This window comes from Paenibacillus tyrphae (assembly GCF_027925525.1).
In the GTDB taxonomy this organism is placed as follows: Bacteria; Bacillota; Bacilli; order Paenibacillales; family NBRC-103111; genus Paenibacillus_G; species Paenibacillus_G tyrfis_B.
This window is the reverse complement of record NZ_BSDJ01000001.1, coordinates 459,274-505,185: the sequence shown is the minus strand read 5'-3', so window position 1 is coordinate 505,185 and position 45,912 is coordinate 459,274. Positions and strand designations below refer to the sequence as shown.

Genomic DNA, 45,912 nt, shown 5'->3' with positions numbered 1-45,912 from the left:
TCGTACCCATCCCGAACACGACCGTTAAGCCTTCCAGCGCCGATGGTACTTGGACCGCAGGGTCCTGGGAGAGTAGGACGTCGCCAAGCGGTATTCCCTGATAGCTCAGTTGGTAGAGCACTCGACTGTTAATCGAGTTGTCACAGGTTCGAGTCCTGTTCGGGGAGCCATATGCTTCCATAGCTCAGTAGGTAGAGTGCATCCATGGTAAGGATGAGGTCACCGGTTCGATCCCGGTTGGAAGCTCCATATCCGGCCCGTTGGTCAAGGGGTTAAGACACCTCCCTTTCACGGAGGTAACAGGGGTTCGAATCCCCTACGGGTCATAGTTGTGCTGGAGGCTTAGCTCAGCTGGGAGAGCATCTGCCTTACAAGCAGAGGGTCGGCGGTTCGATCCCGTCAGCCTCCACCATGCCGCTGTAGCTCAATTGGTAGAGCAACTGACTTGTAATCAGTAGGTTGGGGGTTCAAGTCCTCTCGGCGGCACCAGCAACTACACAGTATTGGGGATTAGCCAAGCGGTAAGGCAACGGACTTTGACTCCGTCATGCCTAGGTTCGAATCCTAGATCCCCAGCCATTGCATGAGCCATTAGCTCAGTTGGTAGAGCACCTGACTTTTAATCAGGGTGTCGTAGGTTCGAGTCCTACATGGCTCACTTTCTTTCTCTTAAGCTGCGAAGAGTATGTTTGAAACATTGCAGCGTAGGCGCGTATGGCGGAATTGGCAGACGCACCAGACTTAGGATCTGGCGGGAGACCGTGGGGGTTCAAGTCCCTCTACGCGCACCATAGTTGCGGAAGTGGCTCAGGGGTAGAGCATCGCCTTGCCAAGGCGAGGGTCGCGGGTTCGAATCCCGTCTTCCGCTCCATAATTACAGTTTGTGCCCTTAGCTCAGCCGGATAGAGCGTTTGACTACGAATCAAAAGGTCGGGAGTTCGAATCTCTCAGGGCACGCCATTTTCAAAAATTTGCTTGACATCTCGGGACGTAGCTCAGCTTGGTAGAGCACCTGGTTTGGGACCAGGGGGTCGCATGTTCAAATCGTGTCGTCCCGACCATTAATTTTTAAAATTTTGTTTTCATGCGGGTGTAGTTCAATGGTAGAACTCCAGCCTTCCAAGCTGGTAGCGTGGGTTCGATTCCCATCACCCGCTTAGCGTTAAAAAACCGTGCTAGAGCAAATCGCTTTAGCACGGTTTTTCTTTTTTATACGATGTCCCCCCTCATTATCCCCGTAGTAGCGATTCGGCGCCGTCAATGTAAATCTCGGTGCCGGTAATATGCGATGAATCGTCTGAAGCAAGAAAGAGAATAAGTTGGCCGACTTGTTCGGCAGAGCCGGGGGCTTGCTTTAACGGATGATCCCCTTTCGGGAACTCCACGGGGATACGAATATTTTCTATTTCCGGGCGCCGGTATGTGTTCTCCTCAATCCTGGTCTCAATCGCTCCCGGACAAATCGCATTGACTCGAATACGGTATTGGGCGAGCTCGAGTGCGGCCATTTTCATAAAAGCGACCTGACCCGCTTTGGTGCTACTGTAGGCACTAAACCCGAAGTTGGAAAAGACACGATTGCCGTTAATAGAACTCGTAATGATGATACTCCCCCCATGTTCCTTCAGATACGGAATCGCGTATTTTACGGTAAGAAATGTGCCTTTTAAGTTAATGTCGTGCACTTGCTCCCAATCGGACACTTCCATATGCTCAATGTCTGTAAGCACTCCGTTGATTCCCGCATTGGCGACAACGATGTCCAGCCGGCCGAATCGATGGACGGTTTGGTTTATGGCCGATTGTATTTCTTCGGGGATCGAAATGTCTGCTTTGATGGAAAGAGCTTCGCCATGCGTTTTCTCAATTTGCCGCTGAACCTCGTCGAGCTCCTTTGGATTGCGTCCGACTAAACAGACTTTGGCTCCATGTGAGGCGAGAAGCAGAGCTGCTGCTTTGCCGATTCCGGAACCGCCCCCCGAAACTAGTGCAACTTTATTACGCATCCGTTGATCGCTATATATATTTTCTCCATAAGGTCGATACATGTTGATTCCTCCTTTAGGCATTTAGGATAGTGCGTGTTTTTAAAGAAAACGATACAAAATGCGATAGCCGAGCGGGTCCAGTTTAATGTTCATCATACCGTCCTCCGGAACTACGGTTTCCCCGGAAAGTGCGTCTTTCCAATCGTCGGTTTCCATCGGATGCGACAGAACGGTGTCTTCTTCGGTATTGTTCATCCAGACGGTGAAGTGCATATGGCTGTTCAGCCGCTCGTAAATAATCCGCGGATCGCCGGGCTCGGCTTTGAGAAAGCGAAAGCTTCCTGATCTAAGCACATCGTAATCTTTGCGAAGCGCAATCAGCAGCCGGTAAAAGTCGTACAGCTCGTTGTCCTGGTTATCCGGATCCCACTCCATGCACTTGCGGCAGTCCGGATCGGGTCCTCCGGTTAACCCGATTTCGTCTCCATAGTAAATACACGGCGTCCCCATATACGTAAGCAGGAACACGACGCATAACTTGACTCTGCGCTTGTCTTCGCCGACACAAGTAAGCACGCGCGGCGTATCGTGGCTGCAGAGCAGGTTAAAAATAACCTCGTTCGTCTGCTGAGGATAACGCATAAGCAAAAAGCCCATACTGTTGGCAAAGGTATACCCATCCATGGCGGATTGCGAGAAAAACTCGAGCACTTTGCTGGAGAAAGGGTAGTTCATCACGGAATCGAATTGATCGCCGAGCAGCCATTTCATCGAATCGTTCCATACTTCTCCAACGATGTAAGCGTCGGGATTGGCGGCTTTCACTACTTTACGGAAGTCGCGCCAAAAGTGGTGGTCGATCTCGCTGGCTACGTCGAGCCTCCAGCCGTCGATTTGGATCTCTTTGATCCAATACTCGGCCACGTCCAATAAATATTGCTTCACCCGGGGATTAGCTGTATTGAACTTGGGCATGTGCGGGAAGAAGCCGAACGTATCGTACGTGGGAATTCCGTCCCGAACGGCCAAGGGATATTCGCGTACGTGGAACCAGTCTGCATATTCCGACTTTTCGCCGTGACGGACAACATCCTGGAACAAGGGGAAATGCTCGCTGCAGTGATTGAACACGGCATCCAGCATGACACGAATACCTCGGGCATGACAGGCATCGACTAAATGTTTCAGCGTTTCGTTGCTGCCGAACTGCGGATCGACCTTTTTATAATCGAGTGTGTCATATTTATGGTTGGAGGGAGAGTGGAAGACTGGAGTCAAATAAATGGCGTTGACGCCCAAGTTTTCAATGTAATCCAGATGATCGATAATACCTCGCAGGTCGCCACCGAACGAATTGTCGTTGGTCGGTTGGCCGCCCCACGGTTCCGTAGGGTTAGGATCATTCGACAGATCTCCATTGGCAAAGCGTTCGGGAATGATCTGATAAAAGATTGCGGACTTGGCCCATTCCGGCGCAGCGTACATATCGACCTCGTGGATATAGGGGAAATCGTAATAGCCGCCAGGCGGCACAGGTTGTTCATCATGGATGCCCGACTCCGTCATCCATACGCTCTCTGAGCCCGCACTCATGCGAAATCCGTACGAGACCCGGCCATACTTTGGTTTGACACTTGCCTCCCAGTAATCGAAATAAGCGTCAGAAGCGGTTTTCTTCATCGGATATTCCGCGTAGGTCCGATCCCAGTCGTACTTGTCTCCGGTGACCGCCATGATGTCCATCACATCATCCCGCTTCGTGCGGACGCGCAGATGAATGGTATGTTGGTCGTATGCATAAGCCCAGTTGCTTTGGGACACATGATAAAAGCACTCCCGAAGCATAGCGTCACTTCCTTCTTCACATCATTGGACTAGCTTATCCTCCTATTAACCGGACGCCGCCCCAGCTAAACAAAGCTTTTTATAAGGAATAGAGAGAGATGGCCGTTGTTTCGACAGATATTGTTAACCGACACAATTCGTTAAAATATTGCGACAGCTCTGCAGTTTTGTTATGATCATTTATAATACCGATCGGGGTTGTCTGCTTTTAACGTTCAATGGTGCAATGTTCGACAGCCGGAAGGATCGGTTACAAATGACGTGCCGTAAGTTGGAAACGACATACCGCTTCTATGCGATCAATCCTATAAATTTACAAAGGTTTTTTTCGCTTTACCGCATAAATGGACTACATGGTTGCCTAAGGTTGTGCTAAAATAGGGGTTATGATCTTGGCTTAGGGATGGAGGAGAACCATGTCGGATTCAGTCAGTTTGATCAACAAAAACACGTCCAACAATTTGCTTCGCCGCGATGTTCGGTTTTTGGGGCATATTTTGGGTGAGGTGCTGGTTCATCAGGGAGGCAATACGCTTTTTACCATCGTAGAGAAGATAAGAGAGATGAGTAAATCGCTGCGCGCCCAGTTTACGCCGGAAATGTATGAGGAATTTAAGGATACGATAAACGGCTTGGCTCCGGAGATTCGCCATCAGGTTATCCGCGCGTTTGCCGTTTATTTTCAATTGATCAACATCGCCGAGCAGAATCACCGGATTCGGCGCAAGCGCGATTATGAGCGTACCGCAGGAGAAAACGTGCAGCCGGGTTCGATCGAGGACGCGGTCCGTAAGCTGAAAACGCTTGGTACACCTACGGAAGAGGTCCGGGATATGATCGAAGGCATCTCGCTGGAGCTCGTCATGACGGCGCATCCGACGGAAGCAACCCGCCGTGCGGTGCTCGATATTCATCAGCGGATTGCGGCGGACGTGATGGAGCTGGACAACCCGAGCTTGACGTTCCGTGAGCGTGAGCAGCTGCGCGAGAAGCTGCTGGGCGAGGTCATCACCCTCTGGCAGACGGACGAGCTGCGCGACCGGAAGCCGACCGTCGGCGACGAGGTCAAGAATGGACTGTATTATTTTGATGAAACGCTGTTCGACGTGCTCCCTCAAGTATATCAGGAGCTGGAACGATGTCTGCATAAGTATTACCCGGAGCAGTCCTGGCACGTGCCGACGTTCCTGAAGTTCGGGTCGTGGATTGGCGGGGACCGCGACGGTAACCCTTCGGTCACCTCCACTGTAACGTGGGAGACGCTTACCATGCACCGGGAGCTGGCGCTGCAGAAGTACGAGGAGCTACTGACGGATTTGCTGAAGCATATGAGCTTTAGCAAAAATATCGTCGAAGTGACGCAGGAGCTGCTGGATTCCATCCAGCACGACCGGGACATCATCGAACTGCCGTCCGACGAAGTATTGCCTAACGAAAAAGAGCCTTACCGCATTAAAGTCCGGTATATGGTCGAGAAAGTTCGCAATACGGCCAAACCGAACGTGCCGGCAGGCAAAAAATATAATAATCCTCAGCAATTCAAGGAAGATTTGCTGATTATCGAGCGCAGCTTGCGCAATCATTATGCTGATTATATCGCCGACGCCTATGTGCAAAAGCTGATTCGCCAAGTGGAGCTGTTCGGCTTCCATCTGGCTTCGCTGGACGTCAGACAGCATAGTAAAGAGCACGAAGCCGCAATGACGGAAATTTTGGCTAAGATGAGCATCTGTTCCGATTACGGCGCGCTTCCGGAAGAACAAAAGATCAAGCTGCTGACCGATATTTTGAACGATCCACGGCCGATTACTTCGCCTTACCTGCATTATTCCGAGTCTACGCAGGAATGCCTGGACGTGTACCGCGTCATCCAAAAGGCGCAGCAGGAGTTTGGCAGAAGCTGTATCACAAGCTATCTGATCAGTATGACGCAAGGAGCCAGCGACCTGCTTGAGGTGCTAGTATTCGGTAAAGAAGCGGGCTTGTATCTGCACGAGCCGGACGGCTCCGTCACCTGCACGCTGCAATCCGTCCCGCTCTTCGAGACGATTGACGACTTGCACGCGGCTCCGGAGATTATGACGACGCTGTTCCAAATCCCGGCTTACCGGAACAGCTTGAACAGCGCGAATCAGCTTCAGGAGATTATGCTCGGCTACTCCGACAGCAACAAAGACGGCGGCGTGATTACCGCCAACTGGGAGCTGCGGGTCGCGCTGCGCAGCATTACGGCGGCTGCGAAGCCGTTCGACGTGAAGCTGAAGTTTTTCCATGGGCGCGGAGGTGCGCTTGGCCGCGGCGGCATGCCGCTCAACCGGAGTATTCTGGCTCAGCCGGCCGATACAGTAGGCGGCGGGATTAAAATCACGGAGCAAGGCGAAGTGCTGTCCTCCCGTTATTCCATGAAGGGGATTGCTTACCGGAGCTTGGAGCAAGCGACATCCGCGCTGATCAAAAGCGCGCTGTGGGCACGCAACCCGCAGGCCGACCCTTCCGAGCCGGGATGGGAAACGATTATGCGCGCCATTTCCGAGCAGGCTCAGCAGAAGTATCAGGATCTGATTTTCCGCGATCCGGACTTCCTGACCTTCTTCAAGCAGTCCACACCGCTGCCGGAGATCGGGGAACTCAATATCGGCTCCCGCCCGTCCAAGCGGAAAAATAGCGACCGGTTCGAAGACCTTCGGGCCATCCCGTGGGTGTTCGCTTGGACGCAAAGCCGTTATTTGCTGCCTGCTTGGTATGCTTCGGGCTACGGGCTGTACAGCTTCTACCAAGGGAATCCGGAAAACCTGCGCATCCTGCAGGAGATGTACAACAACTGGGCGTTCTTCCGTTCGCTCATTGACAACTTGCAGATGGCGCTCGCGAAGGCCGATCTGCTGATCGCTAAAGAATACGGCAGTATGATCGAGGATCAGTCGATTGCTGAACGGATCATCCGTATGATCGAAGAAGAGTACGAACGGACGTCGGACCTGATTCTGAAAATTACCGGTCAGCAGGAAATTTTGGACAATGTTCCGGTCATTCAAGAATCGATCCGTTTACGCAATCCGTACGTCGATCCGCTGAGCTATATGCAGGTTCAGCTTCTCTCGGAGCTTCGTCCGCTGCGCGACCAGGGAGGCGACGATTCGCTTCTGCTCCGCGAAGTGCTTCTTACGATTAACGGCATTGCCGCTGGACTTCGCAATACGGGCTGATGCTTATCAGCCTGCGAACCGAAAGCCGGGGAGCTTGGCTTATGCCGAGCCGCCCGGTTTTTCTCATGTTTGGTTTCATTAGGCAGGTCGTCGGCCGAAACCAAGTGCCGTCGTTGATCGTAAGAATTTATTAATAGATCGCAGAATGGTAAAGCTGTTAGAGCGCGAATACGGAGGGGAGCGGCGCACGATTTCTTTTGGGAAGAGACTGTACAGGCGGTGCAGTCGTTTGGTATTCTTTTACTAGTAAACGGAACGGTGATCGAAGAAAGGTCAGGCGTTGTCCGGAAGAATCCGAATTTGACCGTTGGCAAGCCAAGCGGATCCAAGCTCGGAGGTTGGAGGTAGGTCGGTGAATCAAATGGACACCCGGCTCGCCAAGCTCGCCCGGAGCGGGGATCGAGCGGCTTTTGCCGAATTGGTGGAGCTGTACAAGGATAAAATTTACCATCTCGCCTATCGTATGCTGCATAACCGTCATGAGGCGGAGGAGATCGTGCAGGAGACGTTTTTGCGGGTGTACACGAATTTGGACCGTTACGACGAGCAGCAGAAGTTCTCGACCTGGATATACCGGATCGGGACGAACCTGTGTATTGACCGGCTCCGCAAGCGGAAGATCAACTATTCGCTTGACGCTGAGATGAGCGACGGGGAAGGCAGCGACTGGTATTCCGCCCTGCCAAGCCGCGAAGAAACGCCGGACAACCAGGTGGTGCTGTCGGAAACGCAGGATCAGATTCGCGAATCGATCAAGACGCTGCCGGAGAAATACCGGGCGGTCGTGATTTTGCGTTATCTTCAGGACTTGTCGCTTCAGGAAATCAGCGATGTGCTGTCGATGCCGGTAACGACAATTAAAACCAGATTGCACCGGGGCAGGGAATTTTTGCGCAAAAAATTGGAGCAGGTTTTATAGTTGTTTTTTGAAACATCTCTTGGCTTCGAACGTATTGTATGGCACAACTTGATTTAATGGACAGAAGAAAGGAGTGGCTCAGGATGAATTGTGAGGAAGCCCTCCCTTTGCTGCATGAATATTTGGACGGGAGCTTGGAAGGAAGGGAAGCGGCAGCGCTCAAAGAGCACTTGCTTGTTTGCCCGGAATGCCGCAAGCGCCTGCAGCAGTTTGAGAAAGTGGAAGCGCTGATACATGCTTGGCCGCCGCAGAAGGTTCCTGAAGGCCTGACGGAGCGGATCATGCAGGCGCTGCCACCGGTCAAACGGCAAAATCCATGGTACCGGTGGATCCGTAAGCATCCGGCGGCCTCGGTGGCGGCGGTCTTTTTTCTTGTGATGCTGTCGACCTTCGTTTCCTCATGGAACGATGATCGCGAATTGCTCGTGAAGGGAAATGACCTGCAGTCGGTCGTTATTAAAGGAGATACGGTCTATGTGCCGGCAGGCAGCAAAGTGGCAGGAGATTTAACGGTAGAGAACGGAAAACTGCAGGTGGACGGCGACATCGTGGGCAACATTACGGTCATTGACGGATCGGTTCAGCTGGCCTCGACGGCGCATATTTCCGGGCAGGTTCAACAAATCGACGAAGCCTTCAGCTGGCTTTGGTACAAAATGAATCGGTGGGCTGGAACTATTTCAGGAATGAAATAGGCCAAGCGACCCAATTTTTTGAAATCCTCCCTTACGCGTGGTAGAAAGGGAGGGTTTTTTGTTGCAAATATGGTATGATCTAAGGAAGGGAAACACAATAAGGGAACCGATATGACGGAGGCAGGCTTGGGGGCAACGCGATGGATTGGATTACGGAAATCGATATCAAAGATATTATTGATATATTGATCGTCAGCTACGTCATTTATAAATTGATTTTGGTGGTCCGGGGAACCCGCGCCATCCAATTGCTCAAAGGCATTTTTGTCGTTGTCGTCACTTGGGCACTCAGCTCATGGTTTAAGCTGAATACGCTGCAGTGGATGATGAATCAAATGTTCACCTTCGGGCTCGTTGGGGTCTTTATCATCTTCCAGCCGGAGCTGCGGAGGGCGCTTGAGCAGCTTGGACGCGGCAAGCTGTTCAGCCGGACGACTGTCGAGGAAGATACGGAAGTGAACCGCCGGATCAACGAGGTGCTGAAGGCCGTTACCTATATGGCCCGGCGCAAAATCGGAGCGCTGATCGTATTCGAGCGGGATACGGGACTTACCGACTACATCGAATCGGGCATCGCGATCGAATCGCAGATCAGCTCGGAGCTGCTGATTAACATCTTCGTGCCGAACACGCCGCTTCATGACGGAGCGGTTATTCTAAGGAAGCATCAGCTGATGGCGGCCGGCTGCTATTTACCGCTGTCCGAAAATCCTTTTATCAGCAAGGAGCTCGGGACGAGGCACCGGGCGGCGATCGGGATGAGCGAAGTGTCGGATGCGATGTGCGTCATTGTGTCCGAGGAGACGGGAGCTGTCTCGCTCGCGATGAACGGCCATATTTTGCGGGATGTGAAAGAGGATGCTTTGTTGGCCAAGCTGTTCGAGGAATTGAAGCCGAAAGCGAAGACGAAGGAAAAACGCTCCATTTGGAAATGGAGGCGACGCTAGATATGGACCAATGGCTGCGCAACACGAACGTCGTAAAGGTTATTTCGTTGATTATAGGAATCTTGCTCTGGGCGGTCGTCCGTGCGGACAACGCTCCGATCGCGGGAACGGGCGGAGCGGGTATTTTGGAGGAAAAAATCGGGAACGTCGCAGTGACGCCGAAGTATGATACGGACCAATTTTATGTCGTGCAGATCGATCCTGCGCAGGTGACGCTAAGCCTAACGGGCAGGGATTCCGCCCTAAAAAAGGTCATGAACTCGGGGACCTATTCGGTGGAGCTGGATCTGACCAAGGTAGGTAAAGGGGAGTATCTGCTTCCGGTCAATCCGGTAGGCTTTCCGTCGAATGTGACCGTGAAGGCAACGCCGGCCAATGTTCGGGTCGTGATCGACGATAAGAAAAATAAATCGATGCCGGTTACCGTCAATGTGACGGGAATCCCCGCAGTCGGGCTGAAAGCCGGGCAGCCGGTCGCGAAGCCGAAGCAGGTCACCGTATCCGTCCCGAGCCGCATCTACGATGAAGTGGAATCGGTTCGCGCGGATGTCAATGTAGAGAAGGCGTCATCGCCGGTTTCCAGCAAGGTGAAACTGGTGGCCTATAACAAGGATGGCAAGCCGATTGAGACCGCCGTGATCAATCCGGCCGTGGTAGAGGTCGAAGTGCCTATCACCAGCCCGTTCACGCTTGTGCCGCTCCAGGTGAAGCTCGTGGGCGAGCCGCCTCGGGGCTATGCCGTAGCTTCCGTCCGGCAGAGTACGGATAAAGTCACGGTATTCGGTCCGCAGAACGTGCTGGATCGGTTGGAATTTTACGAAGGACCGCAGGTAAATCTTGGCGATCTGAAAGAAGATAAGGAGTTCACGCTGCCTATTCCGCCGCGAAATAACGTCAAGCAGCTTGACCCGGATAAGGTGACGGTGAACGTCACGATCGTGCCTTCGGTAACGAAGACGCTGGAGGCGATCCCACTGTCGATCATCGGGCAAAACGACGGCTTTGATACGAAAGTCGTGCTTCCGGAGTCGGGGCAGCTGAACTTGACCGTCGAAGGCGCGCAAGAGCTGATTGATAAGCTGAAGCCGCAGGATGTTCAGGGAATTCTCGACGTGAGCAATTTGCCGCCCGGCAAGCATGAGGTGCCGGTGACCTGGAACTTGCCGACGTTCGTGAAGAAGGGGCCGCAGCAGGATTTCAAAGCGACGGTAGAGATCAGCGCGAAGCCCGGCAAGCAGCCGGAGGCGCCGCCGGCTACTCCGCCTGCCACTCCACCAGCCGCGCCCTAGGATCTGGGTAAGATTTGACCGTTTGGGATGAATCGGTGATAATGGGAAGTAGTTTGTTGACATAAGGCACTGCAAGGGGAGAGAGATTCGATGGGGAAATATTTTGGTACGGACGGTGTCCGTGGAGTTGCGAACCAAGGGTTAACCCCTGAGCTCGCATACAAAATCGGCCGTTGCGGCGGGTATGTCTTGGCAGGTAAAGTGGAGAAGCCGAATGTCGTGATCGGTCGCGACACGCGGGTGTCCGGTCCGATGCTGGAGGCGGCGCTGGTCGCAGGTCTGCTGTCTATCGGCGCCAATGTTATCCGTCTCGGCGTGCTGAGCACACCTGGCGTGGCTTATTTGACACGCGAGCTGAAGGCCGATGCCGGTGTCATGATTTCGGCCAGCCATAATCCGGTGGAGGACAACGGAATCAAGTTTTTTGGGGCGGACGGCTTCAAGCTGTCCGATGAGACGGAGCTCGAGATTGAGCGGCTGATGGATGCAGCAAACGACGAGTTGCCGCGGCCGACCGGCGGAGCAATCGGCAATGTGATCGACAATGAAGAAGCAAAATTCCAATATTTGAGCTATATTCAATCGACGGTAACCTCTTCGTTCAAGGGCTATCGTATCGCTTTGGATTGCGCCAACGGCGCGGCTTACGAGCTGGCGCCCAAGGTGTTCGAAGCGCTTGGCGCGGAAGTGATTACAATAGGGGCGGAGCCGAACGGACGCAATATCAACGACCACTGCGGTTCGACGCATCCTGAAGATCTGCGGAAGCTGGTGGTTGAGAAGCAAGCGCATATCGGACTTGCTTTCGACGGGGATGCGGACCGCCTGATTGCGATTGACGAGAACGGCGAAGAGGTGGATGGCGACTTCATCCTGAGCATCTGCGGTCATGCGATGAATCAGGCCGGTAAGCTGCGCGGCTCGACGATCGTGACGACCGTCATGAGCAATATCGGGTTCTTCAAAGGCATCGAAGCGATAGGTCTTAAGGCGGCGAAGACTGCGGTAGGCGACCGATACGTGATGGAAGAAATGCGTAAAGGTGGATACAACCTGGGCGGCGAGCAGTCCGGTCATGTCATTTTCCTCGACCACATTACAACGGGGGACGGCATTCTGACGGCGCTGCAGCTTATGGATACGCTGGTGAAGTCCGGCAAAAGCCTGAGCGAGATGAAGGGCATCATGCGCAAATATCCGCAGACGCTTGTGAACGTGCGTGTGGTGGATAAAAGCAAGCTCAACAACAATCCTGCTGTCGAAGCCGTTATTCGTCAAGTCGAGGACGAGCTGGGCGACAATGGCCGGGTATTGGTGCGTCCTTCCGGGACGGAATCGCTGATCCGCGTCATGGCCGAAGGACCGGACAAAGACCAGGTCGAAGCCTATGTGCAGCAGATCGCCGATGTGATTCAGCGCGAGCTGGTGTAGCCGGGTTAACGCGGGAGAAGGAGCGTAGCTCGGGCCGTTCCCGGTGACGCGGAATTCGAGGTCCCGGGCGCCGGAAAGGCATCCGGGATTCTCGCTTCGCGCATGGCGGAAATGAAAGCCGATGAAAATAGAGGTTGCGCTTCCAGGCCAAAATGAATAAGATGGGTATAGAATCTTACTCTAAACGGAAAGGTGGGGCGGGGTTACTTAGCAAGACAAGCGCCAGGACTGGATGGTTTATCCGGGGCTGCTTGATTTTCTGCGCATTCGGTCACAGGGTCTGTCGCCGCGGGAAGCGGCGGGTAATGGACTCCACTATCTCTTAGACAACGCAGGAAGCGGGTATCTCAGGTTGGCATCCAGTTGACGAGGTGAAGGTGTTCGAAACATTCGGCGGGGACCTTCCGGCCATCGATCCAGCCGTATCGTCAAAACTGAAAACGTCCGGGCGACCGGACGGACAAAGTTTTTGACGGGATCTAACGAAATTTACTTTCTTTGACAATCAGGAGGTCCTGAACATATGTGCGGTATCGTCGGTTATGTGGGAAAACGAAATTCCCAAGATATATTGATTGACGGCTTGAAGAAACTGGAGTACCGCGGGTACGACTCGGCTGGCGTAGCCGTGTATACGACGGATGGTCTGCAGGTGAAGAAGTCGAAAGGCCGTCTGGCCGTATTGGAATCGAAGCTCGGCGAGAAGCCGCTCAGCGGCACGATCGGGATCGGTCATACGCGCTGGGCGACGCACGGTAAGCCGTCGGATGAGAATTCGCATCCGCACACGGATAATTCGTTTAAATTTTCCGTCGTACACAACGGCATTATTGAGAATTACATTTCGCTCAAGGAAGAATTGATCGCGCAAGGCCATGTATTCGTTTCGGAGACGGATACAGAAGTTATTTCCCACTTAATCGCAAGCTTGTACGAAGGCGATATCGTGAAAGCAGTACAGAAGGCGGTTTCGCGCATGAAGGGCGCATTCGCGCTGGGCGTATTGACCGAATATGAGCCGGATAAGCTCGTTGCGGTTCGGTTGTCCAGCCCGCTCATTATCGGTGTCGGCGAAGGCGAGAACTTCATCGGATCGGATATTCCGGCGATCCTCGAATATACGCGAAACGTGTATATTTTGAACGACGGCGAGATGGCTGCTTTGACGCGTGACGGTGTCGAATTAATGACATTGGAGGGGAATTTTATTTCCCGGGAATTATTCCATGTCGATTGGGATATCGTGACGGCGGAAAAAGCCGGATTCGATCACTTCATGCTGAAAGAAATTCACGAGCAGCCGAAGGCTTATCGTGATACGATGGGCGCTCGCTTGGATGAAAGCGGCCAAAAGGTCGTGCTGAACGAAGTAGGCATGACGCCGGAGCAAATCCGCGCTATTCGACAAGTCCACATCGTGGCTTGCGGTACGGCTTATCATGCGGGTCTGGTCGGAAAATCGGTGATCGAGAAGCTGGCACGGATTCCGGTAGAAACCGATGTCGCATCGGAATACCGCTACCGCGCTCCGATTATTACACCGGAGACGCTTGTTATCGTCGTGAGCCAATCCGGCGAGACGGCGGACACGCTCGCTGCACTCCGTGAAGCAAAACGCTGCGGCGCACGGGTGTTAGCTATAACGAACGTGGTCGGCAGCTCCGTTGCCCGGGAAGCGGACGATGTGATTGTCACGTGGGCCGGTCCTGAGATTGCCGTAGCCTCCACAAAGGCGTATACGTCGCAGTTGATCGCCTTTTACCTGTTCGGGCTGTATTTGGCCCAGACGCTCGGTACGGTGGACGAGGCTTACATTGCCGAGGTCGCTGCAGGCCTGCAGGAACTGCCGGAAAAGGTCGAAAGCATTTTGGCTCAAGCCGATACGATCAAGGAGATTGCCGAGCAAGTGTCGACGCATGACAACCTGTTCTTCATCGGCCGCGGGTTGGATTATGCCGTAGCTCTGGAAGGTTCCTTGAAGCTTAAGGAAATTTCTTACATTCACTCCGAGGCATACGCTGCCGGTGAGCTCAAGCATGGTACACTGGCGCTCATCGAGGAAGGCATCCCGGTAATCGCTCTGGCGACCCAGGACGACCTCTTCGAGAAAACGGTCAGCAACATCAAGGAAGTCAAAGCGCGCGGCGCGCACGTATTCGGCATTCATGCCGAAGGCGACGCCGAGCTTGCCAAGGTCGTCGACCATACGTTCGCGATCCCGGCAACGCTGCCGCTGTTGACCCCGGCGCTGTCCGTTGTGCCGCTGCAGTTGCTCGCGTACTACGCGTCGCTGGCCCGTGGCAATGATGTCGACAAGCCGCGGAACTTGGCGAAGAGCGTGACGGTGGAGTAGTTGGGTCGTAGTTGACTCGGATAATGTCCGGTGATAAAGATGTCTGGAACCAGTAAAAGATGTCTGGAACTAGTAAAAGATCTATGGAACCAGTAAAAGATGTGTGGAACCGATAAGCAAGATGATTGGACGTCTAGAAGGGAGCCCGAGGGGAATAATTCGGCGCTCCCTTTTAATTTGTGTAAAAGTAAATATTCATGCGACTTCATGATTGGTGGTGAAACTGATGAGTGGCATTGGCTATAGAATCAAATGTATCCGAAAAGAGAATAATCTAAACCAAATTCAGTTTGCAAAGAGTATAGGAATTTCTCAAGGGAACCTGAGTGAAATTGAAATGGGAAATAGTAATCCCTCTGCGGAGACGCTTATATCAATCCGAACACAATATAACGTGAACTTGAACTGGTTATTAACTGGTGTCGCTGCAGAAGATGGGGCGACATATGAAGATGAATTAGAGAACAGGCTGATTGAAGTTTTTAAACATCTTGATGATTATGACAAGAACGAAATAATTGAGTTTATACGAGTGAAAATAAATTTAAGATCAATATAGTTGTTCAATGAAAGTAAAGGATTTTCACTTAAACTAAGCTCTTATTAAAGCATACATGCTCCCCGCATATGTACTTTTATTATTATGAGGAGGACGTTGCCCAAGCGAAGGTGTGGGAGCGTCCTTATTAAACTCTGACAGAGCCGTGGGGCGGCCAACCGACCAACGAGAATTCCTTCGGCGGCGACCTCCAAGGCATCATCGACCATCTGGATTATATTGAGGACTTAGGCGTCAACGCCATTTACTTGACACCGGTCTTCCACTCTCCCTCCAGCCATTTCGCCGTGGAGGACAACATCCTGGAACATGGGAATTTAGCCATATTTTTAATCTCATCTTCAAAAATTTCTAAAATTTTTTGAATACTATCTTTATCTCCGCTTTTCGCTTTATCTAATATTTCTGAGAAATCATCTTCCGATATATTATAGTTAAACCTCTCTTTTTCCATTTATTCACCGCCTGTTGAGTCATATTAAGTTCTAAAGCAACCACTTTTTCTGTCTTATCTTCGATAAAAATTTTCTTAATAACATTTCGAGCATTATCAGAAGGAATAAGACATATAAGTTCTTCAACATAAAGCCTTGAAAGAATGTCAGTTTGATTTTTAAATGACATGTATAAAACATTGTCGGGGGCAATTGTTCTTTCTTTCTCTGACGTTTAGCACGATATTGTAATCTCCAAGCAATTCTTTTTAGCATCTGCAAACATTCATTGTATTCTCTGCCATGTAGCATACCTATCACCCACCTTTGCTATCCAAATTTTAGGTATCAAGAATTATAGGTGCTTTTGGCATGACAATAACAACCATTTTTTTAATATATATATAATTAATAGGAACGTTTGTTCCCTTTTTTGTATTTTATCATATTGATAGACATAAGTCTTATAATTAGTGCGTGATGGTAGCATAAATATAGGTATATTCTATGTAACCGGCATACTCATATGTTATTGCCTCCCAGTAAGTATTGGCCGGCATATAATAGTTAAACGTTATGGCATGGCCCTGGCCACCAAACGGGAGCTCTTCCACGTTATCTGTATTGTTGAGAGACTGATGTATTTTTGCCATACCTTTTTTGGGGTCCTGTGGAGATTTCCCCCAGGCAAGCGGCACCGCATCACTAACATCACTGATTGTCGGATTAACGATTTTGACCTCTTTTACCTTATTCCTCTGTTGATCGATCAGGAATAAATTCTATATTTTTGCTCGCCTTGATGTCTCCAGCGATTCCCGGCTATATTACGCGAGATACGATGTCCAGAATCTGTTCGTTCTTTTCCGACAAACCAATTCCCATAACCATAGACATTTGATAATTGGAGCTTGTTACCAGAAACAGTGTCCGCCTCTCCTAGATTCGTGCCGTTGATCTGACTTTTCTTGAGACCAGATGATTCCCTTTAGGGGTGCGGCCAATATTTTTACGAAAATATACGCTAAGCTGTCCATTGAGGTCGGCTTGGCGTTTTTCAATGAAAAATTCGGCGCAGGAAATGATCGAGGGCCTGTCCTCTCGCGTAGGCCAGCTCTCGTCGTTCGATCGATCAAAACAGCGGCATCATCGACTGGCAGGAGTGTACCTACGAAGCAACCCTGCTTCCCTGAGACCATGCAGATAAGAGTCGTCATTCCTAATTCGAATATAACGATCCCCGGCCTATTCTCGTAATAATGACTAGATTTATAGGTCCGATGTACTATATACACCAATACCCAAAAAATGGTATTATGCAGAGGTTACATTTATTACAAATTATTCATTTTAGGGAGATGAATGTATTATGAAAAAATTTAAAAAAGTAGTATTGTGCCTTGCCTTAACTTCTGTTGTATCGGCGTTTTCTATTGTTGGGGGAGCTAGCGCTACAGCGACAACGGCAGCTACTGCTGCCACTACGACTGAGTCTGTAACGATCACTGATCTGGGCCCTAATGCAAATGACGCACTTTTTGCTTCGATTGCTAGTCAAAGTAACAATCAAAATGATATGATAATAAAGCCTCTAGCGACAGATGGTAGAAACATCAGCTATAGCTTCGCTCAGGTTTCAACTTTTGTTAAAACGGATGCTCTTCCAACTAGCACCTATGGAACAGTTCCTCTTAAATTAGTTCAATATACACCATCCAAAAGTTCTGTAGCTAGTTTCACATACCAATTCTCAAATATCAGTGGCACAAAGAAAACAACAGTACAACAGGTAACGGCTGACATAGAATCACCTGCTGAAACACTTACTTTTTATAATGTGCCGGAAGGAACAGCTTCAGATCCAATTTATTTGTTTATTGTGCAAAAGGGTACCGATAATTTTAACTTTGGTAATGGTTACACCGCCTACTAAAAAGGAGGGGTTTATTAGTGGCTAATAAAGCAATGATATGGGGGGCAGTTGTCTTAGCAATCGGTTCTGCTGTTCTTACCGGAGCTATTACAACTAACGGTCAAGTTGGAGCCACTACAACTCAGAGTCAAACTTTAGGGGATTCTTCCGATAGGCTGCCTGATGTTTTGTTAGAGGACTCTAATCACCCTGAAAAGATAATTACGAATGACGGATCCTATGCTTTGAAGAAAGAAATGCCTGACTACAATTTAAGTGTGGATGAAATAGTTTACGACGTATATAAAACAAATGCAAAAACAAAGGTGCTCCTTAAAGATGGTGATATCTATATCAAAGAAGAGCATCGTTAGCAGACTATGAATCATCAATAAGGATAGTACGGGGACTGAATGAGGGCGAAATTGCCCTCATTCAGTCCCCTTTTTATGATGGGCGACCTTCAACATTTTTACCGAAAATTTATGCTAAGGACAGACAAAACCGTTTGGCAACCGTACTGCGGGAAACGGGGCGAATCGAGAAAACGATCTTCATCCTAGATTACCTTTCCGAGCGAGGCACTGCGGCGAAAAATCCATCGGGGGTTGAACAAAGGGACCCATAGCGATCTTCTTCGGAAACATGGGAACTGCGAGAACGTGCACTACCAGACCAGCTCAAATGGGCTAGTGCGTTGAACATTATCATCAATGCAATCAGTGTTTGGAATACCGTTTATCTCCAGCAAGCAACAGAATACCGTAAAAAAACAAGGAAAGCCTCCAGAAGAACTACTAAACCACATTTCTCCGCTCGGATGGGAGCATATCAATTTATTAGGCGAATACAAATTCAATTTTAGGCAGAATACGTCTCTCAATTCATTACGACCACTGAAAAACAGGAAGTTGAATAACCCGTTGGCTTAGCGTATATTTTCGTTAAAATGTTGGCGGGACCCCCTTATTTAAAACTTTTAGTCCCATGTACAGCGAAAGTACAAAAGAGATAAATGAGAAGCTAACCACACAAGTTAAATGATTAGATATAGAACGAAAGGATGAGTAGAGCGTATTAACACGCTCGTTATTCATCCTTTTTAATATGATGCTATCGGTTTATTTTTTTGGAAAAAATTTGGGTATGAAGTAGGAATTTCTTGTTCTATGTCGAATTTTTACAGCATATAGTCCGTTGTATATAAGGGGTTAGTGGGATTGTTGGAGTCAAGGGCTGATCGGAAGGTTAGTAGATAAATTGAATAAATTCTAGGAACTGGCACCAAATTAGCATTGACACCAAAGTCAGAAGTAGTTGGACACTTAATCGTTGGTTTTCAATCATCAGACCCTTTTAGAATAAATATCGATGAATACGGCGTAGGTGCTGAGTAATTTTTTTTGGCTTCTTCTAGTGGTTACACGAGAAAAACGATATTCTGTAACAATGAATAAAGCAAGGTTTTTTGTAGACGGCGACTTTCTTGGGAAATGAAACAACAGAAGGGAATTTCACATAAGTTTCGGACGCATAGAGATAGGACCTAATGGAAATTTGCTATTTAGAGAAGGGGAGTTTTGAAGTTGTATATTTCCAAAATTAATATAGAGAATTATCGAAACTTTAAAGGGGCTAATAATATTGTAGAGTTTAGCGAAGGGGTCAATGTAATCATTGGCCATAATAACTCTGGAAAATCTAATGCACTAAGAGCCCTTGATTTAGTCCTAAACGTTGGATCATCCAAAAGATTGTCAATCGATGATTTTAATAAAGAAGTAACTATCCAGGAGTTAAAGAAAAAGTCGCCTAGAGTTTCAATTGCCGTTACTTTTTCTGAATCAAAAAAAGAAGATGAGTTCTCCGAAGATTTAGTAACGGTGTCTACGTGGTTGACTGAACTGAAAAGTCCCTATCAAGCGCAATTGACTTATGTTTTCTACCTTCCTGAAAAAGAAGAAGCGGAGTATAAGAAAGTATTAGCAAACATCCAATCTGATGATATTGAGCAGTACTGGTTGGCGATTAAACATAATTTTTTGAGAAAATATAAGAGTAACATCTATGGAGGAAATCCGGATTATAAACAAGTTGCTGATTCAGAGAATTTGCGGAAAATTGATTTTCAATTTTTAGATGCTATAAGAGACGTTGAACGCGATCTGTTTACGGGTAGGAACACCTTATTAAGAGAAGTCATTGATTTCTTTATGGATTATGAAATAAAGAATGACAGTACTAAAGATAAACTAAAGCAGCAAGAAGAGATAGCGCAATTAAAAAGAGAATTTTCTGTTCGGGCATGTGAGTTAATTAAAAGTTTGCAAATAAGAATGGAGCAGGGGAAGAGCGAGATGCTTAGTTACGCCAATAGTACCGGAGCTTCATTTGGTAATGCAGAACCAGACTTTGATGGTCATATTATGGATACAGAATTGTACTCAGCCTTAAGATTAATTGTTAAATATCAAACAGGTATTTCTATTCCTGCTACTCATAATGGATTAGGATACAACAATTTAATATTTATGTCTCTACTACTGGCAAAAATGCAGAAAGATGCTTCAGGTGATTATCTTGGAGGCAACGCTAAAATTTTTCCTATATTAGTAATCGAGGAGCCTGAGGCACATCTACATCCTGCTATGCAATATAAGTTTTTAAAGTTTATAAGAGACAATATTAAAGAGAAAGCTCGACAAGTGTTTGTCACCACACATTCACCAAATATTACAGCCGCAGTTAGTTTAGATGAAATCATCTGTTTTCATCGTAAAGAAGATAATACGTTAAACGTTGGGTATTTAGGCAAAGCTTTTGGTAAAGATTTTACATCTAAAGCTTACGTACAGCGGTTTTTAGATTCTACTAAATGCGATATGTTGTTTGCTAAGGGCATAATTCTTGTTGAGGGAATCACTGAACAATTAAATATGTCACTATTCGCTCAATATGAAGGATATGATCTAGAGAGTAATCACATATCGGTAATAAATATTGGTGGAAGATATTTTGAACATTTTCTTAGACTCTTTGATTCTAGTAATGAATATACTGTCCACAAAAAAGTTGCTTGTATTACAGATCTTGATCCTGTTAGAAAAGAGAATGTAAAGGATGCACATTTTGAAAAATGCTATCCGTATGAACTAGATCAAGATAAGACTAAATATACCTATAAGTCATGTTCAAATGAGCTAGTTGGAAAATATCCATTTGACCCCCAAAAGCAAGAACCAAGAAAAAATATTTTGTGTTTTTCTCAAGAGCTAGGAAAAGGTAAAACTTTTGAATATGCACTTGCATACAACAATCCTAATTGTAAGTTAATACTTACCGAATCGATCTCTAATTTGAAGGAGTTAACAGATATAATGGATTGTTATAAACAAGGTAAACCATTAGATCAGTTGCTCAAGTTAATGGGAACGCAAGGGAAAGAAAATCCCCGAATTGCTGATAACATTAAAAAGTACACTGGTTCAGATAATAGAGAGCACTTAATTGCATCAAGATATTTAAACTCCATTAAAAAAGGTGAGAATGCTTACGAATTAGCAGTAGCTTTAGAAGACAATCTCGGAAAGAAAAATAGCACCAACTTTAAAGTGCCAACTTATATTAAGGATGCGATAGTATGGGTATGCAGTTAGTCAAATCCGATTCTAAAATTAATATCGAAAAACATTTTAAGATTACTGCTGGACCAGGTGCCGGTAAAACAAAGTTCTTAATAAATCATCTAAAGAATGTTCTTCATAATTCAACTCGCCTAGGCCGTAGTCGGAAAATCGCTTGTATCACTTATACAAATGTAGGAGTTGAGACTATTGTACAAAGACTTGGTGATGATGTTGATTATGTAGAGGTTAGTACAATACACAGTTTTCTCTTTACGCATATTGTTAAACCATATTTGCACTTAATCAGTGGTAAATACGAGATTAACCATTTGAAAGTAGACTCTCCCTATGAGCATATTTTCTCAAATGGTTATTTTAGAAAAACTGATTTGAGTATGAAAAATATACAAGAGCAAGAAATGAAGAAGATATTCTGGTTTATTGAAGGTGACTCATGCAAATTACATATACGAGACAGAAAGAGTGACTTCCATAAGAGTTTGCTTAAATATAAAAAAATGTTTTGGGAAAAAGGAATCATACATTACGAAGATGTGTTGGCTTTTGCTTGGGAGATATTAAATTCATCAACAGAAACACTTCGTATAATACGTTCAAAATTCCCGTATTTCTTCATTGATGAATTTCAAGATACTAATCCGGTCCAAGCTGAGATTGTTAAACTAATAGCTGAAAAAGAAATAGTTGTGGGAGTTATCGGAGATAAAGCTCAATCCATTTATGAGTTTCAAGGTGCTGATGTCAAGCAATTCGATAATTTTACATTGCCGGAAATGGTACTTTATAAAATGGAAGATAACCATCGTAGTACTGAGAGCATAATCAACTTATTAAATGGAATCAGAAAAGATATTGTTCAAAGAAGCCCAGATAAAATAACGGGAAGCTCTCCGTGTATTATCGTGGGTGAACCCTTGAGAGCGCTAAAATATGTGCAAGGGGCTCTAGATAATAAGGACGTTACTACCCTTTCATATTCTAATCTAATGGCTAATTCCGTTAGAAATAACAAGGATTATAAAGATGAACAGAAGTGGACGTTAATTGATGAAGCATTTGTGGATTCCAATCCTGATCGAAGAAAGGTATTAATTTCGGTTATCAAGAGTATTGAGTATGCAAGACTGAATCATTATAAGGATGCGATAAAGGAACTCAGTAGACATGTGAGATTGACAGATGACCATAATGGTCAAAAGACCGCATTAATACTTATTAAGATGCTGTTAAACGAATATAGCGACTTTAGTGATAAATCACTATGGACAATTTATTGTAAATTAAATGGAACAGGTTTCTTTAATATACCAAAGATACGGGAAAGTAAAGGGGATAAAGCTCCGTCATCAATTGAAGAGTATTATAAAAATACGATTTACTCCAGTATTGCTCTACATATAAAGATAACTGAAGATGATAGCCTGCATCGTACAATTCATAAAGCCAAGGGCAGTGAGTTTGATAATGTGATGGTAATTGTGAAGGGCAAAGACGGTCACAAGTATAATGAAGAGCGAGACCTAGGCTTTCTATTAAAGCCAGATATAGATGGTAATGAAGACCATCGAGTAAATTATGTAGCTTGTAGTAGGGCGAAGAAGAATTTATATATTTGTGTTCCAGAGATATCGGATGAAGGTCATAAGATTCTATCTGCTAAGTTTATTATTTGCAAATTGTAGGGTAAATATGATAAATACTGGAAATACGTCTTGAGGATTTGTGGGATTTCAACTGACTCCTTTATAATGACACGAACTTCCTTGGATTCCTAAAGAGCATCATGTGATGCTTACAACTGACAAGAGATATCACTAATAATAAATATACTTATTTGCAAAAAATACAAACTGAGTTGCCATCATAGAAAAATCCAGATTATGATTCCTTATTAGGCATTAAGACGATTATAACTCTGTGATTTGTATCAAGATTGAGGTGATATTTGTGGGTTACTATATTGATGTTGAGGATATAGAAGTTACTCATGAATTTATTAAGAAGCACATCACATTTGTGTTATCAGACGACACCGTTTATGAGGAGTTTTATGATAGTTTTCAAAAGTTCTTTCTAAGAAAAGTATTATCCTTTCAGGCATTTGAATCGCTAATGGATTTCCTTAATGGACATCCAATTAGCAATAAGCAATACATAAAAAATAGTTTGCGACGAATATTCCGAAACGATGAACATTTTAAAGGGATTATTGGGGAGCACCTATTTGCGTTTTATATAGAAAAGAAAATTCCTGATTTTTTGTGGGCACACGGACCAAAAGGTCGATCTTCTGCTGAACCAGGCATTGATTTTATTACTTTCACAGGGAATTCGGATGATAGAAAATCAATAGATATGACTATTTGGGAAACAAAAACAACTGAGAACACTGTTTCTTCTCGAGCTACGGAAATATACGATTTTTTTAGTGAGAACGGTAGTTTTGATGAAAACATTGATAGTGAAATAACATCTGTCCAACAGCTCTTTGTATGCCATCCAGAATGCGAACTGAAAGAATATGTGGCAGAGTTATACGATGTTATTATAAATCGAGAATTCAAAATTGGTGCTATTGGAATATCGCCCCGTTTTGTATCTACAAATGATACATTCAAAAAATTTGCGGAGTGTTTTAAGGTTGATTTATCAAAAGAACAGCGCATAGTGAATCTCGTTTTTGTAGAGCTATTAATGAAGATTTTAAATGATTTGAGGGATAACGTATGGAACAGGTTACAAGCATAAATAATTTAGAAAAGTTGTTATTGCGTTTAAAATCTAGCGAAGAACCCCAAACATTTAAAAGAGTGCTAGAGAATCTTATGGTCCACTGCATAAATTTGGAGGTTAACCAAAAAGAAGTAAGTGAAACACAACTTGAAAAGTCTATTCAGGCAATGAAAAATATCGAAAAAATAACTCTATACTTATTTTCTGAGTATAATAATGTTCTTAGGCAACATGACAAGGATTTAATGGAAAAGGCAATGAGAATTTGTGCATTAGCGAGCGAAAAATTAGGAGATTATCTCAATAACGTAAGTGAAGAGAAATTGCTCTCGCTTAATAGTTATCAAATTACTCTAAAACAACTTAAAAGTTATTGGAGAGCAGCCGTAGCATATACAATCAGTAAAAATCCTCCTAATGCCTTCGTTGTAGCTAAAAAGTACAGCAACATACTTGAACAAGCGCTGCTTGCAAATAAGTTATCGAATGATATGAGAGATATTTATAGATTCTCCTATTACTTGCTCAGTAGACATTTTATCAATGATATTCAAACTCAAATTGATGATAAGAATTTAGTAGAGGTCTTTACTCATTTAAGAAGTTTTATGCTATCTGGGAGTTATCCCAATGCGGAAAGAGCCAATACAGCGCTTCATGAGTATATTGAAAGCAAGTTAGCTGAATATCAAACTGATGCTGTTTGGCATTTGAAATATCTAGCTAGTTGTATTGAGACTATTATTAATAATAGTGTTTGGACAAATCTGTCGGATATATTTTCAAGTACCTACTTACAACAGTTGATTAAATCCAAACCCTCTGTATTGGAGCTTTGGCCCAATCAACTAGATGTCATTAATAATCCTGAGGGTTTCCTTAGAAATAATAATATTAAACGGACAATGATAAACTTCCCAACGAGTGGTGGTAAGAGTCTGCTTGCTGAGTTTGCGGTTGTAAAAGAACTTGAAAACGATATTACAAAAAAATGCTTTTATATAGTTCCAACAAATGCTTTGGTTTATGAGGTAACTAAGCGATTTAGAGAGAGGTTTAGGAGACTCGGCTATAAGGTCTCTAGTTCAATAAGTGGATATGAACCTGACTTTGTTTTTGGAAGTTATACAGAAGATAATGTTATAGTAACAACTCCAGAAAAACTTGACACAATAATTCGTAAAAATTTTTCTGATGGAGTATTAGACAGTACCTCTCTTATAATTTTTGATGAATTTCATAAAATACAGGACAGGGAACGTGGATGGCTTATAGAAGGTAGTATCTCGTTTCTCATTAGTCATGAGATTTACTCTAACATAAAACTTCTTCTATTATCGGCAATTATTGATAATGGATCTTCGGTGATGGAATGGGTAGATGGAGAAGAGAAGTGTTCCAGTCATATTCCAAATGACTGGAGGCCAACAATTAAATTAAAAGGTATAGCAAACTATGATTATGAAAAGAAAGGAGGAAGATGGATAACGGTTTCCCAACAGGACAATGAATATATAGAGGGATATAAAAGCTATAAAGCCACTGCCCGTATCAACTATAAATTAGGAGACTCAATAAGAAGTTTACCTTTATTTCAATTCGCGAGACATCACTATATAAGTAATAATAAGTTAGCTAGAACCGTTAATATTAAATCTGAAAATTTCATAATGGGTGTTGCGCAAAAGCTCAAAAACCTTGGTGGAAGCCTCATATTTTTTCATACAAAAGATGATTGCGAAAAATTTGTGAGAAATTATGAGCCTCTTTTTCCAGAACGAATGAAGATTAGCCCTGAATTAGAATATCTTATTAAGTACATTGAGAAGCGGCTAGGATCGGAGCATTTGCTTACTGTTGGTATAAATAAGGGGATTGTTTACCATCATGGAAGCTTGCCCATTGATATTCGTGAATCGCTTGAAGATTATTATTTAAAAGGCTTCATTAAAATAATGGTGTGTACTACTACCCTTGTTGAAGGTGTAAACTTTCCTATACAAAATTTTATTCACACTGGGCGGACATATGAAGGTCAACAAACATTAAGCTCTGGTGATTTTAAAAACATTGCGGGACGTGCAGGTAGGGCATATCAAAGCACATTTGGACAAATAATCTATATTAATTTTTATAAAAATATAATTGAAGAACATTTAAATTATGAGGACTACTCGAATAATGTATCAAGCTCATTAGTTAATGATGATGAGCTTTTCGCAGCCTTAGATAAGTTAGAGGAATTGGAAGGTGAAATGCAAACTACACAATTGTTAGAGTTGACTTCTCAGCCTTTTGCTAAGTCCTTATTGCTTTTCTATAATACGTTTTCAACGCATGATGAAGATATTGATTCTATTTTGCATAAAACTTTGTTTTCTTATCAAAATAAAGATGGTAAGGTAGAAAAATTAACGACATTTACAAAAAAATTGTATTATTTCTTTGATACGCAAACTCCAATAGATTTAAGAAAGATACAAGAAAGTGGCCTATCCGTAGTAAGTTATCGTATTGTCCAACAATTATCTTTAAAGGTGATAGAAAATTACTCGCGTTTGAACGGAGTGATAGCTTCTGTAAGTGGGTTAATAGACCCAATACTATACACTCAGATATTATCGTTGAAGGAAAGTAAAAGATTTATTGTAAAAAGAAGTACAGCAGCTTCGAGCGAAGTTGAGGTAGATGATTATGGTATTTTTATTGATTGGATTGAAACGGGTAAATCTTTGAAAGAGCTTTCAGAGGAATATTTTCAAAATGTTGAAGAAACTTATAGAATGACCAGAGTGGTTGAGTATGTACGAGATATGTTTGAGTTCAAACTGCCGTGGGTTATAGGTACGATGTGTTCTGTTGTCATGGAGACAACCGGTAATAATCAAATATTTATGTTTCTTCCTTTGTATATAAAATATGGCGTTAACCATAGTGTTGAGGTCAATCTTTTTAAGTTGGGATTTAACTCACGCGAAACAGTAAAAGGTGTCTCGAAACATCTTATAGAGAATACTAGGTACAGAAGTCTAGATGAACTAAGAGATTTTTTAAAAGAGGTAGAGCCTTTATTATTTTTAGATGATTCAACTGAAAGCAACATTACTCCATTGGAGATAAGAAAGTTGGTTTCATTGACTAATAATTACAGGGACATAACTAATGTTTTTCGAGAATATGGTTCAGTAGACTTTAATATAGCAGGAACTAAGTACTATTTGAGTGAATATCTTGAGAAAGAACAGATTCTTAAAGAGTTGGAAGAGGAGGTTCAATTAGAACTCAGAGTGGAAAAAAATAATTTCTACGATGAAAATGCAGTGGAAATATTATATCAAGGTTACAAACTCGGTTATGTTCCAAGACAATATAATGAAGAAGTATCATATTATTTGGACTTGAGTTATAAATATTCTTTGAATGTAGTAGGAGTAAACATTAAGGGAAGAAGTCAATATATCGAGGTCGGAGTTAGGCTCTATTTTGAACTGTAAGACATACAAACCTTAAACGCTAAAAGTAGCTACATTAGCTGTAAAAGGTGATGAACCTCGGCAGTAGCGATCATGGCGGTGATTTATGGCTAGACAAGAACATAGAGAAGTAAGGTGCTCAAAATGCTCCTATGCAGATCATCAAAAGTCAGAGAGCAATTGGTTCAAGAATATAATATTAAACCCATTGCTCATGTTCGATTGTTAAATGGACAAAAGCGTAAAAGTTGTACTAAAGACTTACTTACTGACAGCTATTATTGCTTTTCTTATAGGGCAAAAGATAGTGATATTGCAGGAACTTTTTTATGTGGTACATATGCAGCAAATCATTTCCTTGAATTAATTCAGCATCCCAGGTTAATGGTATTTGACCCATTAGTATCCGAAAATGTTGGAACAAGAAAAAGCAACGGCACTAATAGAGACAGAGGATTAAATGATACATGGCATCCAACCGCAAAACAACTGTTCAATGCAATCAACCTGATAGTTATATGTTGGGGACAGGTTCCAGAAGGTGTGTTGCAAAAAATAAAGAATGAAATTGAAAAAAATAAAAATCGCGAGCCACTACCTGGACAAATCAAAGCAATAAATACAATTATCTCGAGGGATAGGAAGAACCGTACGCTTCAACAAATGCTTGATGATTTGCGGAGGAATAATAACATGATTCGAGATTTTCATTTTAATTTGTTGAATGAGAGCCTAATCAAAAATAAAGTTGAGCCATCTTTTTTTGGGTATTAAGAGTCATAGAGTTAGTAAGGTTAATGACAGCAATACGAACTTTGAAACCAACAAAATCCAAATCGGGTCTATGAAACAAATTGATTATTTATTCTATCGCTTAATTGCGTTGCGTTGATTGGCCTGTGTATGGATAAAGTGAACGAATAAGCATCTTATTTCTAGTGATGGAGGGTTAAATGAGTATTTCTATTCAAAAGGTTCCATACGGATCTGAGCTTGAGAAATTCGTTAACTCAGCATCAGTATCGTTAAAGATAACCTCACCGTATATAACTTTTAAGGGAATCCAATATATCACAAAATCTAATGTCGTCCCTAAAATAATAACTAAAGTCACGGCTTCTAATCTTAGCTCATTTGCACTGGAAGGGAGAGCACTAAAACATTTATTGGTACTGGGTGCTGAAATAAGGTCTATTCCAAACCTTCATGCTAAGGTATATTTAGTTGATGATAATAAAGGGATAATAACTAGTTCTAATTTAACTGCATCTGGCTTTTCGAAAAATGTAGAACTTGGTATTTACTTTGAAAATGAGATTAATCTTTTTGAGTCTACCAATCTTTTTTTTAATAAGTTATGGGACTGTGCGGCTCCCGTGACACTAGACACCTTGGAAGCGTTAGAACAACAAATAAAAGTAACAAAGCACGATAATGGAATTTATAGAATTAGAACGATTACAGACGAAGAGGATATAATACCTGTACCTGCAATTGGCAAGCTGGTTTATAACATTGAAGAGAAAGAACTAACAATTAGGAAAGAAGAAGTTAACGGAACGGAACTCGATTATGAAGAATATGATGAAGGCGGTGATTACTTTGTTCCATTACCTACTAATATTAAACCTATAATAGATAGTTTGAATTCACTAGATGACAGAAGAGTTCAAACTGTTATAAATTCTTTAGCCTTGGCAACAAAAGAGAATTTTGAAAATTGGCTTCAGAACTTAAAAATGAGTGAGTTTGAATATTTAATTAAACCTTTAAATAGTTATCCTTATAAAAGGTATGTAATCAGAAAAATTATTGCTGATTGTTGCGTATCACATCTTTCGTTACTTATAAATATACTTGTCTCAGATATCTCGAATGAAAGCCAATTGTCAGTTTATTATGATAATTTAATTGAGAGAGTGAAAAAATTTAAGGAAGACCAGAAGGAAGAGTTTATCGGTTTAATGGTGGATATAATTGATTCACTTAAGGACTCTGTTCACAAGGGTCAACTTAATGGAAAAAAGAATTTTGCGAAACCAAACTTAGATAAATTGAGCTACCTTTTAACTATTTGCGGAAAATCAATCTATAAATCTGCTGAATTAGAGTACAAAGATGTCCAAACCGAAGTATGTTTAGTTCCAGGGTATCAAGAGATAAAAAGGAAACGTGAAGCTCTTGGAGAAGAGTTTTGGTATTATGCCGAAACGTTTTTTTCAGTATTAGAATCAGGAGGCTGGAATAGTAATCTACCTTCCATAAGTTCACTATTTAAAGAATTAAGTAAAATCAAGCTATCATTCGAACAAAAAAAGAGAATTAATAAACTAGCTAGAGATATAATGGCTTCATTGAAAGAAGTAAATAATGAATTAGTAAGAGATTTAATAGAAGAATTTAATAAAATTAAAATGGATATTAACCTAACTTTAGTTCAAAAAGAGCATCTGAAGATAGCACTTCTTGAACTCCCACGAACTACAGGGCGGTTAGTTCAAATATATGGACAATGGACTAAAGATGGACAGATTATTAGAGATAATTCTTTGAAAAAGAAAATTGATCATTTAAGCACGTTATATGCGACATTCAGTATATTGAGGAAATGGTTGTGAAAATTATATTATCGTAATAGTACAAGTTTCCAACTTTCTTTTCATGGCAATTTGTGGTGGTTCCAGACTTTTTATTTTTCGTGTTTATCACGTGCCGCGGCAAACCCAGTAAAATCAACAAAATTGGTTCCACACTTTTTTATCACCCGACAGATAAGTGTTCAGTGATAAAGATGTCTGGAACCAGTTAAAGATCTATGGAACCAGTAAAAGATGTGTGGAACCGATAAGAGATGATTGAACATCTAGAAGGGAGCCCGAGAGGAATAATTCGGTGCTCCCTTTTAAATTGTGTATAAGTTGATTTACAGAGAACTTCAAGACCGGTGGTGAAATTGATGAGTGACATTGGCTATAGAATCAAATGTATCCGCAAAGAGAATAATTTAAACCAAATTCAGTTTGCAAAAAGTATAGGCATATTACAAGGAAACCTGAGTGAAATTGAAATGGGAAATAGTAATCCCTCTACGGAAACACTTATATCTATCCGAACACAATATAATGTGAACGAACTTAAATTGGTTATTAACAGGTAAGGACTTGGAAGAAGGTAAGACCTTTGAAGATGATTATGAAAAAACGTTAATTCAAGTTTTTAGAATTCTGGATGATTACGACAAGAATGAAATAATTGAGATAATGCGACTTAAAGAAAGATTAAGATCAATAAAACGAAGCTAATAATAATTAGTGAGTTTTTTTACATGCTACATAGGTACCAAATGAGCAAACCGTTTCGCGGAATTTTTCCGTGGAACGGTATTTTTGTATTTGTAGAAAAACAAATGAGCTAAATAAACAAATAAAAATGAGCTCTTTGGCAAAGAAACTCTTTCGTCAAAGTAATATTCATAGCTCATGCTGTCCCTGCAAAATAAAGTGATAGACTCGGAGATAGTTGTAGACTATGAAAATAAAGATATAGACTCAGAAAATAAAGTACTAGACCGACTGCGGCGTTACGCTAACCGGCAGCAGAATAGTTCAATTAATTCTACAGAATGCCAGGGGGGATTGAGTATTTTAAAATCACAAATCAGACGTTATTTGCAAAGATTGGCAACATAAGAATACCAAAAGAGAAGGGTAGACGTGAGAAAAGAGATCCACAGAGTACGTGGCGATGACAATCAGAAGCAAAACAAACGAAGGAACGCTTGTTCAAGTGTGTTTGTGATGAAGCCCAAATAAGTGCGGAGCGTGTCTGCCATTATTGTATTGTTGGATTCCTGACACGGGGAACATTTTATTCTCTAAAGTCTTCGGCTAAAATCAAAAAACGCGCCTGAACCATGGTGGTTTTGCGCGTTTTGTCGGGACGAATACGGTGTCAGGACGGAATGTTCATAGCGGTCTGAATATTTTTCAGATCGAGCTGAATTTGCTCCGGAATATGGTAAGGATGGTATAGGCCCCGCTGCATCATGTAGTTTGTTATCTTTTCATGGGAGTCTATAGCTTCGTCGAGCTGTTTCATCAAAATTTGCTTGATTTCGGGGGTGGCACATTCGGTTACGGCCATGGCGTAGTTTCTGACTCCGCTCTTGGCGTTCATCAAAAAATCCATTGCGATCACGTCGTCGGTCAGCGTATGAAGTCCTGTCAAGTGTTCTAATAGGGTGTTCATGTTTCTATCTCCTTTAGGTTAGGGTCACTTTAGACAGCACTCCACCGAGCTCCTGAAGCTGCTGCTGTGATAATTGCACGTCTTGCTGCAAAATTTGCCTGAGCTCCGGGTCGGTTACCAGAGCTTGCATGGTTTTGGATTTGGTCATGCAAACGGTCTTGAACGCAGCCATTTCATGAACCTCCAGCATCTCATGCAAAGCGTAATTGGAATTCATCGTATTGTCCTCCCCTGTATTTACCCATATTCAGGGCTTTAAGATGACTTTGATGCAATTGTCCGTTTTCGTATCGAACATTTCATAGCCGTGCTTAGCCTCGCTAAGCGGAATGACGTGCGTAACAATATCTCCAGGGTCTACTTTGCCCGACGTAACCAACTCGTACATATACGGCATGTAGTGAATGACCGGGGCTTGTCCGGAACGGATATTCACGTTGCGTTGCATGATGTCGCCGAGCGGGAATCCGTTATAGCGTCCGCCGTATACCCCAGTGACTTGGATGGTCCCGCCTTTGCGGACAGCCTGAGACGCAATGATAAATGCGCTCATGGTGCCGCCTTGCAGTTTCAAACCGCTGGCTAGAAATTCGAGATCGCTCATCTTGCCGTCCATTCCTACCGCATCAATCACGACATCGGCGCCGCCTTTGGTCATTTCCTTAAGTTTGTTGCCGATATTCGTATCCTGTTCGAAGTTTACGATTTCCACATTGTTCGTTCGCTTCGCATGCTGTAAGCGGTAATCGACATAGTCAACGGCGATGACCCGCTTGGCTCCTTTCAGCCAACAGAATTTCTGCGCCAGAAGTCCGACCGGACCGCAGCCGAGCACGATGACCGTATCTCCATTCTTGACGCCGGCGTTATCTACGCTCCAGAATGCCGTCGTCATTGCATCGGCGATCAAGCTTAGCTTTTCGTCCGGTTGCTCGCAGTTCTCAGGAATCTTGAAGTGGGTGAAATTAGCAAACGGAACTCGTAAATACTCGGCTTGCCCGCCAGGGTAACCACCAGTCGTTCCGGAGTAGCCGAAATATGCGCCCATATCCCCGTGTTCGTTTGAATTGTCGCATTGGCTTTCCAGCTGATTCTTACAATAAAAGCATTCTCCGCATGCGATGTTGAAAGGGATGATCACCCGGTCGCCTTTCTTTACCTTGGTCACTCCAGGGCCTACTTCTTCTACGATCCCCATCGGTTCATGCCCGATGACATAGTTCTCCTGAAGGTTAGGGATCATCCCGTGAATCAGGTGAAGGTCCGAACCGCAAATGGGGGAACTGGTGACCCTTACGATCATATCGTCCGGTTTCTCAATCTTCGGATCCGGCACCTCTTTGACCACGACATTTTTAATCCCTTGATACGTTACCGCCTTCATGCTTTATGTCCTCCAATATGTTCATCTGGGGTCCGATCAAACATCCCTTTACGCGACGTATCATCCGGGAACAAATTCATCTGCCCGATCATCACTGTATTTTTCGCTGAAAGCTGGTCGAGTTGGTACTGTTCGTTAAGCTCGTAAGGATGGAACCATTTTTTGCGAATCATAAGCTCCGTGATTTCTTGGTGCAGTGCAATCCCCTGCATAAGATGATTGCGCAGCAGCGCTCTTACATCGGGAGAAGCCGTTTCCGTCAGGGCGATGGACAAATTTCGCACACCCTCCTTGGCACGAATAAGGAAGTCCATTGCAAATGTCATATCTGCCATTTCCGGCATATTTAACGAATTAATCGGGTCTAAATAATCGGTGTTCATTAGCGCTCCCCTTTAATGTGTGATAGGTGCCGGGCTATTCGGAACAGGCGCTTGGAATGGAGCTCTTGCGTAGATGGCCTGGAGCTCGGCGATCTGTTGCGTGGACAGAATGACGTCCTTCTGCATTAACGCTTTTAGCTCTTGGTCAAAGACCAAGCCTTGCATAAGTTTTGACTTAGCGAGGCAGAGCGTTTTAAAGTTTAACGCTTCATGCAGTTCCATCGATTCGTGCGGCGCTAGCGTTGGCGTATTCATTGAGAAATCATCCTCTCCTTTTTTCATCAAAGTTAGATTTTCCTACGCATCGGATCCTATACTAAAATTGATTGCCGAAATGTAGGGTCCGGATATTCCTGTGCAGTCGCAGGAATATAAACAAAGTCTCAACCGCATACTTATTTCTGTTTATATTGATGATCCTTGTTCAAGGGAGGAGGAATCGCTTTGCCCAATGAAAACAAAATTGATCTAGCCACCGAAAATGCAAGAAACCCGGCAGAAGCTACACTTAACTCGAGCGTCAATACGCTGGAGCAGCATGCATCTAACGCGGTTTCTGAGGCGCAAACGGCTTTAAATCAGGCAATAAGCTCGATAAGTGAATCTAATGCGGCAACAAATTCACAAGCTTTGGAGACGGCCCGGCAGCAATTGACCCAAGCTGAGGAATTTTTAGATCAAGCGCAAACTTCAGCAAACGCATTACGTCTGCCGGACCAACGCAGCGAATCATGACAAGCGAAAAGGAGGCCCTTAAGGGGCCTTCCTCTCTTTCTTCTGCTTCCTATTATTACGGATTGGTCGTTAAAAATGCCGACGTTCTTCAGCACCAAGCGCGGCGGCAGCAGGAGCGCGGCCAGCGCAAGCTGGGCGACGTCTTCGGGGCATAGCCCCACATTTAGGAACGTGTCGTACTGGCTGCGTTCTTTTGTTTTGCCGTTTCCACTCGTGTCATGGTTCCGAAGTAGATCACGCAGAACGCTCGAGTCATCAGGAATGTGAGGAAAATCGTAGCCCATGACCAAAACCAGTTCCAACGAACATACCGAATCAGATCGGTATATTGTACGAGCAGCACCTCACCTATCGTCAGTACAGTAGTGAATAACACGTAATAGCCGAATTGAATCCAGCCACTCCGATGGCTCGGATAATACGCGTTGAACACCGCGCATGTCATCGGATAGGCCATATATTCGTAGGTGAAGCTCGTCCGACTAACGTCGGCAAGCTCCCTTACGGGATAGGCGAGAAGTTGGAGTTCGACCACGGCATGACCGAAAATACACATCGCCAATCGACGTTTCTGCCGCGGGATGATGAGAATCAATAACAATGAGAGGATCCACACTTAAACGATAATGCCGCTTTGCAGCAGCAAACTCATCGCTCGCTCGCTTCCTTCCTGAAAACTTTGCGGTTTCTAAAGAACCAGCTCGCTAGGCCGTGGACGGATAGGAATATAGTCGATAACACGATCGCCATCAAACTCCAGTGAAAATGTACATAATCCACCAAGTCGGTATTTGCGGCTAGCAACCCGTCAATTAAGGTGAGCAGTGAAATCCAGGCGGCAAAGTAAAAACACTTCGTCAGCTTATTCGCACGAGGTCTAGAGATGTAATAAAGACCGCTCGCAACAGGCGTCCACACCACTTTGAACGTGATATTCAAATCCGAAGCTTTGGAAAATTCACGCAACGGGTAGGCCACCAAATCAAAGTGAACGAGCAGCATTTCTACCGTCCATACCACAGCCTGACACGCAAGAAAGCACAACACAAATTCATGAGCTTTTGCTCTTGGAACAAGAAAATAGATGGTGGTTATACACACAAACCAGACTTGCAGCAATAAATTCCGTTCGATGTCCGTGGCCATAGCTTATACAAGGAAGGAGGCTCCTATGTAAGTGTACTTCTTTTTATTCATACTTTCGTGGGCGGTGATACTTAGGCAAAAGCACAACACCGTTTACTCGTTGTCCGTTATAGACACTATTTGCGGAGTTCCCTTAAAAATATTTTATTATTCCAGGCACTTGAACCACATTCAGTCATATATAGGTGATAGCAGTACGAACCTGTTGAGGAGGATTTTATACAAATGCTGTTACCGAGTGAAAAGTATTTCGGTAAGTTTGAAGCGGTTTTTTTATTTTACGGGGCCATGCCTACAGGCGTTACTGTTTCTGAAACTGGGCGCATTTTTATTTGCTTTCCAAGATGGGGAGACGATGTTAAATTTACGGTGGCTGAAATCGTTCGCGGTACATTACAGCCTTATCCTAGTTTAGACGCTAATTTGGTAAGCCAATCGAATATCACAACGTCCTTCATTAGTGTCCAAAGTGTCGTTGCTGATGGTAAGGGAACGCTTTGGGTACTGGATACGGGGGCTCCTAATTTCTCAGAACCCATCAACGGGGGGGCGAAGTTAGTCGCTGTAGATTTAAATTCAAATACCATAAGAAGTGTATATACATTTACGGAAAATGTTGTCCTGCCAACCACTTATCTGAATGATGTCCGAGTTGATTTTCGTGTTGGTAAAGCAGGTTATGCTTATATAACGGATTCGTCTTCCCGAGGACCGGGAGCCATTATTGTCGTTGATTTAGAAACGGGTTATGCCTGGAGACGGTTAAACGGGGCAAATTCAACTTCGCCCGATCTCTTTCTCTTACCGAAAGTTGAAGGTAAAATCCTGATGAATCGAAACAAAGACGGATCTACTTCACCGTTTAGATTGGCATCCGATGGTATAGCGATTTCCCCGGACGGCAAGATGTTGTATTTTTGTCCTCTCTCCAGTCGTCATCTGTACTCGATTTCAACGGAAGCCCTAAGAGACCGAACGATACCGGATATGAATTTACAGGATCACGTGAAGTATTGGGGAGAAAAAGGTGCTTCAGATGGAATGATCACCGATGCAAAAGGAAACGTTTATGCTGGAGACTATGAAAACAATAGTATTCGAAAGATATTGCCGAATGGAATAATGGAAACCATCGCACATGATCCGAGGATTTTATGGCCGGATACTTTTTCTATTGGTCCAGATCAATACTTATATTTCATCGTGAACCAATTACATCGGCAGGCAAGATTTCATTATGGAAATGACCTGCGGCAGAAGCCTTATAGTTTACTCCGTATGAAAATAGACGAACCACCTGCTCCTACCTTTTAGTAAATATTTCGCTTTACAAAGTTGACTCTATTTGCAAAGAAAATGTATTTTATGACTTTAGGGTTATTAAGAATTTGGAGGCTGCCGCTCGGCAGCCTGTTCAGCTATCGGGGAACGTTAGTTGAAGCCCCAACCCAAGTAATCGCCAGCATCGATGAGCTCCCTGCGGCAATCCCCTGATACCAGCGCCCGCGGCAATGCCAAGCTGGGTAAAAGAGCTGTTTAGACTAGCCATAATACCGGGCGCTTCCGGAGCAAGAGAGACAACGTTATAATTCTGTACCGCCCCGAACGACCATGCAGCAATCATCCAGATTATGAGCAATGTGATAGAGACCATTAACGAACCAGAGATGATGGATAGCAGTATGAGGGCGAGAACATGAAGGTGGATTATTTTTTCTTTTCATTATCCCCCCAAGGGGGGATATAATGGGCATAAACGTATTCAATGACAAGGAGTTCCCTATGCCCATTCAAAACCTTACAGAACAAGATAAATCTTCGAGTCAAAAACTCAAAATCATACTCGCCCTTGCTATCCCTGCCATTATCGAAAACCTTTTACAAACGCTTGTAGGGTTCGTGGACACTTTGTTCGTGACTAAACTAGGGATTAATGAAGTTGCGGCAGTGGGTGTAGTTAACGCGATTCTTGCTGTATATATTGCTATCTTTATGGCCCTTGGCATTGGAACCTCGTCCTTAATTGCCAGAAATATCGGGGCCGGAGATATTTGGCGGCTCTTTATCGGGATTTTTGAAATATGCATGAATGACAAGAAGGCGAGTGAAGCAACATCCGTCTATCGCGTCTTCTTTTCCTTAAAGGCGGAAGATAATTATTAATAATGCAGCTAATAAGGCAATGGTACTGCTCCAGATACCCTGAAACCGTCATTAAAATTTCATCTGGAACCGGTAAGCTTATAATACCAAGCACTAAGGCACTGAAAATGCCTATAATTTTAGATAACAATCGGAGAAGGTTTGCAAAATGGCTAGAGGCCCTAGCATTAACACTAGGGCCTCCATTATTATTATCGAATGTAGTGATCTAGAGCTTTTTGTAGATCGGATAACACTTGGCTTCGGTGCTCATCCTGAACAGAAGATACCACACAATGTTCCAGATGGTCTTTTAATATTACTTTGGCAACACCGTCTAGCGCCTTCTTAACAGCAGCAATCTGAAGGAGGATATCGGGGCAATCTCTGCCGTTATCAGACGTTTCTTTTATAGAGCGAACATGGCCTTCGATTCGGGCTAATCGGTTAGTCACTTGTTTTCTTTGCTTATGAGGGTGCGTGTGACCGTGACTATGTTCGTGTTTATCGTCCTGACTGTGCTCATGATCGTGCATAAACGCCCTCCTTCCTCTATGGCTTATTTTATCTGCCCTGTATTCGTTGTGTCAAAGTTAAGAATGAAGGGTTGTACTAATCGATTCCGTTTAAATTCTGCACATTAAACAAGCGGTAATAAGCCCCGCCTTCTTTCATCAGCTGCTCATGCGTTCCTTTTTCTTTGATCTCGCCATTTTCTATGAGAACAATTTGGTCAGCGTGGGTAATGGTCGAAAGTCGATGAGCGACAATTAAGGTCGTTCTGTCTTTCGCCAATTTTGCGAGAGATTCCTGGATCAAATGTTCTGACTCTAAGTCAAGAGCAGAAGTGGCTTCATCCAGGATCAATATGCCTGGGCTTTTAAGAAAGACGCGAGCAATAGCTACACGCTGCTTCTGTCCGCCTGATAATTTCACCCCGCGCTCACCGATTTCCGTATCGTACCCGTTCGGCAGATTCAAAATAAAATCATGAGCATTTGCAGCTTTTGCCGCATGTATAATTTCATCCTCGGTAGCGCTTGGTTTACCAAAAAGTATATTTTCACGAACCGTTCCGCTAAACAAAATATTATCCTGTAACACCATGCCGATCTGATCACGCAAGCTCTTTATCGTGATGTCCTTAATGTCCTTATGATCAATCAAGATGCGTCCTTCTTGAATCAAGTGTTGGGAATTTATGGGCCCAATAGTCTGGTGAATAGATCATGAGTTGCTGAAGTCCATGGATCCCGGGAGACATGGGAATCTTGGAGACATTCCTCAAGAAATATGAGGAAGATTGTGGATTTTTTGCTGCTAAAGAATTCATTCGAATGGGCCAGGGCAAAATATCTTAAGGGATGCGCTGGAAAGTAATTGAACGGTGTATCCTATCATAAAGCGAGGAGGCGAAACAAATGGCTAAAAACAACGAACACAAACGGGATGACGCTTCTGAAAATAATACTACCAACGCGGCTGACACCGACACAGGAGAAGCTGTAGGTACTGTTGGCGGAGGTGCGGTAGGCGCCGTCGTAGGTTCCGCATTGGGACCCATTGGAACCGTTGTAGGCGGTATAGCTGGAGCGGCGCTGGGGAACAAGGCTGGCGAGAATGCTGTTGAAGGTACCACGGATCAAACAAAATAAATCGGGCTGGTTGAAAAAGTTTAATGGGGGCCGGGGAATCCCGGACCCCTTATCAATATCCGGCAACATTCGATCCATGAAGGAAAATTTTTCATGCAGGGCTCTGTTTAGAGGCCGAACTGCTGCGAAGCACCTTGATAATCGCGGAAACTTCCTCATTTCCATAACCAGCCTCGACAGCCTTCGCAAAAAGCGGCAATGCATTCGCAGGAAATTCACCATGGATCCCGGATTCCCGTGCTCGTTGAACAAGTCGTTCCACGCTATCGGCAGAGGTTTTGAGGGAACTTTCGGGGGTTTCGAAATGACTTGTCTGGATGACCTTCCCCTGATACTTGGCTTCTTCCCCTAAAAATGGTGCGATAGCGGTGATCATGGAACCGAAGGAATCGACCCGTTGGTTCTCCGATTCGAGGATGTGTGCCCCATGAGCAAAACCGAGCCATGTTCCCAAAAGGTAAGAGATAACAGCTAAAGCCTTCGCAGACGCAGAACCCACCGGCTCATCCACCCGAAAAGAGGATCACCGTCTCTGCTCCCCTAATATGGCTAGGCTACGCTTGAATCGCTCCGTCCAGATAGTCTGCACCTTGCTCCTGTGCACAAAGCTCATTGTTTCGCGCGTCCTGCGGGGTACCCGTACTTAGCTGAACCAGAGTGCGGCCAGCAAGAACGGGTTTGCCATCAGCAAGGGCCGGAGGGGCGGGGACTTACATAGACCTCGTTGGTTAAAATTGACTCTAAAAATGATTTGGATTATATTCTAGTTAAGCTACTCTCATCGCATTTATAAAGAAAGGAGCATTCGATCCATGAAGAAAAAAACGTTAAAGTTCATATCTTGTGGATACGGATACTCGACTGCTGTTTTTTTCTAAATTCCATTTTACGGGTGAAGTGTGCCTAAAAATGGTGGTAAAAAATAGCAGAAAACTTTAGAATGCGAGGTAATTTCAAATGGAACATGCCAAGATCGTTAGAAAAAACCCGGCAGGGATGCCTGCTCCGGTAGGGAACTACACCCATATTACAAAAATCCCCAGAAACGCAGAGCTGTACGTTACTTCCGGTCAAATCGGCGTAGACCGAAATGGCATCATCCCTGAACCTATGAACGAACAGATCAAGAATACGTTTGATAACATTAAAACTGTTTTACATTCCGAGGAATTAACGTCGGAAAATATCATTAAGGTTAATATATGGGCTACCCAAAAAATCGATTGGGATTATCTAGATGCCGAGTGGGATGCGTTATTCGGCAACAATTATCCCGCCATGACGATTGGTTACATTTCTGAATTAGGACTGCCGGAAATAAAAATAGAAATCGAAGTATGGGCAGCTAAAGTCTAAAGCACTCTCTCTATCCATCCCCACGTAAAAGCCGTGCTTTGACGTGGGATTTTTATTAATCATTCTTGGACGAACGGAGAAGAAAGGAGCAGTGTGCATGAATTTTCATTTGAAAGAAGCGATTGAGGTCTTGGAGCGTACGCCGCAAACATTGGAGTATTTTTTATCCGGTTTGTCGGACGGATGGGTGCAGTGCAATGAAGGCGAAGGGACATGGAGCGTCGTTGAAGTGATTGAGCATCTTATCGAGGGAGAGAAAACGAATTGGGTCCCGAGGCTGGAGTTTATTCTTCAAGAAGGCGAAAGCAAACCGTTTCCCCCTTTTGACCGTTATGCCCACTTGAATGAAAAAGCAGAAAAATCGTTTGAACAAAAGCTGCATGAATTCAAAACGATTCGAGCCTCAAATATAGCTAAACTTAAGGGGCTCGTCGACCCTGAAGCGCATCTCGAATTGACGGGCATCCACCCTGCACTTGGGGTCGTCAAGCTGAGAGAATTGCTCTCCACATGGGTTGTTCATGATTTAGCCCACATGGCTCAAATCGTTCGCGTCATGGCTGAGAGATACCGGGCGGACGTCGGGCCATGGAAACAATATTTAGGGATATTAAAAAAGGAATGACGGTAGCCGACATGGAAACCAGACAAGGATAGGTATTCACCTATGATTGCCCGGATGAGTATCTTATTGTTGAAGATACTTGATTCGTATGGGGGAATCTATGTGGGAACCTTTGTTAATGTAGAGCCGGGTGTAAAATTATACGTGGAGGATATCAATCCGGGGGGAAGCAAAACCATTGTTTTTATACATGGCTGGCCGTTAAGCCATAAACAGTTCGAGTATCAGTTTGATGTCCTTCCCGCGATGGGTTACCGGTGTATAGGAATCGACTGGAGGGGGTTCGGCAATTCGGATAAGCCGTTGAGCGGTTACAATTATAACCGATTGGCGGATGATATCCGCATCGTAGTCGATGCGCTTCAATTGCATGACTTCACGCTCGTTGGTCACTCCACGGGCGGGTCGATCGCGATTCGGTATGTGTCCCGGTACAATGGCTACGGAGTCTCTAACCTTGTCCTTGTTGACGCTGCGGCTCCCATAGGCTTTACGCCAGAGACCGCCAATAAATTTCTTCATGAGGCGTTAAATGACCGCCCTAAAATGATGCGGGAAGTTACCGACGGCTTTTTCTTTCAGTATATCACCGCTCCGTTCTCGGAATGGTTTTTTCAACTGGGATTACAGGCGGCAGGCTGGTCGACCGCGGCCGTCGTCGTTATGCTGAGAGATGAGAAGCTATATGATGATCTGCCGTTCATATCCGTGCCTACCTTAATCGTCCACGGTATTCACGACAAAGTCATTCCTTTTCAACAAGCTCAGGAACTCCACCAAAACATAAGAAATTCACAGCTTGTCCCGTTTCATTATAGCGGCCATGGCCCTTTCTGGGAGGAACGCAGCAAGTTTAACCAGGTATTGAGTCATTTTATAATGCAATGAAATGACCGGGATTCCTTGATAAATAAGGAGTTCCGGTCTATTTCTTTATGCTGGACAAAGCAATAAATACCCCTTTTTAGGTATGGAAGCGTGGCAGTGCCGGCTTTATTGTTAAGCTTATGGACTGAGCGGGCGAAGGGTGAAAGCCATGTCCATGCTTACTTCTTTGGGAGCAGATAACATCGGTGGAGGGGTTACTTGAATAGGTCAAATGTCATATATGCATATTTGTTGAGCTTGCTCACAGCCTGTGGGTTTGGGAGCATTGCGCTGGCGGTTAAGGGAAATCGGCTGTTGGCTTTCGATCACAGCATCTCGTCCTTGATCCAGAGCTGGGAGTCCGCGGGATGGACCCGAGTCATGAAAGGGTTCAGTTGGATCGGTTCCACGATGCCGATTATCGTGCTTTCGCTCGGAATGATCATCGTGCTATATGTTTTGTTAGGCCGGCGGAAGGAGCTTCTTTTGTTTATTACAGTGATTGGCGGCTCTACGGTAGTAGGCTATGTCTCGAAATCATTGTTCGCTCGGGAGAGACCGAACTTTCACCGGCTCATGGAGGAAGACGGGTTTTCGTTTCCGAGCTCGTCGTCGGTTGCGGCCGTCGCTTTGTATGGTATTATCGTTTATTTGTTGTGGAGTCCTATCCGAAACCGTACAGGGAAAATCGCGCTCACGGCGGCGGCTATCTTCATGATGGTTTGTATCGGTCTGAGCCGAATTTATGTGGGGGTACATTACCCGAGCGACGTTATCGGCGGCATGCTGGCAGGCGCGGCTTGGCTGTGGCTATCGATTGCCGTGTACAAACATCTCTCCGATTCCCATGATAAAAACACCAAGTTATCGATGTAGTCTGTTTTGTTAACATAGCTTATGATTTATGACGGAAAATTAAGAGACCCGGGTGAAAAAATGGAAAATGCCCTAATTGCTTTTGTCAGCATTATGGTCTTGGGAGGAGTTATCTTCTACAGCCTTTGGTGGGAAGGCGGGAATGTAGGCTTTACATTTGCAAAGTGGTTTTTTGGCATTTTTTTCGTAGCGGCGATGGTTGTTGGCGGCTACACCTACTTTATGAGTTAAGGTTACGGAAGTTTAGCCGCATGAAGCACTAAGGGCAAGAACGGAGGATATGTGATGGAAGGCATGAAGCGGAATAAGCGATGGATTGCGATCGTTCTTATATTTATGCTCACACTAGGATTGGCTCCTGGCGGGAAGGGGTTTGCTGCGGAGCCGCCTGTTTTGGATCAAGAGCAGGCAATTGGTATCGGAAATGTTTTTGTTAACCGCGATTATCCGAGATATCAAACCTTTACCCCTGCCATTAGCGGTAAACTTAATAAGATTGAGCTTAACATATTCGATTTTTACGCTGGAACCGGGGCAATACGGTTGGTTGTCTATAAAGAAAGCGATCTAGGGACGCCGCTTGCCACAGCAGAGTTGACGTCGTACAGCCCCGGCTGGATGGCGTTCGATTTCTCCGGAGTACTGCCTTATTTGAAGAAAGGTACGATGTATCGAATGGTTGCCTCTACGGAAAATGGAGGAAGTGGTGTGGGTTTTGGGTGGTACGGCGCTAGCGGCGATCCCTATAAACGAGGCAACTCGCAGTCGCCAGTGTACGACTTTTCCTTCAGGACCTACATGATTCCGGATTATTCGATATCTCCGGGGGAGAGTGAGGTTTCCAGCGCGCAGTCCAGCCTCGCAGCCGATGGGACAAGTCAGACGACGGTTACCGTGAAGATGAAGGACGCGCAGGGCAATGCTTGGCCGACCGGGGGGTCGCCGGTTGCGATCGCTTCGACGTTAGGGACGGTTAGCGCTGTAACGGATAACTATGATGGTACCTACACAGCGACGCTGACGGCGCCGACAACGCTAGGCACCGCGACGATCAGCGCAATGGTCGGTGCCATTCCGATACCAAAGACGGCAAGCGTCCAGTTCGTGCCAGGAGCGCCGTCGACCTCGACAAGTACGGTCGTTGTGGGCAACGGTTCTCTGCCCGCAGATGGGACGAGTCAAACGACGGTAAGCGTGAAGCTGAAGGACGCGCAGGGCCATGCGTTGACGAGCGGAGGAGCGACGGTCGCCATCACGTCGACGTTAGGGACGGTTGGCGCTGTAACGGACAACCAAAATGGCACCTATACAGCGACATTGACGGCGCCGACAACGCTAGGCACCGCGACGATCAGCGCAATGGTCGGCGGCAGTGCGGTAGCGTCGACGGCGAGCGTCCAGTTCGTGCCGGGAGCGCCGTCGGCAGCGACGAGCGCGGTGGAAGCAGGCAGCAGTTCCTTGACTGCGGACGGAGCTAGCCAGACGACGATCAGCGTGAAGCTGAAGGATGCGCAAGGTCATGCATTGACGAGCGGAGGGTCGACGGTTGCCATCACTTCGACGCTAGGCACGGTTAGCGCTGTGACGGATAACCAAAATGGCACTTATATGGCGACGTTGACGGCGCCGACGACGGTAGGCACCGCGGCGATCAGCGCGACGGTGGGCGGGAGTGCGATAGCGTCGACGGCGAGCGTCCAGTTCGTGCCGGGAGCGCCGTCGGCAGCGACGAGCACGGTGGAAGCGGGCAGCAGTTCCTTGATCGCGGACGGAGCCAGTCAGACGACGATTAGCGTGAAGCTGAAGGATACGAAGGGTAATGCATTGACTAGCGGGGGAGCCGCGGTTGTTATTACTTCGACGTTAGGGACGGTTGGCTCTGTAACAGACAACCAAAATGGTACCTACACGGCGACGTTGACGGCGCCGACGACGGTAGGCACCGCGACGATTAGCGCGACAGTCGGCGGCAACGCGGTAGCCTCAACGGCAAGCGTTCAGTTCGTGCCGGGAGTGCCGTCGGCAGCGAAGAGCAAGGTAGAAGCGGGCAACGTTACCCTTGTGGCGGACGGAGCCAGTCAGACGACGATCAGCGTGAAGCTGAGGGACGCGCAGGGCAATGCTTTGACGAGCGGAGGCGCGGCGGTAACGATCACGTCGACGCTAGGCACGGTTAGCGCGGTAACGGATAAGCAAAATGGCACCTATACGGCGACGCTGACGGCGCCGACAACAGTGGGGACTGCGGTGATTAGCGCGACGGTTGGCGGCAGTGCGATAGCGTCGACGGTGAGCGTCCAGTTCGTGCCGGGAGCGCCGTCGGCAGCGACGAGCACAGTTGCAGCGGGGAACGCTTCCCTTGTGGCGGACGGGGCTAGCCAGACGACGATCAGCGTGAAATTGAAAGACGCGCAAGGCAATGCTTTGACGAGCGGAGGCGCGGCGGTTGTGATCACATCGACGTTGGGCACGGTTAGCGCGGTAACGGATAAGCAAGATGGCACCTACACGGCGACGTTAACGGCCCCGACAACGGTGGGGACCGCGACGATTACCGCGACCGTTGGCGGCAGTACGATAGCCTCAACGGCCAGCGTCCAGTTCGTGCCGGGAGTGCCGTCGGCAGCGAAGAGCACGGTAGAAGCGGGCAGCAATTCCTTGACTGCGGACGGGGCCAGCCAGACGACGATCAGCGTGAAGCTGAAGGACGCGCAGGGCAATGCATTGACAAGCGGAGGCGCGGCGGTTGCGATCACGTCGACGTTAGGCACGGTTAGCGCGGTAACGGATAAGCAAGATGGCACCTACACGGCGACGTTGACGGCGCCGACGATGGTAGGCACCGCAACGATCAGTGCAACGGTTGGCGGTGCCGCGCTAGCCTCGACGGCTAGCGTTCAGTTTCTGCATGGTCAGGTGAGCGTATCCCGCTCAACGGTGGCCGCGAGCGATCTCGTCGTACGAGCGGATGGCGGCAGCAAAGCCTCCATCTTCGTGAAGCTCAAGGACGACTACGATCATCCGCTCGCCGGAAAACGGGTGATGCTTCAAGCCACGGGCGGCC

The 45,912-nt window shown here is 45.4% G+C and carries 41 protein-coding genes, 12 tRNA genes, 1 rRNA gene and 3 pseudogenes (1 of these 57 only partly in view); 44 read left to right on the top strand and 13 right to left on the bottom strand.

Features of this window, described 5'->3' with window-relative positions; all coding sequences use genetic code 11:
* The 13 genes from rrf to QMG93_RS02270 form a co-directional block, all read left to right on the top strand.
* Window positions 1–89: ribosomal RNA gene (gene rrf / locus QMG93_RS02330) — 5S ribosomal RNA — on the top strand; the annotation flags it as partial.
* 5 nt (window positions 90–94) lie between these two features.
* Window positions 95–170, top strand: a tRNA-Asn gene (locus QMG93_RS02325).
* A gap of 3 nt (window positions 171–173) precedes the next feature.
* Window positions 174–249: transfer RNA gene (locus QMG93_RS02320), tRNA-Thr, on the top strand.
* Between the two features lie 5 nt (window positions 250–254).
* Window positions 255–326 (top strand) — tRNA-Glu (locus tag QMG93_RS02315).
* Between the two features lie 10 nt (window positions 327–336).
* Window positions 337–412, top strand: a tRNA-Val gene (locus QMG93_RS02310).
* 1 nt (window position 413) lies between these two features.
* Window positions 414–489: transfer RNA gene (locus QMG93_RS02305), tRNA-Thr, on the top strand.
* A 15-nt stretch (window positions 490–504) separates the two neighbouring features.
* Window positions 505–579: transfer RNA gene (locus QMG93_RS02300), tRNA-Gln, on the top strand.
* A gap of 6 nt (window positions 580–585) precedes the next feature.
* A tRNA-Lys gene (locus tag QMG93_RS02295) sits at window positions 586–658 on the top strand.
* Window positions 659–708: 50 nt separating this feature from the next.
* Window positions 709–791: transfer RNA gene (locus QMG93_RS02290), tRNA-Leu, on the top strand.
* A gap of 5 nt (window positions 792–796) precedes the next feature.
* Window positions 797–871: transfer RNA gene (locus QMG93_RS02285), tRNA-Gly, on the top strand.
* A gap of 12 nt (window positions 872–883) precedes the next feature.
* Window positions 884–960 (top strand) — tRNA-Arg (locus QMG93_RS02280).
* A gap of 24 nt (window positions 961–984) precedes the next feature.
* Window positions 985–1,061 (top strand) — tRNA-Pro (locus tag QMG93_RS02275).
* A gap of 25 nt (window positions 1,062–1,086) precedes the next feature.
* Window positions 1,087–1,157 (top strand) — tRNA-Gly (locus QMG93_RS02270).
* A gap of 72 nt (window positions 1,158–1,229) precedes the next feature.
* Here the strand turns inward: QMG93_RS02270 and QMG93_RS02265 are convergent.
* Both QMG93_RS02265 and QMG93_RS02260 read right to left on the bottom strand, forming a co-directional pair.
* Window positions 1,230–2,048, bottom strand: a complete 819-nt coding sequence (locus QMG93_RS02265) for an SDR family oxidoreductase (RefSeq protein ID WP_281933255.1) — start codon at window positions 2,046–2,048, stop codon at window positions 1,230–1,232.
* 39 nt (window positions 2,049–2,087) lie between these two features.
* Window positions 2,088–3,833 carry an alpha-glycosidase gene (locus QMG93_RS02260; protein ID WP_281933254.1) on the bottom strand — a complete coding sequence of 582 codons (1,746 nt, stop codon included), beginning with the start codon at window positions 3,831–3,833 and terminating at the stop codon, window positions 2,088–2,090.
* Between the two features lie 416 nt (window positions 3,834–4,249).
* Between QMG93_RS02260 and ppc the strand changes: the two genes are divergently transcribed.
* From ppc to QMG93_RS02215, 9 genes and pseudogenes are all read left to right on the top strand, one after another.
* Entirely contained in the window at window positions 4,250–7,039 is a 2,790-nt protein-coding gene (gene ppc, locus QMG93_RS02255) for a phosphoenolpyruvate carboxylase (RefSeq protein WP_281933253.1), read from the top strand.
* Between the two features lie 352 nt (window positions 7,040–7,391).
* On the top strand, window positions 7,392–7,958 hold the full coding sequence (gene sigW, locus QMG93_RS02250; protein WP_216798336.1) for an RNA polymerase sigma factor SigW: 567 nt from the start codon (window positions 7,392–7,394) through the stop codon (window positions 7,956–7,958).
* Window positions 7,959–8,041: 83 nt separating this feature from the next.
* Window positions 8,042–8,653 carry a zf-HC2 domain-containing protein gene (locus QMG93_RS02245; protein ID WP_281933252.1) on the top strand — a complete coding sequence of 204 codons (612 nt, stop codon included), beginning with the start codon at window positions 8,042–8,044 and terminating at the stop codon, window positions 8,651–8,653.
* A 140-nt stretch (window positions 8,654–8,793) separates the two neighbouring features.
* Window positions 8,794–9,600, top strand: coding sequence for a diadenylate cyclase CdaA (gene cdaA, locus QMG93_RS02240; protein ID WP_127463107.1), 807 nt, complete (start codon window positions 8,794–8,796; stop codon window positions 9,598–9,600).
* A 2-nt stretch (window positions 9,601–9,602) separates the two neighbouring features.
* On the top strand, window positions 9,603–10,889 hold the full coding sequence (locus QMG93_RS02235; RefSeq protein ID WP_281933251.1) for a YbbR-like domain-containing protein: 1,287 nt from the start codon (window positions 9,603–9,605) through the stop codon (window positions 10,887–10,889).
* Window positions 10,890–10,979: 90 nt separating this feature from the next.
* Window positions 10,980–12,320 (top strand): phosphoglucosamine mutase, encoded by a 1,341-nt coding sequence (gene glmM / locus QMG93_RS02230; RefSeq protein WP_281933250.1) that lies wholly within the window; start codon window positions 10,980–10,982, stop codon window positions 12,318–12,320.
* Between the two features lie 523 nt (window positions 12,321–12,843).
* Window positions 12,844–14,673, top strand: a complete 1,830-nt coding sequence (gene glmS, locus QMG93_RS02225) for a glutamine--fructose-6-phosphate transaminase (isomerizing) (RefSeq protein ID WP_281933249.1) — start codon at window positions 12,844–12,846, stop codon at window positions 14,671–14,673.
* Window positions 14,674–14,899: 226 nt separating this feature from the next.
* Window positions 14,900–15,232, top strand: coding sequence for a helix-turn-helix domain-containing protein (locus QMG93_RS02220; RefSeq protein WP_281933248.1), 333 nt, complete (start codon window positions 14,900–14,902; stop codon window positions 15,230–15,232).
* 137 nt (window positions 15,233–15,369) lie between these two features.
* Window positions 15,370–15,513 (top strand): annotated as a pseudogene (locus QMG93_RS02215) (alpha-amylase family glycosyl hydrolase); the annotation flags it as partial.
* Here QMG93_RS02215 and QMG93_RS02210 read toward each other — a convergent pair.
* Complete coding sequence (locus tag QMG93_RS02210; protein ID WP_281933247.1) at window positions 15,477–15,686, bottom strand: helix-turn-helix domain-containing protein; 210 nt, start codon at window positions 15,684–15,686, stop codon at window positions 15,477–15,479. The pseudogene QMG93_RS02215 and the gene QMG93_RS02210 overlap by 37 nt on opposite strands.
* Window positions 15,687–17,035: 1,349 nt before the next feature.
* Here QMG93_RS02210 and QMG93_RS02205 point away from each other — a divergent pair.
* From QMG93_RS02205 to QMG93_RS35300, 11 genes and pseudogenes are all read left to right on the top strand, one after another.
* Complete coding sequence (locus tag QMG93_RS02205) at window positions 17,036–17,599, top strand: hypothetical protein (RefSeq protein ID WP_281933246.1); 564 nt, start codon at window positions 17,036–17,038, stop codon at window positions 17,597–17,599.
* Between the two features lie 17 nt (window positions 17,600–17,616).
* Window positions 17,617–17,952 carry a hypothetical protein gene (locus QMG93_RS02200; protein ID WP_281933245.1) on the top strand — a complete coding sequence of 112 codons (336 nt, stop codon included), beginning with the start codon at window positions 17,617–17,619 and terminating at the stop codon, window positions 17,950–17,952.
* 134 nt (window positions 17,953–18,086) lie between these two features.
* Window positions 18,087–18,443: pseudogene (locus QMG93_RS02195) on the top strand (Tn3 family transposase).
* Complete coding sequence (locus QMG93_RS35305) at window positions 18,385–18,510, top strand: hypothetical protein (RefSeq protein WP_413789252.1); 126 nt, start codon at window positions 18,385–18,387, stop codon at window positions 18,508–18,510. Before QMG93_RS02195 ends, QMG93_RS35305 begins: the two are co-directional and overlap by 59 nt.
* Before the next feature lie 654 nt (window positions 18,511–19,164).
* On the top strand, window positions 19,165–21,234 hold the full coding sequence (locus QMG93_RS02190; protein ID WP_281933244.1) for an ATP-dependent nuclease: 2,070 nt from the start codon (window positions 19,165–19,167) through the stop codon (window positions 21,232–21,234).
* Window positions 21,219–22,907 carry a UvrD-helicase domain-containing protein gene (locus QMG93_RS02185; RefSeq protein WP_281933243.1) on the top strand — a complete coding sequence of 563 codons (1,689 nt, stop codon included), beginning with the start codon at window positions 21,219–21,221 and terminating at the stop codon, window positions 22,905–22,907. The genes QMG93_RS02190 and QMG93_RS02185 overlap by 16 nt, the downstream gene beginning before the upstream one ends.
* A 265-nt stretch (window positions 22,908–23,172) precedes the next feature.
* Window positions 23,173–23,973 (top strand): hypothetical protein, encoded by an 801-nt coding sequence (locus QMG93_RS02180; protein WP_281933242.1) that lies wholly within the window; start codon window positions 23,173–23,175, stop codon window positions 23,971–23,973.
* Entirely contained in the window at window positions 23,952–27,452 is a 3,501-nt protein-coding gene (locus tag QMG93_RS02175) for a DEAD/DEAH box helicase (RefSeq protein WP_281933241.1), read from the top strand. The genes QMG93_RS02180 and QMG93_RS02175 overlap by 22 nt, the downstream gene beginning before the upstream one ends.
* 114 nt (window positions 27,453–27,566) lie before the next feature.
* Window positions 27,567–28,205 (top strand): hypothetical protein, encoded by a 639-nt coding sequence (locus QMG93_RS02170; protein WP_281933240.1) that lies wholly within the window; start codon window positions 27,567–27,569, stop codon window positions 28,203–28,205.
* Window positions 28,206–28,384: 179 nt separating this feature from the next.
* Window positions 28,385–30,049, top strand: a complete 1,665-nt coding sequence (locus QMG93_RS02165) for a phospholipase D-like domain-containing protein (protein WP_281933239.1) — start codon at window positions 28,385–28,387, stop codon at window positions 30,047–30,049.
* A gap of 338 nt (window positions 30,050–30,387) precedes the next feature.
* Entirely contained in the window at window positions 30,388–30,588 is a 201-nt protein-coding gene (locus QMG93_RS35300) for a helix-turn-helix domain-containing protein (protein ID WP_413789247.1), read from the top strand.
* A 794-nt stretch (window positions 30,589–31,382) separates the two neighbouring features.
* Here QMG93_RS35300 and QMG93_RS02160 read toward each other — a convergent pair.
* Genes QMG93_RS02160 through QMG93_RS02140 form a run of 5 tightly spaced genes read right to left on the bottom strand, consistent with a single transcriptional unit; the run spans window position 31,383 to window position 33,701 of the window.
* Entirely contained in the window at window positions 31,383–31,679 is a 297-nt protein-coding gene (locus tag QMG93_RS02160) for a spore coat protein (protein WP_127462733.1), read from the bottom strand.
* Between the two features lie 13 nt (window positions 31,680–31,692).
* Entirely contained in the window at window positions 31,693–31,896 is a 204-nt protein-coding gene (locus tag QMG93_RS02155) for a hypothetical protein (protein ID WP_120749738.1), read from the bottom strand.
* Window positions 31,897–31,926: 30 nt separating this feature from the next.
* A complete protein-coding gene (locus QMG93_RS02150; protein WP_281933238.1) occupies window positions 31,927–33,063 on the bottom strand; it encodes a zinc-dependent alcohol dehydrogenase in 1,137 nt (378 codons plus the stop codon).
* Window positions 33,060–33,446: a spore coat protein gene (locus QMG93_RS02145; protein WP_120749736.1), complete on the bottom strand. Its 387-nt coding sequence runs from the start codon at window positions 33,444–33,446 to the stop codon at window positions 33,060–33,062. Before QMG93_RS02145 ends, QMG93_RS02150 begins: the two co-directional genes overlap by 4 nt.
* Window positions 33,447–33,458: 12 nt before the next feature.
* Complete coding sequence (locus QMG93_RS02140; protein WP_281933286.1) at window positions 33,459–33,701, bottom strand: spore gernimation protein GerQ; 243 nt, start codon at window positions 33,699–33,701, stop codon at window positions 33,459–33,461.
* Window positions 33,702–33,890: 189 nt separating this feature from the next.
* On the opposite strand from QMG93_RS02140, the gene QMG93_RS02135 reads away from it, so the two are divergent.
* Window positions 33,891–34,181: a hypothetical protein gene (locus tag QMG93_RS02135; protein ID WP_281933237.1), complete on the top strand. Its 291-nt coding sequence runs from the start codon at window positions 33,891–33,893 to the stop codon at window positions 34,179–34,181.
* Window positions 34,178–34,336, top strand: coding sequence for a hypothetical protein (locus QMG93_RS02130; RefSeq protein WP_281933236.1), 159 nt, complete (start codon window positions 34,178–34,180; stop codon window positions 34,334–34,336). Before QMG93_RS02135 ends, QMG93_RS02130 begins: the two co-directional genes overlap by 4 nt.
* A gap of 8 nt (window positions 34,337–34,344) precedes the next feature.
* Here the strand turns inward: QMG93_RS02130 and QMG93_RS02125 are convergent, their stop codons facing one another.
* Window positions 34,345–34,737 (bottom strand): CBO0543 family protein, encoded by a 393-nt coding sequence (locus QMG93_RS02125; protein WP_281933285.1) that lies wholly within the window; start codon window positions 34,735–34,737, stop codon window positions 34,345–34,347.
* A gap of 92 nt (window positions 34,738–34,829) precedes the next feature.
* Complete coding sequence (locus QMG93_RS02120) at window positions 34,830–35,327, bottom strand: CBO0543 family protein (protein WP_281933235.1); 498 nt, start codon at window positions 35,325–35,327, stop codon at window positions 34,830–34,832.
* A gap of 225 nt (window positions 35,328–35,552) precedes the next feature.
* Between QMG93_RS02120 and QMG93_RS02115 the strand changes: the two genes are divergently transcribed.
* Both QMG93_RS02115 and QMG93_RS35190 read left to right on the top strand, forming a co-directional pair.
* A complete protein-coding gene (locus tag QMG93_RS02115; RefSeq protein ID WP_281933234.1) occupies window positions 35,553–36,641 on the top strand; it encodes an L-dopachrome tautomerase-related protein in 1,089 nt (362 codons plus the stop codon).
* A gap of 432 nt (window positions 36,642–37,073) precedes the next feature.
* A complete protein-coding gene (locus tag QMG93_RS35190) occupies window positions 37,074–37,490 on the top strand; it encodes an MATE family efflux transporter (protein ID WP_309299645.1) in 417 nt (138 codons plus the stop codon).
* Between the two features lie 191 nt (window positions 37,491–37,681).
* Here the strand turns inward: QMG93_RS35190 and QMG93_RS02105 are convergent, their stop codons facing one another.
* Both QMG93_RS02105 and QMG93_RS02100 read right to left on the bottom strand, forming a co-directional pair.
* Window positions 37,682–38,005 (bottom strand): metal-sensing transcriptional repressor, encoded by a 324-nt coding sequence (locus QMG93_RS02105; protein WP_281933233.1) that lies wholly within the window; start codon window positions 38,003–38,005, stop codon window positions 37,682–37,684.
* Window positions 38,006–38,081: 76 nt separating this feature from the next.
* Window positions 38,082–38,654: pseudogene (locus QMG93_RS02100) on the bottom strand (ABC transporter ATP-binding protein); the annotation flags it as partial.
* Between the two features lie 236 nt (window positions 38,655–38,890).
* Here QMG93_RS02100 and QMG93_RS02095 point away from each other — a divergent pair.
* Window positions 38,891–39,124 carry a glycine zipper 2TM domain-containing protein gene (locus QMG93_RS02095; protein ID WP_281933232.1) on the top strand — a complete coding sequence of 78 codons (234 nt, stop codon included), beginning with the start codon at window positions 38,891–38,893 and terminating at the stop codon, window positions 39,122–39,124.
* A 91-nt stretch (window positions 39,125–39,215) separates the two neighbouring features.
* Here the strand turns inward: QMG93_RS02095 and QMG93_RS02090 are convergent, their stop codons facing one another.
* Entirely contained in the window at window positions 39,216–39,623 is a 408-nt protein-coding gene (locus QMG93_RS02090; protein ID WP_281933231.1) for a hypothetical protein, read from the bottom strand.
* A 458-nt stretch (window positions 39,624–40,081) separates the two neighbouring features.
* On the opposite strand from QMG93_RS02090, the gene QMG93_RS02085 reads away from it, so the two are divergent.
* From QMG93_RS02085 to QMG93_RS02060, 6 genes are all read left to right on the top strand, one after another.
* Window positions 40,082–40,480 (top strand): RidA family protein, encoded by a 399-nt coding sequence (locus QMG93_RS02085; RefSeq protein WP_281933230.1) that lies wholly within the window; start codon window positions 40,082–40,084, stop codon window positions 40,478–40,480.
* 97 nt (window positions 40,481–40,577) lie between these two features.
* On the top strand, window positions 40,578–41,105 hold the full coding sequence (locus QMG93_RS02080) for a DinB family protein (RefSeq protein WP_281933229.1): 528 nt from the start codon (window positions 40,578–40,580) through the stop codon (window positions 41,103–41,105).
* A 102-nt stretch (window positions 41,106–41,207) separates the two neighbouring features.
* Entirely contained in the window at window positions 41,208–41,993 is a 786-nt protein-coding gene (locus QMG93_RS02075; RefSeq protein WP_281933284.1) for an alpha/beta fold hydrolase, read from the top strand.
* 360 nt (window positions 41,994–42,353) lie between these two features.
* Complete coding sequence (locus QMG93_RS02070) at window positions 42,354–42,848, top strand: phosphatase PAP2 family protein (RefSeq protein WP_281933228.1); 495 nt, start codon at window positions 42,354–42,356, stop codon at window positions 42,846–42,848.
* A gap of 60 nt (window positions 42,849–42,908) precedes the next feature.
* Window positions 42,909–43,079, top strand: a complete 171-nt coding sequence (locus QMG93_RS02065; RefSeq protein ID WP_281933227.1) for a hypothetical protein — start codon at window positions 42,909–42,911, stop codon at window positions 43,077–43,079.
* A 312-nt stretch (window positions 43,080–43,391) separates the two neighbouring features.
* Window positions 43,392–45,912 carry the 5' portion of an invasin domain 3-containing protein gene (locus QMG93_RS02060; protein ID WP_281933226.1) on the top strand. 2,099 nt of this gene lie beyond the right edge of the window, so 2,521 of the gene's 4,620 nt are visible here — the first part of the coding sequence; it begins with the start codon at window positions 43,392–43,394; the stop codon falls past the right edge of the window.

Coding starts and splice junctions, on each gene's coding strand:
- QMG93_RS02205 (WP_281933246.1), top strand. CDS start 17,036: ATGAAAAAATTTAAAAAAGTAGTATTGTGCCTTGCCTTAACTTCTGTT.
- QMG93_RS02155 (WP_120749738.1), bottom strand. CDS start 31,896: ATGAATTCCAATTACGCTTTGCATGAGATGCTGGAGGTTCATGAAATG.
- QMG93_RS02085 (WP_281933230.1), top strand. CDS start 40,082: ATGGAACATGCCAAGATCGTTAGAAAAAACCCGGCAGGGATGCCTGCT.
- ppc (WP_281933253.1), top strand. CDS start 4,250: ATGTCGGATTCAGTCAGTTTGATCAACAAAAACACGTCCAACAATTTG.
- QMG93_RS02260 (WP_281933254.1), bottom strand. CDS start 3,833: ATGCTTCGGGAGTGCTTTTATCATGTGTCCCAAAGCAACTGGGCTTAT.
- QMG93_RS02115 (WP_281933234.1), top strand. CDS start 35,553: ATGCTGTTACCGAGTGAAAAGTATTTCGGTAAGTTTGAAGCGGTTTTT.
- QMG93_RS02095 (WP_281933232.1), top strand. CDS start 38,891: ATGGCTAAAAACAACGAACACAAACGGGATGACGCTTCTGAAAATAAT.
- QMG93_RS02140 (WP_281933286.1), bottom strand. CDS start 33,701: ATGAATACGCCAACGCTAGCGCCGCACGAATCGATGGAACTGCATGAA.
- QMG93_RS02070 (WP_281933228.1), top strand. CDS start 42,354: ATGAAAGGGTTCAGTTGGATCGGTTCCACGATGCCGATTATCGTGCTT.
- QMG93_RS02150 (WP_281933238.1), bottom strand. CDS start 33,063: ATGAAGGCGGTAACGTATCAAGGGATTAAAAATGTCGTGGTCAAAGAG.
- QMG93_RS02065 (WP_281933227.1), top strand. CDS start 42,909: ATGGAAAATGCCCTAATTGCTTTTGTCAGCATTATGGTCTTGGGAGGA.
- cdaA (WP_127463107.1), top strand. CDS start 8,794: ATGGATTGGATTACGGAAATCGATATCAAAGATATTATTGATATATTG.
- QMG93_RS02175 (WP_281933241.1), top strand. CDS start 23,952: ATGGAACAGGTTACAAGCATAAATAATTTAGAAAAGTTGTTATTGCGT.
- QMG93_RS02165 (WP_281933239.1), top strand. CDS start 28,385: ATGAGTATTTCTATTCAAAAGGTTCCATACGGATCTGAGCTTGAGAAA.
- QMG93_RS02220 (WP_281933248.1), top strand. CDS start 14,900: ATGAGTGGCATTGGCTATAGAATCAAATGTATCCGAAAAGAGAATAAT.
- QMG93_RS02235 (WP_281933251.1), top strand. CDS start 9,603: ATGGACCAATGGCTGCGCAACACGAACGTCGTAAAGGTTATTTCGTTG.
- QMG93_RS02125 (WP_281933285.1), bottom strand. CDS start 34,737: ATGTGTATTTTCGGTCATGCCGTGGTCGAACTCCAACTTCTCGCCTAT.
- QMG93_RS02210 (WP_281933247.1), bottom strand. CDS start 15,686: ATGGAAAAAGAGAGGTTTAACTATAATATATCGGAAGATGATTTCTCA.
- QMG93_RS02130 (WP_281933236.1), top strand. CDS start 34,178: ATGACAAGCGAAAAGGAGGCCCTTAAGGGGCCTTCCTCTCTTTCTTCT.
- QMG93_RS02185 (WP_281933243.1), top strand. CDS start 21,219: ATGGGTATGCAGTTAGTCAAATCCGATTCTAAAATTAATATCGAAAAA.
- QMG93_RS35190 (WP_309299645.1), top strand. CDS start 37,074: ATGGGCATAAACGTATTCAATGACAAGGAGTTCCCTATGCCCATTCAA.
- glmM (WP_281933250.1), top strand. CDS start 10,980: ATGGGGAAATATTTTGGTACGGACGGTGTCCGTGGAGTTGCGAACCAA.
- QMG93_RS02245 (WP_281933252.1), top strand. CDS start 8,042: ATGAATTGTGAGGAAGCCCTCCCTTTGCTGCATGAATATTTGGACGGG.
- QMG93_RS02265 (WP_281933255.1), bottom strand. CDS start 2,048: ATGTATCGACCTTATGGAGAAAATATATATAGCGATCAACGGATGCGT.
- glmS (WP_281933249.1), top strand. CDS start 12,844: ATGTGCGGTATCGTCGGTTATGTGGGAAAACGAAATTCCCAAGATATA.
- QMG93_RS02105 (WP_281933233.1), bottom strand. CDS start 38,005: ATGCACGATCATGAGCACAGTCAGGACGATAAACACGAACATAGTCAC.
- QMG93_RS02160 (WP_127462733.1), bottom strand. CDS start 31,679: ATGAACACCCTATTAGAACACTTGACAGGACTTCATACGCTGACCGAC.
- QMG93_RS02080 (WP_281933229.1), top strand. CDS start 40,578: ATGAATTTTCATTTGAAAGAAGCGATTGAGGTCTTGGAGCGTACGCCG.
- QMG93_RS02120 (WP_281933235.1), bottom strand. CDS start 35,327: ATGGCCACGGACATCGAACGGAATTTATTGCTGCAAGTCTGGTTTGTG.
- QMG93_RS35300 (WP_413789247.1), top strand. CDS start 30,388: ATGAGTGACATTGGCTATAGAATCAAATGTATCCGCAAAGAGAATAAT.
- QMG93_RS02145 (WP_120749736.1), bottom strand. CDS start 33,446: ATGAACACCGATTATTTAGACCCGATTAATTCGTTAAATATGCCGGAA.